General features: G+C 69.5%; 50 protein-coding genes and 11 pseudogenes (2 of these 61 cut by a window edge). 35 read left to right on the forward strand and 26 right to left on the reverse strand.

Going from position 1 to position 56,627, the window contains the following annotated elements:
• On the forward strand, positions 1-159 hold the final stretch of the coding sequence (locus ACIBAG_RS31620) for a hypothetical protein (RefSeq protein WP_399109736.1). It extends 603 nt beyond the left edge of the window; 159 of the gene's 762 nt are visible here — the last part of the coding sequence; its start codon lies beyond the left edge, outside the window; the stop codon is at positions 157-159.
• Positions 156-497: a hypothetical protein gene (locus ACIBAG_RS31625; RefSeq protein ID WP_399109738.1), complete on the forward strand. Its 342-nt coding sequence runs from the start codon at positions 156-158 to the stop codon at positions 495-497. The genes ACIBAG_RS31620 and ACIBAG_RS31625 overlap by 4 nt, the downstream gene beginning before the upstream one ends.
• A 186-nt stretch (positions 498-683) precedes the next feature.
• Here ACIBAG_RS31625 and ACIBAG_RS31630 read toward each other — a convergent pair whose 3' ends face one another.
• The 4 genes from ACIBAG_RS31630 to ACIBAG_RS31645 all read right to left on the reverse strand — a co-directional run bounded on the left by ACIBAG_RS31630 (position 684) and on the right by ACIBAG_RS31645 (position 5,129).
• On the reverse strand, positions 684-2,945 hold the full coding sequence (locus ACIBAG_RS31630) for a hypothetical protein (RefSeq protein ID WP_399109740.1): 2,262 nt from the start codon (positions 2,943-2,945) through the stop codon (positions 684-686).
• 156 nt (positions 2,946-3,101) lie between these two features.
• Positions 3,102-3,944, reverse strand: a complete 843-nt coding sequence (locus ACIBAG_RS31635; protein WP_399109741.1) for a hypothetical protein — start codon at positions 3,942-3,944, stop codon at positions 3,102-3,104.
• Positions 3,937-4,797, reverse strand: a complete 861-nt coding sequence (locus ACIBAG_RS31640; protein WP_399109742.1) for a serine protease — start codon at positions 4,795-4,797, stop codon at positions 3,937-3,939. The genes ACIBAG_RS31635 and ACIBAG_RS31640 overlap by 8 nt, the downstream gene beginning before the upstream one ends.
• Positions 4,794-5,129 carry a CU044_2847 family protein gene (locus tag ACIBAG_RS31645; RefSeq protein WP_399109743.1) on the reverse strand — a complete coding sequence of 112 codons (336 nt, stop codon included), beginning with the start codon at positions 5,127-5,129 and terminating at the stop codon, positions 4,794-4,796. Before ACIBAG_RS31645 ends, ACIBAG_RS31640 begins: the two co-directional genes overlap by 4 nt.
• 732 nt (positions 5,130-5,861) lie before the next feature.
• On the opposite strand from ACIBAG_RS31645, the pseudogene istA reads away from it, so the two are divergent.
• Together istA and istB are read left to right on the forward strand one after the other, a co-directional pair.
• Positions 5,862-7,501: pseudogene (gene istA, locus ACIBAG_RS31650) on the forward strand (IS21 family transposase).
• Positions 7,498-8,294: pseudogene (gene istB, locus ACIBAG_RS31655) on the forward strand (IS21-like element helper ATPase IstB). Before istA ends, istB begins: the two co-directional pseudogenes overlap by 4 nt.
• Before the next feature lie 35 nt (positions 8,295-8,329).
• On the opposite strand, the gene ACIBAG_RS31660 reads toward istB, so the two are convergent.
• Positions 8,330-8,851, reverse strand: coding sequence for a hypothetical protein (locus ACIBAG_RS31660; protein ID WP_399109745.1), 522 nt, complete (start codon positions 8,849-8,851; stop codon positions 8,330-8,332).
• Positions 8,852-9,265: 414 nt separating this feature from the next.
• Between ACIBAG_RS31660 and ACIBAG_RS31665 the strand changes: the two genes are divergently transcribed.
• The 4 genes and pseudogenes from ACIBAG_RS31665 (at position 9,266) to ACIBAG_RS31680 (ending at position 11,507) form a co-directional block, all read left to right on the forward strand.
• Complete coding sequence (locus ACIBAG_RS31665) at positions 9,266-10,036, forward strand: methyltransferase domain-containing protein (protein ID WP_399109747.1); 771 nt, start codon at positions 9,266-9,268, stop codon at positions 10,034-10,036.
• Between the two features lie 130 nt (positions 10,037-10,166).
• Positions 10,167-10,571 (forward strand): annotated as a pseudogene (locus tag ACIBAG_RS31670) (helix-turn-helix domain-containing protein); the annotation flags it as partial.
• 125 nt (positions 10,572-10,696) lie between these two features.
• A pseudogene (locus tag ACIBAG_RS31675) lies at positions 10,697-10,899 on the forward strand (leucine zipper domain-containing protein); the annotation flags it as partial.
• Between the two features lie 362 nt (positions 10,900-11,261).
• The gene (locus ACIBAG_RS31680) at positions 11,262-11,507 is read left to right on the forward strand and encodes an integrase core domain-containing protein (RefSeq protein WP_399109855.1); all 246 of its coding nucleotides are present in this window, start codon (positions 11,262-11,264) and stop codon (positions 11,505-11,507) included.
• Between the two features lie 245 nt (positions 11,508-11,752).
• Here ACIBAG_RS31680 and ACIBAG_RS31685 read toward each other — a convergent pair whose 3' ends face one another.
• Both ACIBAG_RS31685 and ACIBAG_RS31690 read right to left on the reverse strand, forming a co-directional pair.
• Positions 11,753-12,415 carry a response regulator transcription factor gene (locus ACIBAG_RS31685; RefSeq protein ID WP_147977719.1) on the reverse strand — a complete coding sequence of 221 codons (663 nt, stop codon included), beginning with the start codon at positions 12,413-12,415 and terminating at the stop codon, positions 11,753-11,755.
• A complete protein-coding gene (locus tag ACIBAG_RS31690; protein WP_399109748.1) occupies positions 12,390-13,562 on the reverse strand; it encodes a sensor histidine kinase in 1,173 nt (390 codons plus the stop codon). The genes ACIBAG_RS31685 and ACIBAG_RS31690 overlap by 26 nt, the downstream gene beginning before the upstream one ends.
• 174 nt (positions 13,563-13,736) lie before the next feature.
• On the opposite strand from ACIBAG_RS31690, the gene ACIBAG_RS31695 reads away from it, so the two are divergent.
• Positions 13,737-16,007: an MMPL family transporter gene (locus tag ACIBAG_RS31695; RefSeq protein ID WP_399109749.1), complete on the forward strand. Its 2,271-nt coding sequence runs from the start codon at positions 13,737-13,739 to the stop codon at positions 16,005-16,007.
• 67 nt (positions 16,008-16,074) lie between these two features.
• On the opposite strand, the pseudogene ACIBAG_RS31700 reads toward ACIBAG_RS31695, so the two are convergent.
• Positions 16,075-16,905 (reverse strand): annotated as a pseudogene (locus ACIBAG_RS31700) (IS5 family transposase).
• 74 nt (positions 16,906-16,979) lie between these two features.
• A pseudogene (locus ACIBAG_RS31705) lies at positions 16,980-17,507 on the reverse strand (integrase core domain-containing protein); the annotation flags it as partial.
• Positions 17,508-17,712: 205 nt separating this feature from the next.
• Between ACIBAG_RS31705 and ACIBAG_RS31710 the strand changes: the two are divergent.
• Together ACIBAG_RS31710 and ACIBAG_RS31715 are read left to right on the forward strand one after the other, a co-directional pair.
• Positions 17,713-18,159, forward strand: coding sequence for a hypothetical protein (locus ACIBAG_RS31710; RefSeq protein WP_399109751.1), 447 nt, complete (start codon positions 17,713-17,715; stop codon positions 18,157-18,159).
• Between the two features lie 49 nt (positions 18,160-18,208).
• Positions 18,209-19,047: pseudogene (locus tag ACIBAG_RS31715) on the forward strand (transposase family protein).
• A 90-nt stretch (positions 19,048-19,137) separates the two neighbouring features.
• On the opposite strand, the gene ACIBAG_RS31720 reads toward ACIBAG_RS31715, so the two are convergent.
• Entirely contained in the window at positions 19,138-20,337 is a 1,200-nt protein-coding gene (locus ACIBAG_RS31720; protein ID WP_399109752.1) for an epoxide hydrolase family protein, read from the reverse strand.
• A 49-nt stretch (positions 20,338-20,386) separates the two neighbouring features.
• Positions 20,387-20,681: pseudogene (locus ACIBAG_RS31725) on the reverse strand (alpha/beta hydrolase fold domain-containing protein); the annotation flags it as partial.
• Between the two features lie 683 nt (positions 20,682-21,364).
• Between ACIBAG_RS31725 and ACIBAG_RS31730 the strand changes: the two are divergent.
• The 5 genes from ACIBAG_RS31730 (at position 21,365) to ACIBAG_RS31750 (ending at position 23,859) form a co-directional block, all read left to right on the forward strand.
• Positions 21,365-21,898 carry a hypothetical protein gene (locus ACIBAG_RS31730; protein ID WP_399109754.1) on the forward strand — a complete coding sequence of 178 codons (534 nt, stop codon included), beginning with the start codon at positions 21,365-21,367 and terminating at the stop codon, positions 21,896-21,898.
• Positions 21,899-21,920: 22 nt separating this feature from the next.
• The gene (locus ACIBAG_RS31735; RefSeq protein WP_399109756.1) at positions 21,921-22,058 is read left to right on the forward strand and encodes a hypothetical protein; all 138 of its coding nucleotides are present in this window, start codon (positions 21,921-21,923) and stop codon (positions 22,056-22,058) included.
• A gap of 184 nt (positions 22,059-22,242) precedes the next feature.
• Positions 22,243-22,842, forward strand: a complete 600-nt coding sequence (locus ACIBAG_RS31740; protein WP_399109757.1) for a sulfite oxidase-like oxidoreductase — start codon at positions 22,243-22,245, stop codon at positions 22,840-22,842.
• Positions 22,812-23,576 (forward strand): ferredoxin reductase, encoded by a 765-nt coding sequence (locus tag ACIBAG_RS31745; protein ID WP_399109759.1) that lies wholly within the window; start codon positions 22,812-22,814, stop codon positions 23,574-23,576. Before ACIBAG_RS31740 ends, ACIBAG_RS31745 begins: the two co-directional genes overlap by 31 nt.
• Position 23,577: 1 nt before the next feature.
• The gene (locus tag ACIBAG_RS31750; protein WP_399109760.1) at positions 23,578-23,859 is read left to right on the forward strand and encodes a DUF6510 family protein; all 282 of its coding nucleotides are present in this window, start codon (positions 23,578-23,580) and stop codon (positions 23,857-23,859) included.
• On the opposite strand, the gene ACIBAG_RS31755 is transcribed toward ACIBAG_RS31750, so the two are convergent.
• Complete coding sequence (locus ACIBAG_RS31755) at positions 23,829-24,731, reverse strand: RraA family protein (RefSeq protein ID WP_399109762.1); 903 nt, start codon at positions 24,729-24,731, stop codon at positions 23,829-23,831. The two genes, ACIBAG_RS31750 and ACIBAG_RS31755, sit on opposite strands and share 31 nt — an antisense overlap.
• Positions 24,732-25,081: 350 nt before the next feature.
• Here ACIBAG_RS31755 and ACIBAG_RS31760 point away from each other — a divergent pair.
• Positions 25,082-25,686, forward strand: a pseudogene (locus tag ACIBAG_RS31760) (GPP34 family phosphoprotein).
• A gap of 529 nt (positions 25,687-26,215) precedes the next feature.
• Here the strand turns inward: ACIBAG_RS31760 and ACIBAG_RS31765 are convergent.
• Positions 26,216-26,650, reverse strand: a pseudogene (locus ACIBAG_RS31765) (IS110 family transposase); the annotation flags it as partial.
• A gap of 198 nt (positions 26,651-26,848) precedes the next feature.
• Here ACIBAG_RS31765 and ACIBAG_RS31770 point away from each other — a divergent pair.
• Positions 26,849-27,166 carry a transposase family protein gene (locus ACIBAG_RS31770; RefSeq protein WP_399109764.1) on the forward strand — a complete coding sequence of 106 codons (318 nt, stop codon included), beginning with the start codon at positions 26,849-26,851 and terminating at the stop codon, positions 27,164-27,166.
• Entirely contained in the window at positions 27,121-27,555 is a 435-nt protein-coding gene (locus ACIBAG_RS31775) for a transposase family protein (protein WP_399109765.1), read from the forward strand. Before ACIBAG_RS31770 ends, ACIBAG_RS31775 begins: the two co-directional genes overlap by 46 nt.
• A gap of 650 nt (positions 27,556-28,205) precedes the next feature.
• Here the strand turns inward: ACIBAG_RS31775 and ACIBAG_RS31780 are convergent.
• Positions 28,206-29,003 (reverse strand): helix-turn-helix domain-containing protein, encoded by a 798-nt coding sequence (locus ACIBAG_RS31780; protein WP_399109766.1) that lies wholly within the window; start codon positions 29,001-29,003, stop codon positions 28,206-28,208.
• Between the two features lie 87 nt (positions 29,004-29,090).
• Between ACIBAG_RS31780 and ACIBAG_RS31785 the strand changes: the two genes are divergently transcribed.
• Positions 29,091-29,948, forward strand: a complete 858-nt coding sequence (locus ACIBAG_RS31785) for an NAD(P)H-binding protein (protein WP_399109768.1) — start codon at positions 29,091-29,093, stop codon at positions 29,946-29,948.
• Positions 29,949-30,284: 336 nt separating this feature from the next.
• On the opposite strand, the gene ACIBAG_RS31790 is transcribed toward ACIBAG_RS31785, so the two are convergent.
• From ACIBAG_RS31790 to ACIBAG_RS31800, 3 genes are all read right to left on the reverse strand, one after another.
• Complete coding sequence (locus ACIBAG_RS31790) at positions 30,285-30,674, reverse strand: ATP-dependent DNA ligase (RefSeq protein WP_399109769.1); 390 nt, start codon at positions 30,672-30,674, stop codon at positions 30,285-30,287.
• 193 nt (positions 30,675-30,867) lie between these two features.
• A complete protein-coding gene (locus ACIBAG_RS31795) occupies positions 30,868-31,986 on the reverse strand; it encodes a fatty acid desaturase family protein (protein WP_399109771.1) in 1,119 nt (372 codons plus the stop codon).
• Between the two features lie 7 nt (positions 31,987-31,993).
• Positions 31,994-33,049, reverse strand: coding sequence for a ferredoxin reductase (locus ACIBAG_RS31800; RefSeq protein WP_399109773.1), 1,056 nt, complete (start codon positions 33,047-33,049; stop codon positions 31,994-31,996).
• An 88-nt stretch (positions 33,050-33,137) separates the two neighbouring features.
• Between ACIBAG_RS31800 and ACIBAG_RS31805 the strand changes: the two genes are divergently transcribed.
• The 3 genes and pseudogenes from ACIBAG_RS31805 to ACIBAG_RS31815 all read left to right on the forward strand — a co-directional run.
• The gene (locus ACIBAG_RS31805) at positions 33,138-34,277 is read left to right on the forward strand and encodes a PucR family transcriptional regulator (RefSeq protein WP_399109775.1); all 1,140 of its coding nucleotides are present in this window, start codon (positions 33,138-33,140) and stop codon (positions 34,275-34,277) included.
• A gap of 716 nt (positions 34,278-34,993) precedes the next feature.
• Positions 34,994-36,079 (forward strand): carotenoid oxygenase family protein, encoded by a 1,086-nt coding sequence (locus tag ACIBAG_RS31810; protein ID WP_399109777.1) that lies wholly within the window; start codon positions 34,994-34,996, stop codon positions 36,077-36,079.
• Positions 35,982-36,389 (forward strand): annotated as a pseudogene (locus ACIBAG_RS31815) (carotenoid oxygenase family protein); the annotation flags it as partial. The gene ACIBAG_RS31810 and the pseudogene ACIBAG_RS31815, both read left to right, overlap by 98 nt.
• Positions 36,390-36,440: 51 nt before the next feature.
• Here ACIBAG_RS31815 and ACIBAG_RS31820 read toward each other — a convergent pair.
• Entirely contained in the window at positions 36,441-37,430 is a 990-nt protein-coding gene (locus ACIBAG_RS31820) for a thiamine pyrophosphate-dependent enzyme (protein WP_399109778.1), read from the reverse strand.
• On the opposite strand from ACIBAG_RS31820, the gene ACIBAG_RS31825 reads away from it, so the two are divergent.
• Positions 37,357-37,572, forward strand: coding sequence for a winged helix DNA-binding protein (locus ACIBAG_RS31825; RefSeq protein ID WP_399109779.1), 216 nt, complete (start codon positions 37,357-37,359; stop codon positions 37,570-37,572). The two genes, ACIBAG_RS31820 and ACIBAG_RS31825, sit on opposite strands and share 74 nt — an antisense overlap.
• A gap of 442 nt (positions 37,573-38,014) precedes the next feature.
• On the opposite strand, the gene ACIBAG_RS31830 is transcribed toward ACIBAG_RS31825, so the two are convergent.
• From ACIBAG_RS31830 to ACIBAG_RS31840, 3 genes are read right to left on the reverse strand one after another with little or no spacing between them, the layout of a single operon-like run.
• Positions 38,015-39,544 carry a long-chain fatty acid--CoA ligase gene (locus ACIBAG_RS31830; protein ID WP_399109781.1) on the reverse strand — a complete coding sequence of 510 codons (1,530 nt, stop codon included), beginning with the start codon at positions 39,542-39,544 and terminating at the stop codon, positions 38,015-38,017.
• Positions 39,545-39,570: 26 nt separating this feature from the next.
• Complete coding sequence (locus tag ACIBAG_RS31835) at positions 39,571-40,143, reverse strand: flavin reductase family protein (RefSeq protein WP_399109783.1); 573 nt, start codon at positions 40,141-40,143, stop codon at positions 39,571-39,573.
• A complete protein-coding gene (locus tag ACIBAG_RS31840) occupies positions 40,140-41,390 on the reverse strand; it encodes an acyl-CoA dehydrogenase family protein (protein WP_399109784.1) in 1,251 nt (416 codons plus the stop codon). The genes ACIBAG_RS31835 and ACIBAG_RS31840 overlap by 4 nt, the downstream gene beginning before the upstream one ends.
• A 229-nt stretch (positions 41,391-41,619) precedes the next feature.
• Between ACIBAG_RS31840 and ACIBAG_RS31845 the strand changes: the two genes are divergently transcribed.
• Complete coding sequence (locus tag ACIBAG_RS31845) at positions 41,620-42,516, forward strand: LysR substrate-binding domain-containing protein (protein WP_399109785.1); 897 nt, start codon at positions 41,620-41,622, stop codon at positions 42,514-42,516.
• Positions 42,517-42,799: 283 nt separating this feature from the next.
• Here ACIBAG_RS31845 and ACIBAG_RS31850 read toward each other — a convergent pair whose 3' ends face one another.
• From ACIBAG_RS31850 to ACIBAG_RS31870, 5 genes are all read right to left on the reverse strand, one after another.
• Positions 42,800-43,837, reverse strand: a complete 1,038-nt coding sequence (locus tag ACIBAG_RS31850; RefSeq protein WP_399109856.1) for a maleylacetate reductase — start codon at positions 43,835-43,837, stop codon at positions 42,800-42,802.
• Between the two features lie 38 nt (positions 43,838-43,875).
• Positions 43,876-44,772, reverse strand: coding sequence for an intradiol ring-cleavage dioxygenase (locus tag ACIBAG_RS31855; RefSeq protein WP_399109787.1), 897 nt, complete (start codon positions 44,770-44,772; stop codon positions 43,876-43,878).
• A gap of 6 nt (positions 44,773-44,778) precedes the next feature.
• Positions 44,779-46,554 carry an FAD-dependent oxidoreductase gene (locus ACIBAG_RS31860; protein WP_399109788.1) on the reverse strand — a complete coding sequence of 592 codons (1,776 nt, stop codon included), beginning with the start codon at positions 46,552-46,554 and terminating at the stop codon, positions 44,779-44,781.
• The gene (locus ACIBAG_RS31865) at positions 46,551-47,648 is read right to left on the reverse strand and encodes an alpha/beta hydrolase (RefSeq protein ID WP_399109790.1); all 1,098 of its coding nucleotides are present in this window, start codon (positions 47,646-47,648) and stop codon (positions 46,551-46,553) included. Before ACIBAG_RS31865 ends, ACIBAG_RS31860 begins: the two co-directional genes overlap by 4 nt.
• 123 nt (positions 47,649-47,771) lie before the next feature.
• Positions 47,772-47,894: a hypothetical protein gene (locus ACIBAG_RS31870; protein WP_399109792.1), complete on the reverse strand. Its 123-nt coding sequence runs from the start codon at positions 47,892-47,894 to the stop codon at positions 47,772-47,774.
• Positions 47,895-48,293: 399 nt separating this feature from the next.
• Between ACIBAG_RS31870 and ACIBAG_RS31875 the strand changes: the two genes are divergently transcribed.
• The 10 genes from ACIBAG_RS31875 to ACIBAG_RS31920 all read left to right on the forward strand — a co-directional run.
• Positions 48,294-49,268 carry an ABC transporter substrate-binding protein gene (locus ACIBAG_RS31875; RefSeq protein WP_399109793.1) on the forward strand — a complete coding sequence of 325 codons (975 nt, stop codon included), beginning with the start codon at positions 48,294-48,296 and terminating at the stop codon, positions 49,266-49,268.
• A gap of 98 nt (positions 49,269-49,366) precedes the next feature.
• On the forward strand, positions 49,367-50,137 hold the full coding sequence (locus tag ACIBAG_RS31880; protein WP_399109858.1) for an ABC transporter permease: 771 nt from the start codon (positions 49,367-49,369) through the stop codon (positions 50,135-50,137).
• 4 nt (positions 50,138-50,141) lie between these two features.
• A complete protein-coding gene (locus tag ACIBAG_RS31885; protein WP_399109794.1) occupies positions 50,142-50,933 on the forward strand; it encodes an ABC transporter permease in 792 nt (263 codons plus the stop codon).
• A 13-nt stretch (positions 50,934-50,946) separates the two neighbouring features.
• Positions 50,947-51,780 carry an ABC transporter ATP-binding protein gene (locus ACIBAG_RS31890; RefSeq protein WP_399109796.1) on the forward strand — a complete coding sequence of 278 codons (834 nt, stop codon included), beginning with the start codon at positions 50,947-50,949 and terminating at the stop codon, positions 51,778-51,780.
• Positions 51,781-51,809: 29 nt separating this feature from the next.
• A complete protein-coding gene (locus ACIBAG_RS31895; protein ID WP_399109798.1) occupies positions 51,810-52,586 on the forward strand; it encodes an IclR family transcriptional regulator C-terminal domain-containing protein in 777 nt (258 codons plus the stop codon).
• A 167-nt stretch (positions 52,587-52,753) separates the two neighbouring features.
• A complete protein-coding gene (locus ACIBAG_RS31900) occupies positions 52,754-54,439 on the forward strand; it encodes an IclR family transcriptional regulator C-terminal domain-containing protein (protein ID WP_399109799.1) in 1,686 nt (561 codons plus the stop codon).
• 406 nt (positions 54,440-54,845) lie between these two features.
• Complete coding sequence (locus tag ACIBAG_RS31905) at positions 54,846-55,217, forward strand: toxin Doc (protein WP_399109800.1); 372 nt, start codon at positions 54,846-54,848, stop codon at positions 55,215-55,217.
• 77 nt (positions 55,218-55,294) lie between these two features.
• A complete protein-coding gene (locus ACIBAG_RS31910; RefSeq protein ID WP_399109801.1) occupies positions 55,295-55,747 on the forward strand; it encodes a hypothetical protein in 453 nt (150 codons plus the stop codon).
• 381 nt (positions 55,748-56,128) lie between these two features.
• A complete protein-coding gene (locus tag ACIBAG_RS31915) occupies positions 56,129-56,359 on the forward strand; it encodes a hypothetical protein (protein ID WP_399109803.1) in 231 nt (76 codons plus the stop codon).
• A gap of 4 nt (positions 56,360-56,363) precedes the next feature.
• Positions 56,364-56,627, forward strand: partial view of an RNA polymerase sigma factor gene (locus ACIBAG_RS31920; RefSeq protein WP_399109804.1) — the 5' end (the start) only. The gene runs 297 nt beyond the window's last position; the window shows 264 of its 561 coding nt (coding positions 1-264); the start codon lies at positions 56,364-56,366; its stop codon lies off the right edge, out of view.

Consider the following 56,627-nt stretch of genomic DNA (forward strand, 5'->3'; position numbering starts at 1 on the left):
GGGCCGCCACCGATCTGTCCAGCCTGCGGGAGGAGTACACCAACGGCGACGGGATTCTGTACTACCCCGGCAGCACCGCCGAGGTGCCCGAAGACCCCAACGACCGGGACGTGCAGTAGGGGTGGCTCGGCGCCGGCGCCGGCCTGGTCGACACCATGAAGGACTTCGTCGACACCGCCCGGGCCGCCAACCCCAACGTGGAGATCGTGCTGGCCAACGTCCCGCACCGCACCACCCTCGGCGACGCCAACCCCCATCTGCCCCAGCGCACCACCGACTACAACAAGGCCCTGGCCGAGGCGATCCCCACCTGGGACACCGACGACTCGCCGGTCGTGCTCGCCGACCTCGACGACGCGTTGACGAGTTCGCTGACCACCAGTTCGGTGATGAACGATGTCTCGTCCAGTTCCCAAGAGGCGAGTCGGTCGGTGGCGAGTTGGCGCGCGCGGGCCACCACGGCCGGGTCCGAGGGCAGGTCCCAGGTGGCGACGTGAGAGGCGTCGAGTGTCTGGGGGCGGGCGAGGAGCAGGGCGACGTCATCGGCGGGGGTATCGGGGAGCAGCGCGCGCAGCCCTTTGTCGCAGGTGTCGCCCAGGGATGGTGGGGCGTTGCTCAGGGTGCGGCACAGCCGCGTGAGTGCGTTCAAACGGTCTGATGAAGTGCCCTCCTTGCCTTGGCGCTCAAGCGGGTCGCGTGGGTGGCCGCGGATGCTCAGCGCTCACCCCACTGCTCTGGGATGGCGCCAGAGGCGAGGAGGCGGGCGTGGGTGTCACTGCGGGCCGTAAACGTGCCAAGAGCCGTTGCTCCTCCTCCGAGAATGCTGGATCCGCCTGGTAGTTGGCGTTGCCGAGGATCGGGGTAGGCAGCGGATGATCCGCTGTACGTCCGTGCCTGAGGGGATCCATGAGGGGCTCACGGTCCACTAGGGGCCCCTGGTCGGAGGGAAGGCCGATGGGACCGCCGATGGGATCGGTCAGGCGGTACAGGTTGCGCCAGCCCTCGATGCTGTGATGCAGCAAGGTGAGAGCAGGTGTGCCGAAGTAGGCGGGGAACCATCGCCCGTAGATCCGCTCGAGGGGCGAGCCGTAAGTCTGCAGCGCGACCCGGGCCTGCAGGAGCGGGCTGAGCTGCCAGATGGCGGCCGCCGCCAGGACGCTGCCCTGGGCATGCGCGGACAGGACCAGACGGCCATCCGTGGAACGGGCCCAGGTCGTCATGCGCCAGGCCAGGTCGGGCACAGCGCGTTCGGCATAGCACGGCGGCGCGAGCGGATGTGCGGCGCGGGGCCAGAACGCACCGATGTCCCCCAGGATGCCCATGGCGCGGTGCGAGGCGGGTGTCTCGTAGGCGAGGAAGCCCAAGGCGACAAACAGGAGGAGACCGAGAACCGTCATCCACGAGCCGACCGCCAGCGAGGCCTCAACAGCGTTCCGCGCGAGGCCGGACAACCCTTGCGCGGCCCCGCCCGGCGTCTTGCCCGTCGCCACCGCGCCGACCAGGGCTGCGGCGCACAGGGCCAGTGATCCGACGGCGGTGACGCCCATGGCCAGCGGCGCGACGTCGATGAGCCTGGCGCGTACCCGCTTGCTGGCGATGCGGCGGGTACGGACTGGGTCCCTGGACTCGCCCGGATAGTCGCCCGCCACCTTACGCATCTCCAGGCGCCTGAGCAGCCGGATGCGCCAGGCCAGCCGGGCCGACAGGGCCAGGAGGAGGACCAGCAGCGGAAGAACCGCCGACGACTGCCAGGCCAACAGGACGGGCGGGCCGGCGATCGATCCACCATCGCTGTCCAACCAGCCGCCGACACACTGGGCGAAGCCGGCGCAGAGCACGGCGCCGAGCGCACAGGAGAGGAGAGCCAGAGCAGAGCCGGCCATGCCGCGCATCGCGGTCCGCGGGTCAGGCTGGGCGCGGTGCAGCTGACGCCCGATCGCGCCGAGAGCGAGAACGAGCGTGCACTGGACGAGGGCGATCCCGCCGAAGACCGCGCCGCCGGGCATCCGCCCGGCGGAATGCCAGTCAGGGCGTGACCAGGCCGCATACAGCACCGTCAGGAAAAGCAGACCCAGAGCGCCTGCGGGCAGGCAGCGCACCAGGAGCCTGTCGACCCGCTGGTCCGGCTGGCTCTCGCTGCGGCCGCGGCGGCAGACCACCCAGATCACGACTACCGCTCCCGACCCCAGAGCAGCAAGGAAGACCCAGCCCAGTGCCCCAAGCGCAGCGGGACCGCCCGGCACACGGTCGTAGCGCTCCGCGGGGGCACCGACGGCCCCCGCGACCGTCAGGAAGCCGGCAGCGACATGCGCAGCACGCAGCCGGGCAACCAGACGGCGCCCGTACCAGAAACCGGGCCGGCACAGCGCCGAGTCCTCGAACTCCGTATCGGTTTCGCCTCGTACCGGGCGCTGGCTCTCGTACGCGCTCCATGTGCGATAGGACAGCCACCACAGCAGTGCGATGAGCGCGGCGGGCGCCAGAGCGGCCAGAGCGAGGCGGCGGCCCGGCTGCCCCCACCAACTGGTGCCGGACCTCCCTGGCGAGAGGGACTCCAGCCAAGAGTGTTCCTGCACGCACACACGGCTGGCCGCACACTGCCAGGCCGCCAAGTCGAGCGTGACCTCACAGCAGGCAGCTACCAGGAGCACCGTCAAGGAGAGGGCTGCCAGCCGTACGAGCAGACCGTACAGACGGACCGTGCGCTCGTGGCCCCTGGACGCAGGGCGCATCCAGTGCGCGAGATTGATCAGAGTGAAAGGGAGCAACAGCAGCCACAGAGCGCGGGCCAGGCGTTCATACCTGCGCGTGCACCACACGTACGCCTCCAGAACCGGCCAGCGAGCGTGATCGGGATACGCCTCCGCGCCGACGTCGTCGGCCCGCCGGTAGATGGCGGCCCGGTCATCACCGGTAACCAGCACCGGGCGGGGATCGTCCAGCATCTCCTCGGGTGAAGCGCCCCCGAATCCGCGGACCATGAGTTCGAGGACGGCCCCTCTCACGTCCGATCCCGCCGCGGATTCAGCATCCGGCCGACGGCGCGTCGACGGCCGCGTAGGCGGCGTGAACTCGGCTGGGGCGGCCTGTGTCGCACGCGCCTACTCGGTGGCCGCATGGACGCGCTGCAGCAGTTCTCGCACTGACTTGGCCTGAGGGTGCCGAGCCCCGAGTTCGGTCGAGGTCCGCTGGGCCGCGACGGCCAGGACGTCGGTGAGGCGGTCCATGCTCGTCAGATCGCCGTCGATTCTGGCAATCTCGTGACGGGCAGAAGCCATGGTCACCAGGGCCTCGAGTGCCCGGGGATGCTGGGGTCCCCAACGGTTGATCTGCCGCTGGCACAGGAACTTGAGGGACTGGGCATGCTCGCGTGCGGCGAGATGGTCGGCGTCCTCGCAGGCTGCCAGGAACAGTACGGAGGCGATGCGCATCCGTACTTCGAGCCAGGCATCGGCTCTGTCGGTGCCGTGAGTGCGGTGCTGGGCCTGCCGGGCAAACGCAACGGCCCGCGGCCAGTCACCGTGGTGGGCCTCAAGGACCCCGTAGTGCGCGAAGGTGTATGCCTCGTCCAATGGGCTCTGAGCGCTTTGCAGTGCGGCGTCCATCGCCATGCGGGCGGCGGCCCTGTCTCCGTTCTCACCGAAGACGGTAGCGAGCCTGTTGTGCACGAGGCACCGGTGCTGCCCCGGCACCCGCCGGGCCTCGACCCACTGCCGGGCGACATCCAATGTGTTCTCGTACGCCGAACTCATGTCCAAGTCACGCAGCAGTGCCAGGAAGTGAGCGAAATGACCGGCCGAGGCAGGGGTGCTGAGGACGCCTTCCTGCTGGGGGAGTTCATCCAGTACCTGCTGAAGTGCTGCGAGAGCTTCCGGCTTGCCGCGAACGGCATCCTGGGCGATAGCGATCCGTTCCTGCCATGGGGCTGCGGATCCTTCAGTCATCAGCAGCCCCTCCCGCAAGGCGCCGACGTAGATCCCGCAGAGCCCAGCGGCGTTCCTCCGCGGCTTCCGCCTGCGAGAGAACGCCCTCTTCCTCCCACTTCTGCAGTTGCCGAAGATGCAGGTCGGTGCTGGTCAGATTCTGCGCAGTGCGATCCTCGTCCGCCTGCTCCGGCACTCGGTCATCCCGACGCTGCTCGGGAACGCATACCTGATGCTCCAGGTAGCCGACGCTGAACTGTCTGAAGCGGTGCACGGCATGGAGCACCGACGCGGCGATGAGTACGTTGCTCACCTTGGAAGAGTCCGCCCGGTCGAGCCTTTCCTCCATCAAGATGCCCACCACAGGCCGCTCGGCCTGTCCCTCGTGCGACGGTTGCCCGGCCTGCTCGCCAGGCTTGGTGTCCACGGGGCTGCCGGAGTAGCCGTCGTAGGTGCCCAGTTGCTGATCCACGGTCAACTGAACCGCCTTGAACACTCCACCGGCCGCGCTGTCGTAGTCGACGGGCTCGTGCGTCACGCGGCCGCTCAGCCGAGTGCCCTCACCCGGCGGGCAGTAGGTACCACGCCAACCCACCTCCGGACGTGGCCAGTCCGTCGGAGACGCGGCCGGGAGGCCGTGAGTCTCGGCATCCTCGACGGCGATCAGCGCGAGGTCCGCGTCCTTGATCTCCTCACGCAGACGCCCCAAAACGCTTCGCCCATCGGGTAATTGGAGGTCGAAGCGCAAATTGCCCGGTGAGCGCCAGCGCAGACAGTGCAGGGCCGTGACCACATACGCCCGCGTGATCAGAAAGCCTGCACCCAGACACCGGTCACCCTCACGGATCCGCACCCAGTACTCCTGCTCACTCATGGCGCACTGGTGCTCCGCTCGACGGTGAGCGTCACCTCGAAGGAGGCCTCGGCAGAAGCCTTTGAGAGGATCACCCCGGCCTCTGCCGCCAGTGTCACGCCGAAGACCACCTGCATGCTGGTGACGGACCAGCCATGCCGATCGGGCGCCTGGGACAACGAGTCCTGGGCGATGGCCGCCGCCTGGAGAATCGCCTCCTGCACCTCGCCCGAGCGCTCACTGAGCGGTGCTGCCAGACGAGCCCTGCTCCCGATCTGCCGCGATCCCCGGGCGTCCACCTCGACCGTCTCGACGCGCACCACTGGAATGCCGTCAGCCGGCTGATCCCCCATGACGGTGTCCTCTCCAACACGACCGTGCTGATCGCTCCCAGCCTAGACCGCAGGGCAGTTGCCCAGGGGCGGATCCAGGTGCTCTCCAAGCGGTTGGGGGCCGTCGGCGGCCTGACGGGAGGGGGACCGGTTGTGCAGCGTCAGCTATGCGGCTGGCCTTCTGATACGCCGTTCCCGGAACGTGACGCATCAGACGGGCGTACTCCGGCGCCCCCCCGCGGTCGCGCATGCGCCCCCCGGGCCGCTCCCGCACCCGGCCGTGATGCCGTGCGAGCCCGGGGCCTATGGCGCGTCGCTCGAACCGCTGACGGCGAAGACCGCGGTGTCTGGCGGGATGCTCCTGCCCGCTGCGACAACGAGTCCGGCACCACCGGCGGTTGGCCCGGTGCCCGCATGCGGCCGCACCAGGACGACGCGCGAGGGCCGTCGAGCGCACCTGGACGGTCCGCCCGGCAGGTTGGAGCTGCCCTCGGCCCCTCGACAGCATGGTGATCGTCTCCGCGTAGGTCAGTTGCGCCCGCTCTCTTGTCTCTCACCGCCAAGGCCGCCGCGCCCTCGGCGCGGAGCGTGCGACGGAGTGTCCCTGGCATGGTTTCGTCGACGGGATCCGACACCACTTGTCGCTCAGGGCCGAGAACGCCTCGTTTCGCCGGAGGGCGATGTCTGTGAGTTCCGGCAACGCCTGAGGGCTTGCGGTGGGAGCATGGACGTGCTCTGCGGGATGAGGCTGCGATGGCGCCACCGAAGTCCAAGGTCGACTTGTACGCGGCGATCCGCCGTGACGCCCGGGCAGGGATGTCGTACCGGGCCTTGATGCGTGAACACGGAGTCGGATTCCGCACCGTCAACGCCGCGCTGGAGTCGGTCTGGCCGGAGCCGCGCAAGAAGCCGCGGTCGCGCGGGACCCGCCTGGATGCCTACAAGCCGCTGATCGACGAGATGCTCCGGGCGGATCTGGACGCGCCGCGAAAGCAGCGTCACACCGTCAAGCGGATGTTCGACCGGCTCCTGGACGAGCACGGGGCGGAGGCGGTGACCTATCCGATGGTCCGGGCCTATGTCGCCGATCGGATTCCCCAGATCGCCGTCGAGGCCGGCCGCGGAGTGGTGCACGCGTTCATTCCGCAGTCCCACCGGCCGGGGGCCGAGGCGGAGGTGGACTTCGGCGACGTGAAGGTACGCCTGGCCGGAGAGCAGGTCACCCGCTTAGTGTTCGCGATGTGCCTGTCGTAAGCGGGCTAGGCCGTGCACCGCGTCTTCGCCTCCTGCGGCCAGGAGGCGTTCCTCGAAGGCCACGTTCACGCTCTCAGCGTGCTGGGCGGCGTCCCGACCGGCAAGGTCCGCTACGACAACCTCCGCTTCGCTGTCTCCCGGGTGCTGAGCTCGCGCTCCCGCGCGGAGAACGAACGGTGGACCGCGTTCCGGTCGCACTACGGCATCGATGCCGGGTATGGCCTGCCCGGCATCGAGGGAGACCACGAGAAGGGCGGGGTCGAGGGACAGATCGGCTGGTTCCGCCCCAACCACATGGTCACTGTCTCCGAGGTCGCCTCCCTCGCCGAGCTCAACGCGAAGATCGAGCAGTGGGATGAGGAGGACGAACGGCGCCGGATCGGCTCCCGACCGCGGCCGGTGAGCGAGTACTTCGCCGTCGAACGGCCGCGTCGAACGGCCGCTGCTGCAGCCGTTACCGGACGAGCCCTTCGAGACCGGGCGGCTGTTCAGCCCGCGGGTGGACCGCTTCAGCCAGATCAGTGTCCGCACCAACCGCTACTCGGTGCCGGTGCGGCTGATCGGCCGGACGGTCCGGGCGCCTCCGAGCTGGTGGTCTACGAGGCCAGCAGGAAGTCGCCCGTCATGAACGGCTGATCGCCAAGGGGAGGATCCGGCTGGATCTTGACCACTACCTGGAGGCCCTGGTCCGCAAGCCCGAAGCGTTCCCCGGGGCGACCGCCCTCGAACAGGCGTGTTCCGCAGGGAAGTTCACGCCGGTCCACGACGCCTGGTGGGAGGCGGCGAAGGCCGCCCACGGCGAGCGGGATGGCACCCGGGCCCTGATTGAGGTCCTGCTGATGGGCCGTCACGTCCCCCACGAACACCTGGTCGCCGGGCTCGTCTTCGCGCTCAGAGCGGGCGCGCTGACCGCGGACGCGGTAGCCCTGGAGGCACGCAAGGCGGCCGAAGCCGACGAAGTCGCGGCCCCTGTCGTCCCCGCGGAGCCAGAACGGACGATCGTGACCTCGCTGACCGAACGGCGGCTGACCCATCTGCCGCCCGACACCCGGCCGCTGCCCTCGGTCGCGGCCTACGACCAGTTGCTGAGAACCAGGCAGATGGCCGACCGCCCCGCCATTCAGGGAGAGATGCCGTGACGCTCAAACGCCACCGCGGGCTGACCGAACAGGCCGCGACCGCCGCCGTCGACCAGGCATGCTGCATGCTCCGGCTGCCCACCATCAGGGCCCAGTTCCCCGAACTGGCCGAAGCTGCCGCCCGGGATCAGATGTCCTAACGCGGGTTCCTCGCCGAACTGCTGATGGCCGAGTGCGACGACCGGGCCCGGCGACGCTCCGAAGAACGCTCCAAGCGGCGCAGTTCCCGCGGGAGAAGTCGCTGCGGGGCTTCGACTTCAAGTCCAACGGGAACGTCGACGCCGCGGTCATCCATACTCTGGCGACCTGTGAATGGGTCAAGAAGGGCCTGCCGCTCTGCCTGATTGGCGACTCGGGCACCGGCAAGTCCCACCTGCTGATAGCGCTCGGCACCGAGGCCGCCATGGCCGGCTTCCGGGTCCGCTATACACTCGCCACCAAGCTGGTCAACGAGCTGGTCGAGGCCGCGGACGAGAAGATCCTGACCAAGACCATCGCCCGCTATGGACGTGTCGATCTCCTCTGCATCGATGAACTCGGCTGCATGAGCTGGACCACAGGGGTGCTGAGCTGCTGTTCCAGGTGCTGACCGAACGCGAGGAGAAGAGCAGCGTCGCCATCGCCTCCATCGAGTCATTCGGCGGGTGGACCCGGACGTTCACCGATCCACGGCTCTGAGCGGCCATCATCGACCGCCTCACGTTCGGCGGGTACATCATCGAAACCGGCACCGAGTCCTTACCGGGTCGCTAGCACCCGGGCTTCCCGAGCACAGGACGCAGACGCAGGCTAACCCTCGCCCACATCATTCTCTGAGTGGACATCGGGCTAACCAGCACCGATGTCCAGACACCGCTGTGCTGATGCAACGAACCCCTTCTCTACGGATTCGAAAGCGCTGCAGGCTCTCCGATAGGCCGCGATCAGATCTGGATCGTCGAGGGCACTGCCCTCGCGCCAGGGATACGCCGCTTTGAACACTGAGAAGAGCGCCTTTGCCAGGTCGGTTGCCGGCGCCGCCATCTCAGTTGGGCCTTCGAGCTGGACCGCCGCGGCGGCACTCTCCACCGGTGCCAGGACTCGCCATGCCTCGGCCGTGCTCCGCTGCCCGTCTTCAAGGCTGACGTTCAATTCATCCAAGGAGGCTGCCAGCGCACCTCGCGCGGCACGCACGGAGTTGAGCAGTCCCAGGTAGGTCTCCCGGCGCACCTCTCGTTTCCAGCGGAGATGGTCCGCCTGCAACTGGGTTCTCATCTGGGCACGCGATGCTGCCCAGGTCAAGGCACCCGTCAGTGCCGAGCCGATGACACCCACAGCTGCACCGAATACCGCCGCCAACCCCGGATCCATAGAGGCAATCGTGCCCAGCAGCCGGTGGGTTACCACCCCGGGCGTGAGGCGAAGCGACAATCACGAGGGTTTGAGGAGCGGCCTGACGGCGGCCACCAGAAATTTCCCACGTCGGCCAGATGGGAATTTAACCCTCCGTCATCACTCGCTGGGCTGGGGCCCGCTTGACAGCTCGTACGCGGAGAGCAAGTTTACTTGTCGTCAGCTCTGTGGGGCCGGAATATGGCCGGGCGCGGGGGGCGCGGGGGGCGCGGGGGGCGCGGCGTCGGGTGGCGGACTTTGCCGGCCGAACCTCCGGCGCCGACCGCTGAGGATCGACAAGCGGTCTTACTGGGGCGGATTCGCTGTCTCCCTGCGCGTCTGCGATCCGTGATCCTATGCTGAGGCTGGAGACGACCTGGGGGGGTATGTCTGATGAGGGCAGTAGGCAGGGGAACGTCCCTGTTCAAGTCGGGTGTCAAGGGGCTCTTGGGACGTGCTGGGTTCGACATCGTGCGCAGCACCAACAACCTGGGTGGCGTCGATGACTTCCTGCCGTTCGAGGCGACGATGCGGGCTGCACGGGCGGCCGGTCTGTCGGTCGGTGACTACATCGACGAGGTCATGAACGGGACGCCTGGCGCAACCCAGTTCACCATCGATGAGCTGGGCGCTCTCGGGGTCTTCGCCGCCGAACCGGACAGGGTGCTGGAGATCGGGCCTGGGTCGGGCCGGTATCTGGAGAAGACGCTGAAGGAGTGTTCACCAGAGCGCTACGAGGTCTACGAGACGGCAGCGTCCTGGGCCGACTATCTGGTGGACACATTCGGCGTGGTCGCCCGGCCGACTGCAGGAAGCAGTCTCGCCCCGACAGCCGACGGCAGCATTGACCTCGTTCAGGCCCATAAGGTCTTCAACACCGTGACCTTCCTGTGCGCCTCCCGCTACTTTTTCGAGATGGCACGGGTCACGCGACCCGGTGGTCGGATCGTCTTCGACGTGATGACAGAGGCCTGCCTGGATCCGGCCGCGGTACGCGCCTGGGCGACGCAGGGCGGCGCGGGGCACGACTCCTACCCAGCCGCCATACCTCGCCGGACATGCGTGGACCTCTTCGCGACCCTCGGCTGCAACCTGGAGGCCAGCTTCCTCGCGCCCATGGGCGTCGCCTCCACGGAGGTGCTTGTCTTCGCAAAGGCGGCCTGATCTCAGAGGGCTTCCGCTTGCCGATCGGCGAGGGCCGGGGGCCGCACCGATCTCACATCGTGGCGCCGGGAGGTTGGTTTCCGACCTCGACGCCCACTTGATCGAGTCGTTGGGCGCATGGCCGCCCGGGTTGTTCGACGCGGTCGACGCGCTTCGCGTCCCGCTCGCCGCTTCCGGGGGAGCGCAAGCGTCTTCGGCAGGCACACGGCCTGACGCTGGACGAAGGGCCGGGGCGCTGACGGTGCGTCGGGCCACGCTGTCCGGCCTGGGAGTCGGTCAAGCAGCTAGCAGAGCTCTCACCCCGATCTGCCGTGTGGCGTTCGGCAGGCGCCGCCAGGAGGCCCTTGACGTCGCGCTGGTCGGCCACGCGGTGGGCGGCACCTGCCAACCTCCCGGTGGGCGGCGCTGATGCGCGGTTCGAGAACGTGCCGCTCGGGGTCGTCGACGTCGCCCACGGGTAGGTGCTTGCGTACTGCCCTGGCGGCCTGGTCCTGGAAGTGCCCGCCAGAGCATCCCGACCCTGGTGGACTGGACTGGCTAGGTGCGCTGTCCCGGGAGGTTGCTGACAGGCGGCACGCCTTGAGTGGTCCTTGAACGGGTCGAGGGCCTCTGGGTTCGGTGTGGATTGCGACATCTACAACCGGCTCCCAGGAAGCCTCGTTGTTCCACCGCAATGCCCCGTTGACACCTACCGGCAGGCTGCGCCTGGCCCGGTGTGTCGTCCACGACGGATGGCCGCTACGGCGGGCCGCGGAACGCAGACCAAGTCAGCCACACCACCGCAGCACACCGGGCCGATCGCTACCGCACGCACAGACCCGCCGGGATGCGCGACCGCTCCAGCCGCCCGCACCACCAGCCCCGCCGCCCGCACCACCAGCCCCGCCGCCCGCACCACCAGCCCCGCCGCCCGCACCACCAGCCCCGCCGCACGCCGGACGCCCTCGAAGCCCGGCGGGGCCAACCGAGACCGTCGCAACGGCACCGGATACACGTACCTGCACACCGCGCTGGACGACCACTCCCGCCTGCCTGCACCGAGGACCTGCCCGACGAGAAGGCCGCCACCTGCGCGGCCTTCCTGCGACGAGCAACGGCCTGGTTCGCCCAGCAGGGCGTCGCCGTCGAGCGTGTCCTGACCGACAACGCCTGGGCCTACACCAAGACCACCTGGTGTAAGGCCTACACCAAGACCACCTGGTGCAACGCCTGCCACGACCTGGGCATCAGCCCACGCTTCACCCGGCCCTGGCGGCCCCGGACCAACGGCGAGGGTCGAACGCTTCCACCGAACCCTGCTCGACGAGTGGGCCTACCACCGCCCTACACCTCACAAGCCGAACGACGGGCCGCGTTCTCCGACTGGCTGGACTGGTACAACTACCACCGACCCCACCCCGGCATCAGCGGCCACACCTCAGCCGGCCGCGTCACCAACCTGCCCGGTCAGCACAGCCAGTGCGTTCACTAGGGCGCGTATCGAGTCGTGATCATCGGGTGGTCCTGGTGAGGCCTTTGATCCAGATCATCGAGGCGTGCAGGTGGGGACTGGCGAGGCAGCTGTCGGGAGTCTTGTCGTATCGGGTGTCTCACCGTCCCGGTTCCGGCCTCCTGGTACGTCACGCTCTGGGGCGGGTGAGGCACGTGGAGCCGACGTGAGCCGACCGGTGCACGATGTCCTGGCGGGGACTCAGGGGACATGGCCCGGCACCCGGCTCAGGTTCCGGGGAGGATACGGCGCGTCTCGTAGGCCCACATCGCGATCTCGACCCGGTTGCGGGCGCCGAGTTTGGCCATCAGGCTGGCCAGATGCGTCTTCACCGTGCTGAGGCTGATGTGCAGCGCGTCGGCGATCTCGGTGTTGGTCAGCCCGCGAGCGACGGCGAGGAGCACCTGCTCCTCGCGGGCGGTGACGGGGGAGACCGGCTGGGCCGCGGGTCGGCCGGCGGGCAGGTCCGCGAATGCCTGGAGCAGACGGACGGTGACGCTGGGCGCGATGAGAGCCTCACCGTCGGACGCCGACCGTACGGCCTGCGCCAGAAGGTCCGGTCCCGTGTCCTTGAGGAGGAATCCGCGGGCGCCGGCACGCAGTGAGCCGTATACGTACTCGTCGAGGTCGAACGTGGTGATGACGACCACGGCCAGCGGGTCGGCGACGCCCGGGCCGGCGACCAGCCGGGTGGCCTCGAGCCCGTCGAGTACGGGCATGCGGATGTCGAACAGGCAGACGTCGGGGCGCAGTTCGCGGGCCAGACGTACCGCTTCCCGCCCGTCGGCGGCCTCGCCGACCACCTCGATGCCGGGCTGGGCGTTCAGCATGATCCGCAACCCGGTGCGGATGATCGTCTGGTCGTCAGCGACGAGGACGCGAATGGACACCGCTCTCGCTCCTCGCTCTCGGCAGTTCGGCTTCGACATGCCAGCCCCGGTCGGTACCCGGGCCGGCTCGTAGTGTGCCGCCGAGCAGCGTCGCGCGCTCGCGCAATCCGGTAAGTCCGTATCCGTCGCGACCCCGGCCGGTGCGCCGGCCGTTGTCGCGCACGCTCACCTGTACCGTGTGCCGTTCCGCGGCGACCCGAACGACGAGCTCGGTCGCGTCGACCGCATGGCGCAGCGCGTTGGTCACCGACTCCTGCACGATCCGGTAGACGGCCGCGTCCACGGCCGGGGGCAGCGCGTCCAGTTCGCCGTCGAGCCCCAGGTCGACCCTGAGGCGACCACCCGGGGTGCGCACCAGGCGCTCCAGATCCGCGACTCCGGCAGGGGGCGCCAGCTCGGCGCCGGCCCCGCGGTCGCGCAGCGCGGCGACCATGGCGCGCATTTCCTCCAGCGTGCGCGCCCCTTCCTCCTCGACCTCCTCCAGCGCCTTGACGGCGGCGGAGGGGTCGGTGCCCGCGAGCACTCCGCCCGCCTGGGCGATGATCACCATGGCCGACACGTGGTGGGCCACCGTGTCGTGCAGTTCCCGGGCGAGCTGCTCGCGCTCGCGGGAGCGCACCTGCTCCACCTGCTGCTCGCGAGCGGTCACCCAGAACCGCATGGCAGCCCCGATCACGCCGGGCAGCAGCAGGAAAGCGAAGCCCACGACATTTTCGACGAACGGGGTCTCGTCCGTGACGGAACACAGCGCGCCGGCCGTGAGGATCACCGCGCCGCCCAGCACGATCTCGCGTCCCGATCCCCACCGGGGCAGCGCGTACACCAACACGAGCACGACCGCGCCGGTGTACAAGCCGACGGGCTCGCGCGGTGCGGCGACGAGCGAGGCCACCTGAAGCAGGATCACCGAGCCGAACGCCAGCGTCACCATCGTCAGCGGGCGGGTCCGGCGCCACAGGGGCAGCAGGCACAGCCATACGGCGAACACCACCGCCACCGGCCGCCACACGACGTTCTCGCGCAGGGTGGCCTCCAGCACCATGCCGGCAACGCCCGCGGCAAGCAGCGCCCAGTCCCGCCACACCCGGGCGGGCGCGTGGGGCGGCCGGGGTTCGGTCCACAGGGTTCGCAGGTCGTCTCGCAGCACGGTTCCCAGCCTAGGGACCGCGGCGTGCCGCGCATCGGCCGAAAGGACGGGGCCTCACTCCGACTTGGGGCCGACGGATCCGCGGCCCGCGGGCCGATGCCGCGGAGCGCCGTGGCGACGAGCCTCGGCATCGGCGGCCGTACAGGACGGCCGACGAGGTGGTTGGAGGACCCGATGCTCTCGAAAGCCCTGTTGCGCTTGGGCGGGGGCGCCGCCCGCCATCCCTGGCGGGTGATCGCGGCATGGCTGGTCGCCGCCACGCTCGCCGTCCTCGCCGCCGTCGCCTTCGGCGGGCGGAATGCGGATTCGATGACCGCGCCGGGACTGGACTCCCAGCGGGCCGCGGAACTGATCGAGCGGGCCGGCACCGGCCAGGAGGGGATGACCGCCCAAGTGGTCGTCACCCCCCTCGACGGCGCTGCGACGTTCTTCGACGACGACGGCGCGCGCACCGCTCTCACACGGCTGCAGACCGAGGTGAAGCGGCTGCCGCACGTGCTCGGCACGAGCGACCCGGCGGGGGCGCTCGACGCGGGCGGGGACACCGCCGTGCGCGGCGGCCTCGTCTCGGCCGACGGGCGGATCGCGGTCGTCCGGGTGCAGTACCCCGACCAGAGCCGGCTGTCGACTGAAGACCTCGACGCCCTCGTCGATCTCGGCGACCGGCTGCGCGCCGAACTGCCCCTGCGCATCGAGATGGGCGGGAACCTCTTCTACGCCTTCTCCGACCCCGACGGCGGCGTGAGCGAGTTGATCGGCCTCCTCGCCGCGGCCGCGATCCTGTTCCTGGCGTTCGGTTCGCTCGTCGCCGCCGCGCTGCCGATCGGCATTGCGGTCTTCGGCCTGACCGTCGGGGTCGCCACGATGACGGTACTGGCGGGGGTGACGGACGTCCCCACCTTCGCGCCGGTCCTGGGCAGCATGGTCGGGCTCGGAGTGGGCATCGACTACGCGCTGTTCGTGCTCGCCCGGCAACGGGAGTACCTCGCGCGCGGGCTCGATCCCCGCGAGGCGGCGGGGCGAGCGGTGGCCACGGCGGGGCGCCCCGTGGTCTTCGCCGGCGGCACCGTCGTCATATCGATCCTCGGGCTGGCGGTCGCGAACGTGCCGTTCATGACGGTGGGCGGGTTCGCAGTCTCGATCGTCGTCCTGATCATGGTGGTCGCGTCGGTGACGCTGCTGCCGGCCTTCCTCGGAGCCGCCGGCCCACGCCTGGCCCGGGTCGGCCGGATCGGCCGGGCTCTGCGGACCAGGAAGCCGGGCCGACTCGCACGGCGGCGGGACCCGGCGGCAGGCGCCGCCCCCGCCGCCGGGTGGCGGCGCTGGCTCGGGCACGTCGGCCGGCACCCGCTGCCGTACGCGGTCGGCGCGGCGGGGCTGCTGCTGACCGCGACGCTGCCCGTGCTCGGCCTGCGCGTCGGCCTGCCCGACGACGGCTCACTGCCTCAGAGCCGGACCGAGCGCCGCGCGTACGACCTCGTCGCCGAGGGATTCGGCCCGGGCACCAATGGTCCCCTCGTCATCGCCGCGGACCCGGCCGGTGATCCGGGAGTGCTGGACCGACTCGTCGGGGCGGTCTCGGCGGATCCGGGCATCGCATCCGTCGCGCCGACGCACATCGACCGGGCCACCGGCATCGCGACCCTCGTGGTGTTCCCGACCACCAGCCCTCAGGACAAGGCCACGGCCGACACCATCGCCCGGCTGCGCACCGACGTCCTGCCCACGGCGATCGGGCACGGCCTGGCCAGGGCCCACGTCGGCGGCGCCGCCGCGAGCCTGTCCGATGTGGGCCAACGCACCAGCCAACGCCTGCCGGTGTTCGTCGCCGTCGTGCTGGCGATGTCGTTCCTGCTGCTGATGCTGGTCTTCCGCTCGATACTCGTACCGCTCAAGGCGGTACTGCTGAACCTGCTGAGCATCGGCGCGGCCTACGGCATCATGGTCGCGGTCTTCCAGTGGGGCTGGGGAGGCGCACTCATCGGGCTGGAAGCGACGGTTCCGATCGTGTCGTTCATCCCGATGTTCCTCTTCGCCATCCTGTTCGGCCTGTCGATGGACTACGAGGTGTTCCTCCTCTCCCGCGTACGCGAGGAGTACCTGCGCACCGGCGACAACGGCACGGCGATCGTCGAGGGCATCTCGGGCACCGCCCGGATCATCACCTCGGCCGCCCTCATCATGGTGGCGGTCTTCCTGTCCTTCGCCGTCGCCGAGGACCCCTCCACCAAAATGTTCGGGATCGGCCTGGCCACCGCGATCTTCATCGACGCCACGGTCGTACGCATGGTGCTGGTACCGGCGACCATGACACTCCTCGGCCGGACCAACTGGTGGCTGCCGAAGTGGCTGGACCGGATGCTTCCCCGCGGCCCGGTCGGCACCGACGACACCGACGCGGAATCCACGGGTGAGGCCCCGCGTCCACGGCTGGTTGACCGTTGACTCAACTCCTGCCCGCCCTTGGCGTCCGGCACCTCAGCGCGTCAGCCAGGGGCATATCGAGTCGTGATCATCGGGTGGTCCTGGTGAGGTCCTTGATCCAGATCATCGAGGCGCGCAGGTGGAGACCGGCGAGGTAGCTGTCGGCAGTCTTGTCGTATCGGGTGGCGATGCCTCGCCGCGCTTTGAGCTTGTTGATCAGGCGTTCGACGGTGTTCCGCTCCTTGTAGAGATCGGCATCGTGGCTGACGGGTCGGCCACCTCTGGAGCCCTTCTTCCGGTTGGCGGCCTGGTCCTTCTTCTCCGGGATGACCGCCTTGATCCGGCGTTTGCACAGGTGGGCGGGGTTTCCGCGGGACGAGTACGCCTTGTCCCCGGCGACCGCGTCCGGCCGGATGCGGGGTCGGCCGGCGAGCCCGCGTGCCCGTACCTTCTTCAGGACGGGGATGAACTGCGGGCTGTCCGCTGCCTGGCCTGTGGTCAGGATGAACACCAGCGGGCGGCACTTGCGGTCGGCGGCGAGGCGGACCTTGCTGGTCTGCCCGCCTCTGGAACGTCCGAGGAGGGCGGCCTTCGGCCGGAGATTCCGCCGACGCCGGACGCGTCGTCGTTCTTCCAGCGCGGGATCACTTCCGGCATCTTGCCCGTTTCGCTCTTCGAGGCGGCCCCCTTTGACCTGGCCTTCTCCTCCTCGGCCGCGGCTTGCTCCAGGGCGGTGACGACGTCCTCGTCGAGGTGCATCCCGGCCGCGTCGTGGTGGGCTCGGGCGGTGGTGGAGTCGATGCTGACCAGGGACCTCGAACTGCTGCCGCAGTCGCTCGGGGTACGGGCCGTACTCGCCGATCGGCAGGTACGGCTCGATGAACTCCCAATCCAAATCGGTCAGTTGCACTCGCGTCACGTAAGGCCGTCTATCGGACCGAACCGTGCCACGAAGGCACATCCCGCAAAGCCATTCACGACTCGATACGCGCCCTAGTTGTATTGGCCCGCAGGGTTGTTCACGCGGGTGATGGGTGGGTGGCCGCCGAGTGCGGTGTGGCAGCGGTGGTGGTTGTAGGTGTGGAGGAAGTCTGCCAGGGCGTCGGTGCGTTCGGTGTTGCTGGTGTAGGGCCGCAGGTAGGCCCATTCGTCGAGCAGGGTGCGGTTGAAGCGTTCGACCTTGCCGTTGGTCTGCGGCCGGTAGGCGCGGGTGAGTTTGCGGCTCGCGCCGAGGTCGGTCAGGACTCGCTCGATGCGGTCGATTCCATGCGTGGTGAAGAAGGCTGCGGCCCGGCGCAGGAAGGCTGCGCAGGTGGCGGCCTTCTCGTCGCCGTGGATTTCGCTGTAGGCGAGGCGGCTGTGGTCGTCGACGGCGGAGTGGATGTAGTCGAAGCCCATGCTGTTGCGGGTGGCGCGGCCGGCTTGGCGGCCCAGCATCTTGTGGCCGCCGCCGTCGGGGATCCGGCCGAGTTCTTTGACGTCGACGTGGATGAGTTCGCCAGGCCCGGTGGGCCGGTCCAAGCGAGTGGTGTGCATCGTGAAATCGCAGGTCACGGGTTGGGTGACGATTCGGGGACTCGTGCCGGTCGGCGGCTGATGTCTATGCCGTAGATCATCGGGCAGGTCCGGTTCCGACGGTCTGCCGGGTTCGCCTGCGCCCGTGATCGACCCGCGCCTACGATCCGTCGGCAGGTCGGCACGCCACGAGATCGCGGGAGGGCCCGGGATGCAGGAGCGGCGGTGGATCACCGCTCGTCGGAGCGAACTGGACGCCCTCGCCGAGGAGTTGACCAAGCAGCTTCAGGAGGTCGAGGTCGAGCGGGACGAACTGACGATCGCGGAACGGGTGTTGAACCGCCTGGCCGAGCAGGCCCAGGCCGACGCCGAGGCTGCCGCTCCGGTATCGGCGAAGGTGGCCGGGCGGGCAGTCCCGCTCATCCCGCACCGCAGCGACGCGACCGATGAGGGCGCGCTGCCCGGCGACTACCGCAGGATCCTGGCGATCGTGCGGGAGGCCGACGGCCCTGTGCAGGTCAGGGCGGTCGGCGAGCGGCTGGGCCTGGACGCCTCGGTGCGCGGCAAGCTGGAGCCGCTGCGGGCGAAGATGGCCAAGCTCGCCGATCGCGGCTGGCTGCACAAGCGCCCTGACGGGCGGTTCACCGCACGTCCATAGCCGGACTGGGGGCGTAACTGGCGGGCACACGGTGCCAGTTGAGTTTGGTGTGAAGAAAAACAACGGTCTCACCGAGGGCCCTGACGGACTTGTCTACACCGCCCGCCTGCCGCTGTCGAGCGTCACCCTGAGCTATCTCGCCGACTTGATACGCGGCCACCTGAAGAAGATCGGCTCGCGGTGGCGGGCCCTGCCCGCGGGAAAGATCGCGGGGATCGTGCTGGCGGTTCTGCGCTGTGACCAGCGGCCCGGCGATCTGGTCGGCGGGAACGGGGTGCACCGCACCACCGTCACCCGCTGGGTGCGGGAAGTCGTCGGTCTGCTGGCTGCCCGCGCCCCGCTTCTGGACCGCGCGCTGAGGAAGATCGCCCGAAAGGGTGGCGGGGTGGTGCTGCTGGACGGCTCTTTGATACGCACCCGCAGACGCACCGGGACCGAGAACCGGAAGAACTATTCGGGCAAGCACAAATGCCACGGCCTGCTTGTGATCGCTCTCACCGACGACCGCGGCCGACTGGTATGGGTCTCCGCGGTGCGGCCCGGACGCGCCTCGGAGATCACCGCCTGCCGGCACGACAAACTCACCGCTCACCTGCGGGCGGCCGGTCTCGGCGCGATCGCCGACCTGGGGTTCGTCGGACTCGACGATGCCGGTCCGGACGCCGACCCGGCGGTGATCACCGGCTACAAGGCCGCCCGCAACCGGCCCCTGACCCGTGGTCAGAAGCTGTCCAACAAGCACTGGCCGCGGTGCGGGCCCCAGTCGAGCACGGCTTCGCCCATCTCAAGAACTGGCGTGTCCTCGGCGAGGTCCGCACGGATCCCAGGTGGGCGACTGCGCTCGTGCGGGCCCTGCTGGTGCTGACGAACCGGGAAGTCGCCCGCTGAGCGCAAGCTGGTTGCCTCGTGCTTCCCACGCCGTTGGCAAGGCGCGTGCCTGTGCCAGTGCGGGCTCTGGATCCGAACACGATGGCGTAGTCAGCGCAGTGAGCTGAATGCAGCCCGCACCTCTGAAGAGAAGAGCTCCGGTTCCTCCCAGGCGGCGAAGTGGCCGCCCCTGTCTACCTCGTTGAAGTACGCGAGCTTGGGGTAGACCGTCTCGACCCAGCTGCGCGGGGCAGACCAGATCTCGCCGTGGAACGTCGTGAAGCCGACCGGAACCGAGACCGCCGGAGGAGCCTGGCCGGCCGTACGGGCTGCCGCCAGGGCCCGTCCGAACTCCCAGTACCACTGGGCGGCCGAGGTGCCGGTGCCCGTCAGCCAGTACAGCGTGATGTTGTCGAGGATGTGGTCCCGGGTGAGATTGCCCACGGGCTCGCCGTCGACGAACGCGCGGGAGATCTTGTAGTAGCTGTCCGTGTCGTGGTCGAGTATCCAGGCCGCCAGCCCGACGGGTGAATCCAGCAGGGAGTAGCCGATCGTCTGCGGCCGGGTGGACTGCTCCAGGAAGTAGCCGAAGCCGTCCGTCGTGAACGTGTCGACCGCCTCGTGCGCCGTTCGTTCCTGCTCGGACTCCGCAGGCAGCTGGTCCTTGATACCGAGCGCCCCGGCGAGCAAGTTGATGTGGATGCCGAGCAGCCCTTCGGGTGCCTGACGGCCTATCGCGTCCGTGACGGCGGCGCCTACGTCGCCCCCCTGAGCGACGTAGTGCGTGTAGCCGAGGCGGTCCATCAGCTCCGCCCACGCGCGTGCGATGCGGCCGGAATCCCAGCCGAGCTCGGTCGGCTCGCCCGAGAAGCCGTAGCCGGGCAGGGACGGCAGCACCAGGTGGAACGCGTCCTCGGGGGTGCCGCCGTGAGCGGTCGGGTCTGTCAGCGGGCCGACGGTCTCCAGCAGTTCGATGACCGAGCCGGGCCAGCCATGAGTCATGATCAGCGGCAATGCGTTCTCATGCCGCGACCTGACGTGGACGAAGTGGATCTCGACCCCGTCGATCTCAGTCGTGAACTGCGGCAGCGTGTTCAGCCTCGCCTCGCACTTGCGCCAGTCGTACTCGGTCGTCCAGTAGCGGGCGAGCGCCTGCAGCGTCGCCAGCTGCACGCCCTGCGACCGGTCGGCGACGAGCTCCTTGGAAGGCCAGCGTGTCGCCTCGATTCGGCTGCGCAGCTCGGCGAGTTGCTCCTCCGGAACCTCGATCCGGAACGGACGGATGGCTGTTGCTTCGGCCGTGACGGGCATGGCGGCGCTCCTCGGTTTGCGGACGGGCGGAAAGCCTCTTAGCCGGTGGCGTGGCGAACTGTTCGGATGGCGCGGTGTTAATGACCGCGTCGGTGACCGGGTAGTACATCGACTGCTGCAGGAAGGTGACGTCGCGGCGTTCCTTGGCCATCAGCGCCGGCGCGGCCGTCATACTGCCGCCCACCGATTCGCCGACCACCGCCATGCGGCCGGCGTCCAGGTCCTTGGACGCCCCGTCTCGGGTGATCCACTGGGCGGTGGCGTAGCCCTGCTCGGCGGCGGTCGGGTAGCGGGCTTCCGGCGAGTTCGATCCAGCCTCCACCGTGCATGTACACAATGACCGGCGGCAAGGCGGTGTCGGGAACCCCTCAGCAACATCGTGTGCCGCAGGCTCAAGGACGACCGGGCCGGCAGCAGTCATGACAGCAACCAGTCCTCACGCGAAGACTCAGACATGGACTTGGCCAAGAGCGCGCGTCACGTTGTCGGTGCCAACTCGTCGCGCACCGGATCTTCCCGTTGACCAGGCAATCGGGGCCTGGTGGCTGCTCACCGTTGTGGCACGTCTCCATGCTCCTGATGCTTTCCATCTAACACCCGCAAAAGGGGCAGTTCCAGTCCGGGTCGACCGCCGTCAGTTTCGCGGGCCGCGTCCCCTCGCGCTCGGGGTCCTCGCCGAGCCCGCCCTCGCGGAGGAGGTGGGCCCGGTGCCACCGGTACGACCGCCTCGCCAGCCTCCCGGACGCGTGCTCCAGAGGACGGTTGCGGGCATTCCCCCGTAAGTCCCGCAGCCGCCTTCATGGGACGCTTTCGACGCCAAACCCATCCGGGCCAAACCCTCCCGGCGCGCGGCGGTGGCGCGGGCTCCTCTGCGCCTTCCCGGGGCTCCCGCCCCCACAAGGGTTTCGCGGTTGCGGTGCTGCCACCCGCCCGGATACGCGCCACAGGCAGCGAGCTACTGCCCGGTTTGACATGGTTCGGGCTGATGGCATGGTGGTAAGCGGAGGTGACGACGGTGAGACTTGACGTGGCATTCGATTCGTTATGCCGTTCCGCGGCGCGGCAACTGCCACTCAGGCTTACCGTCGGTGCGTACTTCCTCAACTCCGGACTGTCGAAACGCGACGCGGACCAGGCCACGGCTGAGGGACTCCAGCAGTTCGCCACCTCCACCTACCCCTTCCTGGGCAAGCTCGACGCCCAGAAGTTCACCCGGCTGCTCTCCACCGGGGAGATCGCCGTTGGCGCCGCGCTGCTCCTGCCGGTCATGCCCGCCGCCGTCGCCGGCGCTGCACTCACCGCATTCTCGTGCGGCACTCTCGGGCTCTACCTGCGTACGCCAGGCATGCGCCAGGAAGGCAGTCTGCGCCCCACCGAGCAGGGAACCGCGCTGGCCAAGGACGTCTGGTTGCTGGGCGTCGGCATTTCCCTCACCGCCGACGGCCTGTCCAAAGACGGGGGACTCGCGACCACCGCTTTCGGCCCTTGGAAGGACGGCCGAGACCGGGGCCCCAGGAGGCGCCGTCGGCTTCACGGCCGCCATCCGCGTCAATCGCCGTGACTTCGGGGGGAGTTGAAACGACGTGGTCGACCAGGACGGAGTCGTCGTCAGCGCCATGGCCGATGTCGTGGTCGACATCGAGGTCGTCCTTGAGATCGGCGAAAGGGCCGCTGAGCACGGCTTACCGGCGGTCCTTGAGGCGGAAGGCCACCGACCATGAGCCCGGAGGCCGCACAGGCCCAGCACACCGCACTGCCTCGCAAGGTGGGACAGCCCTTGGTAGAGGTCACGGGCGTTGCCCTCGGGGCGCGGCGCCACGACGTGTGCTTTGCGGTCACGTCTCCCAGAATGGAGATGTCGTCCCCGGGCGGCGTGGTGTCCCCCTGACGGAATGGGGCAGATCCATGGGAATTGTTTCGCGGGGCTTTCACGGCCGGGCGCGCCCAGCGGATGTGAAGCTGCCTCCCGGGCAATATCTGACCGAGGACTTTCCGGTGCTGTCGGCCGGCCCCACGCCGAGCATCGAACGGGAGCAGTGGGAGTTCACCATCACGACCGAGAGCGGGACGCGCCGTAGCTGGTCGTGGCAGGAACTGCTGGCGCTGCCGAGCGAGCGGCCGACAGTGGACCTGCACTGCGTCACCAAGTGGTCGAAGCTGGGCACCGGCTGGCAAGGGGTGTCGCTGGACACGCTGTTTGCCGATGTGGAGACGACGGCCGAGTTCGTGCTGGTCCACTCCTACGGTGACTACACGACGAACATCCCGCTGGAGGACCTGCTGGACGGCAAGGCATGGATCGCCTACCAGTACGAGGGGGAGGACCTCGCTCCCGTGCACGGCGGCCCGGCCCGGCTGCTGGTGCCGCATCTCTACCTGTGGAAGTCGGCCAAGTGGGTGCGCGGCATGCAGCTCCTGACCGAGGACGAGCCGGGATTCTGGGAGAGCGCCGGCTACCACGACTACGGTGACCCATGGCGCGAGCAGCGGTACCAGGGCGACTGAAGACGCCCCTGACCTGGCAGTCCGCCCGGCTGGCCGGTCTGCGCGACGAGACGCGCACGGCCCGCACGCTGGTCTTCGACGTGCCCGGCTGGTCCGGGCACCTGGCCGGCCAGCACGTGGATGTGCGCCTGACGGCCGAGGACGGCTACAGCACCCAGCGCAGCTATTCGCTGGCCTCGGCACCCGACGGCGAGCGGATCGAGCTCACGGTGCAGCGCGTGCCCGACGGGGAGGTCTCGCCGTACCTGGTCGATGTGATGGAGGCCGGCGACCTGGTGGAGCTCCGGGGCCCGGTAGGCGGCTGGTTCGTCTGGCGCCCGGCCGACACCCGGCCGGTGCTGCTGGTGGGCGGCGGATCGGGGATCGTCCCGCTGATGGCCATGATCCGCACGCGCCGCAGCCTCGGCAGCCGTACCCCCTTCCGGCTGATCTACTCGGTCCGCACCCCGGAGGACCGGTACTACGCCTCCGAACTGCGCATCGCGCAGCCCGGTGACGGCGGCCTGGACGTGACCCACCTCTACACCCGGCACACGCCTGAGGGCTGGCCGAGACCGGCTCAGCGCCTGCAACTCGCGGACCTGCAGACCCACGGCTGGCCACCGGAGTTCGAGCCGATCTGCTTCGTCTGCGGACCGACCGGATTCGTCGAGACCGCCGCAGCCCAGCTGGTGGCGCTGGGCCACGACCCGCGCCAGATCAGAACCGAGCGCTTCGGCCCCACGGGAGGCTGAGATGGACCGACCCGACACCACGGACTACGAGGACGGCAACGCGCTCGCCGGCCCCTTGGGCGAACTGTTCACCGCGGACGTCACTACGGCCGCCGGGCGCTGCGCCGGCTGCGGGCGCACCGCTCTCGTCGCCGAGCTGCGCGTGTACGCGCACGCCCCGGGCATGGTGGCCCGCTGCCCGAGCTGTGACGCGGTACTCCTGCGATTCGTACGGACCCCCGACGCCGCATGGCTGGACCTGCGCGGCACGGTCTACATGCGCGTCCCGATGTCACCCACATGAAGCCACCGCCCGCGGCGGCGCCGGTTGCTCCTACAGGCTGCCCCGGGTCGGGCGATAGCGGGACATCCCCCGCGGCCTCGCCGGGCAGGAACAGGCCATCTCTTGGCCGAGCGGCGACGACCACGTCGGCCACGAGCTTGACCGCGTGGCCGTGCGCGTCGTCGGTACGCCGGGCCATGCCCACAGATCCGGCATGCGGGGTTTCGCCGATGATCCGGCGGACACCAGTCGCCCCGCCGTACTTGCGCGGGGTCCTCGCGCCGAATCTGCTCGGCAGACCGGGCGTCATCACTTTCGATGCGGGCGGCCTGCACTACAACCCGGCGCACGCTGTCGGCAGGGATGACAACGGCGCCGCTGGAATCGGCATAGGCGTAGTCACCCGGCACAATGCACACTCCGCCGACCTCAACGGCGATGTTGGCAGCGAACGGCATGACGGTGTCGCCACCCCAGCGAGTGGCCTCGCCCCGGCACCAGGTGGCGAACCCGTAACCGGCGAGCTGAGCGAAAGCGCGGAGTCGCCCGTCGGCCAGTACCCCGGCAAGGTTATGGTTGCGCAGCCGGGACAACTTGGTGCCACCGCCGTGGGAGGCATCCGGACAACCGCCGCTGGACAACACTATGACCTTGCCCTTCGGAGTGTCGGCGACCGCCCGATAGAAGAAGGCGGCAAAACCGAGGCCGGTCTGCGGCAAGTCGTCACGGTAGGGAAGGAACGCGACGGTGGCCACCGGCCCGAACAAGACCCGGTTCGGGGCATGGCTGACCAGGTCGAGGATGTGCGCGCGGTGCGGGTGGACCCGCCCCATGGCGTCGACCAGCGAAGCGCAGCTGACGCTGTCCACCGACCGGCGGAGATCGTCATTCACAGGGACCACCTCACCGTTCACGTCGTGAGCCCGCGGTGCCCGCTCTCGCGCTGTGTGCCGTTGAGTCGGTCGCTCTCCTCGCGGCGCTTGGCCGCGCCCTGCGAGCAGTGCTCGCAGCACAGAGTCGCCCTCTGACGGGTGGGCGTACCTCACACCGAGCCTCCCAGCCGACCCTCTGGAACCGACGAAATGTGAGGCGAGGGAGTGACGAAATGCCCGGGCTCTGCTCACCTGGGAGGCGGCTGCCGTCCTCGCTCCGTAGGCTCGTAAACAGGAGTGACGCCTGCCGAGGTCCACCCGGCGCACGATGTCACTCGCCTTCAGCTCCTCGAGGTGAGGTGGAGTCATTCATGACCACACCGCGGGACCTGCTGATCATCGCGATGGACTTGACGGCCAGTCGTCCTCTGGAACAAGGCGATCTGTCCCTTGCGCTCGCGGGAGCCGAGCTGATCGACCTCCTGGGCGCTCAGGCCATCACGCTGGACGGTGATCGCATCGTGCCGAGCGACCGGCGAGCCATAGCTGATCGGGGGTTGGATGAGGCCGCGTCGTCACTTGCGCGACAATTGCCGTACGAGTCAGTCGGCGACTGGCTGTGGGCAGAGGCCGCGGCCTGTCCGCGGCCTATCTGGCAGCCCTCGAAGCGGAAGGGCAGCTCACTCGTCAACGCCGCAGCTGGATGATCTTCCAGTCCGCTCGCCTGGTGCTGGTGAATTCGCCCGCACGCCGTCAGGCGGCGAACCGCTGGGCATCGGAGGAGCCCATTCTCACCGCCCTCGCGGCGGCCGTCGGGATCGGCGACAAGCCGACCGGAGACTCACCAAGCGTGGCCGACCATGCCGTGGCGACAGTGCTCGCCGCCGTCCATGACGCGGTAAGGAGTCTGGAGGCTGAACGGCAGCGGCGAGCCCTCGAAGAGGCTGCCTTCGACAACATTTGGCGGGGTGAGTGAAGACCACCCGCACGGTGGCGTGGTCGCCGTATGCACACGCCTCCCTTACCGATCACCGCACTGGGCAGCATCACCGCCGGTCAACCCGCTGGGCACACTCGACACAGCCGGGCGTCTTCGCTACGACGGTGTTCCCAGCGGGAAAACGCTCTCGGCCACCCGGCTCGACGACATCGGGCAGGGCCCTCCGGGAAATCCGACGGCATCAGCACGGGATCGCCCCATGACTGGAGCACAAAGCCGCAGGTAGACCCATTCCGCCGGTTGCCCACCCTGGCCCGCGGGGCAAGTCCCCGCGGACTGGGAGTGGCACCTGCGCTGACGTGGCTGTTGAGGTTGGGTGGATGCGGATCCAGGAGCGGGGCAACGAGCCGCGTTGCGGTGCCGGGACGGGGTGAACCGGTGCCGTGCTCACGCAGCCGTTTCACCGGCCTCGAGGACAACCGGCCGCTCTTGTCGTCTGCCGCACTCCATCTTGCTCATTGCTCATGCTGTGCTCTTCTCGGCGACGCCGAAAGCGGCGACCTTATGTTCGGTCGGGGACCAGGTCCAGGCGGCGGCCAGTGAGGAGCTTGAGGTCGGTGATCGTGTCGTCGCTGGTGCGTACGGGATGCAGGTTGCGTCGAACGCGGACCTGGTCGGCGATGACGGCGGCGTCCTTGGCGTCGGTCTTGCCTTCACCACGATAGCTCTCGGAGGAACGGTGGATAGCCCGGCCGGAGATGTAGTGCACCGGCTGGTCGTGATTGAGGAGTAGCGCGATGGTCAGGGCGGCTCCACCGTCGGCCTGGTCGATGCCCCAGGCCACCTCATCGCCCAGAGCCAGGACGTCGGCGAGGAGTTCGAGCAGTTCGGGCTCGTCGTTGGCGACGCGATGTGACAGCAGCCGATGGCCGCTCTCATCGATCGCAACGCAGTGGTGGTGGGTCTTCCCTGCGTCGATGCCGACCCAGATGGCGATCATGTGGTGCCTCCGTGCGGTGCAGTACTGATCCCTCCCACGGACGACCTCGCTGTGCCGGGCGGCCAATCAGTGGGAGCCACGTCATCGGCTATCAGGTGAGACGAGCTGTCTGACGTCTCAACCACGCTGCTCGGGGGCCTCGTTGGTCATCTACCTTGCCGCACTCGACCTGCCCATGCGCTCGTGGAGTGTGTGACCATGCTGGCCGTCACCCGTGAGGGCGACCGGCGCTGCAAGCTGTGCCCGTCGCAGCGTGCGATGGTGGCACTGGTGTACCTGCGCGAGCACACCACCCTGGCGAGGATCGCTGCCGGGTTCGGGATCAGCGAGTCCACCGCCCACGCCTACACCAGCGCGGTCATCAGCCTGCTCGCCGAACGTGCGCCGGGTCTGCTGAAGGTCTTGCGTGAGCCGAGGTGGACTTCGTCCTGCTGGACGGCACACGCTGGCCGAGTGCGACGGGGTGGGCGATGGACGTGCCGACTACTCGCACAAGCACCGCCGGGCACGGGGTGAATGTGCAGGTGGTCACTGATCCGGGCGGCCGGCTGCTGTGGGTCTCACCCGCGCTGCCCGGCCGCGCTCACGACATGACCGCTGCCCGCCCCCACCGGATCATCCGCATCTTCGAGCGCCAGGGCATGCCCATCGTCGCCGATCTCGCCTACCAGGGCGGCGGCCCCTGGGTGACCCCGGGCATCAAACGCGGGCCCCTGCAGGAACTCACCCTCACCGAGAAGACCGTCAACCGGGCCCTGGCCGCGGCGCGAGCTCCCGTCGAGCGCGGCGTTGCCTGCCTGAAGTCCTGGCGGATCTTCCGCGGATCCCGATGGCGTCCAAACCGTATGACGTCAATCGCCAAACCGTCCTCACCCTGGAGCGGCAACGCTGGAGAAGCTCACTGATGTCCTCATTGCCGATGGTGCCGAACCGCGAGGTGTAGCACAGGAGTTCGCTGTCGAGGGAGCGTGGGATACGGGGATGCGCCTGGTCCAGTCTGGCCAGGAGGTCGGCGGCCTGGTCGTGCGGCAGCCGCTCGGCCGAGCGGGCGGTGAAGGTTCTCCCGACCTCGTGGGGCTCGCCGCTCACAGAGAGGTCCTGTTCACGGTCCACCCACACCTGCTGGGGGGTGGTAAGGGTGTCCAGGAGAGGGATTCCGTCGTCAGGGTCGATCCACCCGGCGTCCGAGGACCAGCGTAGGGCCACAGATGGCGCGGATCGTGCCAGGTCTGCCGGGGCGGGGATGCGGGCGGGCATCAGGTGGAGGTCCTGGGGCGCGCCACTGGCTCGACCGGCGCGGACAGCTCAGATGCGGGCTGTGCCGGAACATCCAGCGGGCCGGCTCGGCCGCCGTAATGGCCCGGGTGAGTCAGGCACGGTCCAGCAGATGCCGCTCGTCCGCTTCGGCGACCAGGTCCTCCGACTGGTTGGAGGCCCCCGTCGGCGGCCTGCACAGCCCACAGACGCACGGTTACGCCGTGTTCTTTGGCCGCCGTCACCCAGGCAGGAGGTCACCGTCGCCAGTGATCAGAACGATGTCACTGGCGGCCTTCTGTCAGCGGCGGGCGACGGCTCGGCAGGGCTGCGGGTCCGGGAGGCGGCCGGTGAAGAACGACCGGGGCGGTACGCCCATCAGCGTGCGGAAATCGGACGTCATGTGGGACTGGTCGTAGTAGCCGGTGGCAACGGCGAGTTCGGCCCAGGGGTGTGTGACGGCGTGGGACAGCACCGTGCGCACCCGATCGATGCGGGCGTAGTGCTTGGGGGACAGGCCGACCCCCTCGGCGAACAGGTTGCGTAACTGCCGCTCGCTGACGGCGAGTTCGCGGGCCACGTCGCCCACTGGCCGGGGGAGCCGGCCGGTTCTGACCGACATCGCGTCGACACCGGCGCGCACGAGTTCCGTGCGCGAACGGTCGGCGGCGGACGCGAGCCGCTCGGGAAGCACGTCCGCGAGGTGCGCCACCGCCTCCTCCGGGTCCAACCGGCCCAGCTCGGCCGCCAGCCGGCCCGCGGTGCCGCCGGGCAGCTCGCTCAGGGGAACCGCACGGCCCGCCAGGTCGACCGCCGGCACGCCGAGCAGGGGCCGGGTGCCACCGGGCGCCAGCCGCAACTCGAGGCAGGAGACGAACCGTTTGCCCCGGTGGTACGAGGCACGGGTGCGCGGACCGACGACCAGGGTGCTGCGGCGGCCGTCCTCCCCGAGGCGGAAGACCAGCTTCGTGGTGGCGTCCGGCAGGTGGACGTACGGCTCCGCCGGTTCCGCGCCCACGGACACGGGACCGATACCCGTGACCCACGGGCGCAGTGCCTCGGGTGTGCGCAGGACCTGCCGGGACATGGTGTTCGTCACCGCTCCACCGTAAGCCGGGCGCACACCCGTCCGGGCCCGTGAACCGTGCCGGAATTTCCAAGAGTCCGGCGCCGTCCGGCGCCCACCGTGGTGGACATGATTCTTGTGACGGGTGCCACCGGCACCATCGGCAGTGAAGTCGTACGGCAGCTCGCGGCGCGCGGCGAGAAGGTGCGCGCCCTGACCCGGGATCCGGCGAAGGCCCGCGTGCCCTCGGGCGTGGAGGTGGTGCGCGGGGACTACCTCGACCCCGGTTCCCTGGAGGGGGCGATGTCCGGGGTGACGGCCGCGTTCCTGCTGGGCGCACCCGGCCCGGGCTCGCGGCACGACCAGGCACTGGTGGCGGCGGCCCGCGCGGCGGGCGTTCACCGGCTGGTCAAGCTCTCCGCGATCGCGACGGGCGATCCGGACGTCGGCCCGTCCGGCGAGTGGCATGTGCCCGGTGAGCGGGCGGTGCGGGACAGCGGGGCCGAGTGGACGATCCTGAGGCCCTCGTCGTTCGCCTCGAACACGCTGAGCTGGGCGCAGGCGATCCGGCAGGGCGAGCCGGTGCCGAACATGACCGCTGACGGACCGTCGGGGGTGATCGATCCGCGTGACGTGGCGGAGGTCGCGGCAAGGGTCCTCGTCGACGGCGGCCACGCGGGGCGGACGTACACGCTGACCGGGCCGGAGACGAGCAGCGTTCCGGGACAGGCCGCCGACCTTGCCTCGGTCCTCGGCCGGCCGGTCGCCACTCGGGAGCTCTCCCCGGAGGAGACACGCGACCATCTGCTCACCGTGTGGGGCTTCGACGACGCACAGGCGGAGGGCATCCTCTCCGGTACCGCCTTCGTGCGCGGGGGCGGCAACGCGGTCGTCACCGAGCACGTCCCGGAGGTGCTGGGGAAGCCGGCACGGACCTACCGGGAGTGGGCGGCGGACCACCGCCAGGCGTTCATCTGACAGCGGGAAACCGCACAGGGGCGGCGGGTATCGGCCCCGCCGCCCCGTCCCGGCGTCCGGTTCAGGACCGCCGCTCGCGCCGGACGGCCGCCACCAGGGCTGGTTGTCGTTCAAGGTCTCCTTCGATCTCCACCCTGCCGTGAACGTCCAGCCCGTCCACGGGTGCTCGCTGGTGGCCGGGGAGAGCAGGCCGGCGAGGTGGCTCCAGCCGCCCCGGACAGGGTGGTGCTGCGGCCGACGTACTGCAGACGTCCCTCGGCATCGAGACGCCCCAGCAGCAGACTGCGGGGCACGGCGAGGGAGCCGGTGACGGCATCGACGATCGCGTCCTGGCCCTCACGCACCTTGTACTTCCGCCACCCGCACGGACGGCTGATACGGGCTGTCGTGCCGTTTGAAGAGCAGCCCTTTCAGACCGACCGCGGTCCAGGTCAGCCACTCGGTGACCGTGTCAGGGTCGGTGGTCGACGGGCGCAGCGTCCACGGCGCCGCCAGCCGGCGCTCGGTGAACAGCGTCTCCCATGCCGCCCGGCGCCCCTGGTACGGCCACGCGGTGGTGTCCTGGCCCGCCGGCCGCAGCGCGTCAAAGGCCACGAAGTGGGCGGGCCACTGCCCGGCGAGCCGGGCCGCTGTGGCAGCACGCCGCTGCAGCCGCTCCTGCAGGCGCTCGAACGCCAGCCGCCCGGCCTCCCACACCACCAGCTCCCCGACTACCGGCCCGACCACGGCAGGTCAGCGCATTACAACTACTCGCCGGGGGCTGTGTGCTGAGCTTCTGGCGCACGTCAGGCAGTGCAGCCGGGCTGCCCGGAACCCGTGTCGTACGGTCTGATGTCGCGCCCGTCCACCCTACGCAACGGATCTCACCGAACCCGGCGGTGCCGCCGGTACGGCCGAAAGATCTGAACCAGTACCAGGTTCAGGCCGCGACGAGCTCCTTCTCGCGGTCCGGTGTCTTGACCGTGGGCTTCTTGTTCGGCAGCGAGAGCCGGAAGACCTTGCGCCACGCGGAGAACACCTGCTTGGGCAGCGGGCCGGTGACGTACTCCAGCTCGTACTTTTCGAACAGCGCGCGCACCTTCACCGCGACCTCGGCGTACCGGTTGCTCGGCAGGTCGGGGAACAGGTGGTGCTCGATCTGGTGCGAGAGGTTGCCGGTCATGAAGTGCATGGCCTTGCTGCCGCTGATGTTCGCCGAGCCCATCATCTGGCGCAGGTACCACTGGCCGCGCGTCTCGCCCTTGATCGACCGGCGCTCGAAGACCTGTACGCCCTCGGGGAAGTGCCCGCACATGATCACCGAGTGGGACCAGAGGTTGCGGACCAGGTTCGCGGTGAACGTCGCGGCGAGGGTGGGGAGGAACGACGGGCCCGACAGCAATGGGTGGATGACGTAGTCCTTGAGCACCTGCTTGCGGATCTTGCGGCCCACGGCCCTGGCCCGCGCGCGGAACTCCGGGTCCTTGCGGCGGCGCTTGTGCAGGTTCTTGCCGAGCTCCAGGTCGTACGCTGCGATGCCGTACTCGAAGAAGCAGGCGTTGATGAAGTTCCACAGCGGCTGGCCGAGGTGGAACGGGTGCCATTTCTGGTCCTCGTCGACGCGCATGATGCCGTAGCCGAGGTCGTTGTCCTTGCCGATCACGTTGGTGTACGTGTGGTGCAGCTCGTTGTGCGAGTGCTTCCACTGGTCGGCCGGCGAGACGTGATCCCATTCCCAGGTGGTGGAGTGGATCTTCGGGTCCCGCATCCAGTCCCACTGGCCGTGCAGGATGTTGTGGCCGATCTCCATGTTGTCCATGATCTTCGCCACGGACAGACCTGCGGTGCCGAGCAGCCACGCGGGCGGGAAGATCGAGAACAGCAGCACACCCCTGCTGACCAGCTCGAGCTTGCGCTGCGCCGAGATGACCTTGCGGATGTAGGCGGCGTCCTTCTCGCCGCGGCCGGCGATCACCTCGTCGCGGATCGCGTCCAGCTCGCGGCCGAGCTCCTCGATCTGCTCCGCGGTCAGGTGGGCGGTGGGGTCGATGGCGGTCAAGGTGCTCCTACCGTTCGATGTCGCAGGGGCCCGCGGCGGCGGACACGCAGGTCTGGATGAGGACGCCCGGCTCGGCCTCGGTGATCTCGCCGGTGCGCAGGTCGCGGACGGCGCCCGCCTTGAGCGGCGTGACGCAGCCGAAGCAGATGCCCATGCGGCACCCGGAGGGCATGAGCACTCCGGCCTCCTCGCCGATGTCCAGCAACGGCGTGGCGCCGTCCGCGTCGACGGTCTTGCCGGTGGCGCTGAACGTGACCTCGCCGCCGTCGCCGGCGACGACGATGCTGGGGCGGAAGCGTTCGGTGTGCAGGCGCTCCGGGACGCCGTGGTCGCTCCAGTGCTTTTCGGCGGCGTCGAGCAGGCCCGCGGGCCCGCAGGCCCAGGTCTCGCGCTGGGCCCAGTCGGGCACGAGTTCGTCGAGACGGGCGATGTCGAGCATGCCGTCTGTGTCGGTGTGCACCTCGGTGAGCCGCATCTTCTTGTCCGCGACCAGGTCGTGCAGTTCGTTGCGGAAGATCACGTCCTGCGGCTGTGGCGCGCAGTGGACCATGACGACGTCGTCGAACTCGGTGTCGCGCAGCATGCCCATCACGGGCGTGATGCCGCTGCCGGCCGTCAGGTAGAGCACTTTGGCGGGCTTGGCGTGCGGCAGCACGAAGTCACCGGTTGCCTGGTCGAGCTGGATCAGCGTGCCCGGTTTCGCCCGGCGGACCAGGTGGTTGCTGACCTTGCCGTCCGGGATCGCCTTCACGGTGATCGTGACGCGGCCGTCCTGGCGGTTCGTCGGCGAGGTGATGGAGTAGGCACGCCACAGGCGCACCCCGTCGACGTCGACCCCGATCCGCACGTACTGACCGGCTCTGTGGCCGCGCCAGCCTCGTCCCGGCTTTATCACGATGGTCGCGGCGTCGCCCGTCTCGGGGTGCACGGCCTCGATGCGCCCACGCAGGTCAGCGCCCGCACGCAGCGGGCTGACCAGGTCGAGGTAGTCCGACGGCAGCAGCGGCGTCGTGACCATCTCCAGCAGTTTCCACGCCCTGCTGCGGAGGGCTGTACTCGTCATGGCTTCAGCTTGCTGTGTCTCAGGGCGTAAAGTCCTGACCGCAGGACGTGAATCTGGTCGGCTGAATTGTTCGCAGGGAATAAAAGACGTGAGCCATGCAATGCGGAGGGTCAGCGAGCTGGCTCTGGATGAGACGACGGTCACCGCACTTCGGGCCACGCTGAAGACCACCGCCGACGAGGTCGTCCAGGCGATCATCGACGAGGTCCCTCCCTACGCCAACGCGCTGTCGGGCCACATGGGCGCCACCATCCGCCGAGCCGTCCGCACCGCCCTGGGGCACTACCTGGACCTCGCGAGCGGGAACGCCACGGGCGGCGACGCCGGTGACGCAGCCTACGAGCTGGGCCGCGGCGAGGTCCGGGACGGCCGTTCGATGGACGCCCTGCTCAGCGCCTACCGCGTCGGTGCCCGCGTGGCCTGGCGATGCCTGGCAGCGGGAGCCGTACCCGCAGGTCTGCCCGCCGCCGACGTCGCCAAGTTCGCCGAGCTGACCTTCGCCTACATCGACGAGCTCTCCGCCGCGAGCGCCGCGGGCCACGCCGACGAACTGGCCGCCCGGGGCCGGGCCCACGAGCGCCACCTGGAACACCTGGCCCGCGAGCTCCTCGCCGGCGCGAGCCCGGACGTGCTGCTGGCCTCTGCCCAACGGGCCGGATGGCAGCCTCCGGTTTCGCTGACCGCGGTCCTGCTGCCCGCCGCCCAGGCCCGGCCTGCCTACCGCGGGCTCGACCCGAGCACCCTCGTCCTCGACGATCTGCCGGACGCCACCGGTGTGCTGCTCGTCCCCGATGCCGACCGAGCACATCTCTTGCGGCAGATGACCGACCGCACTGCCGTGGTCGGCCCGGCCCGGCCATGGACTCGTGCGTCCGCCTCGTACGCACGAGCTGTACGCGCGCGCTCCCTCTCCTCTGATATTCGCGACACCGAGGACCACCTGCCCGAGCTGGTGCTGAGCGCCGACGTGGACGCGTTCGCAGACCTGCGTGCCCGAGCCCTCGCACCGTTGCGGGCCTTGCCTGTCGCGACCGCGCGGCGGCTGGAGGAGACGTTGCGGGCATGGCTGCTGCACCAGGGCAGGCGGGAAGAGGTGGCGGCGGCGTTGTTCGTCCATCCCCAGACAGTCCGGTACCGGATGGCGCAGCTGCGGGAGCTGTTTCCGGATCTCGCATCGCCAGACCGGGTCCTTGAACTGACGCTGGCGGTCGGCCTTCGGGCCGGCTGACGCGTACTTCGACCGTCCACGACCGCGTCCGCGAGCGGTCCAGGAAGCGTGCCTCGTTCTCGGTGCCATCAGCCGGCTCATGCGGCCCGGGGGAAAGCGGTACTAGCCAGCTGAGCCGGGGGGTTGATGTGACGACCAGACAAGACCTCGGGAAGCCCGCCGGGGGCGCTGTCTCCCTCCTGAACCGTCCTCGCGAGACCGTGCGGATCCGACCTACCGGGAGTTCCTCTACCGCTTCGGCGCGGAGGACACCTTCCCGTGCGTCACCACCGACGCACCGCACGCGCACCCCTGGTTCACCACCTTCCTGCCCCCGGGAGCCGTCACCGAGTACCTCGAACGACTCACGGCGGAAGTCCCGCCGAGCGACATGGGCGCCATGGGCACGATCGAGGTGTACCCCATCTCCACCGAGCGGTTGACCACTCCCCTGTTCCGGATGCCCGAGGGGGAACCGGTGGAGTTCATGGCCGCGTTCTTCCCCTGCGGCCCCAAAGAGCGGTCGGCGCCGTCGCCCACACCGCCGAGGACTGGTCCGCCCATTACGGCCCGCAGTGGCCGCGGCTGACCGCTGCCATGCGCCGGTACGACCCGGACGGAGTGCTCAGGCGTCTGCCCGCGTCCTGACCCGGCGTCCAGAACCGACCGATCACACCCGAGGGGTAACAGTGTTACCGCCCTCGGTGCCCACGGGAACACGCCAAGGAGGCACCTTCGTGAACGACCCCGCAGCCGGCCCCAACCGTTATCTGCGCGGCGATTTCACCGCCGTACGCGAAGAGGTCACGGCATTCGACCTGCCGGTCACCGGCACCATCCCGACCGAACTGAACGGCCGCTATCTGCGCAACGGCCCCAACCCGATCGCCGTCGACGACGCCCGGTACCACATGTTCCTCGGTGACGGCATGGTGCACGGCGTGCGCCTGCGCGACGGCCGGGCGGAGTGGTACCGCAACCGCTGGGTGCGCCAGAGCGCGGTCAACCGCATGCTCGGCGAACCACCGCGCAAGGTCACGGTCTACGGGGGCGTGGAGGTGGCCGCCAACACCCACGTCATCGGCCACACGGGCCGGACGCTGGCCCTGGTCGAGGGCGGCACCCTGCCCTACGAACTCGGCCATGACCTCACCACTCTGTCGACCTGTGACTTCGACGGCACCCTCCCCGGGGGATTCACCGCCCACCCCAAGGCGGAACGCACCACCGGCGAACTCCACGCCGTGGCCTACGTGGCGGGCCTGTCCTACGTCACCTACCACGTGGTCGGCCCCGAGGGCCGGGTCACCCGCAGCGAGAACATCTCCGTGCCGTCAGGCGCGATGATGCACGACTTCGCCCTGACCCGGAACCACGTCCTCGTCTACGACCTGCCGGTCACCTTCAGCCGCGAGGCGGCCCTGCGCGGCGCACCGGTTACCTACGAGTGGAACGACGCGCACCAGGCCCGCATAGGGGTGATGCCGCGGGCGGGAACCGCGGCCGACGTGCGGTGGGTCGATGTGGATCCCGTATGGATCTTCCACACGCTGAACGCCTACGACGACGGGGAGCGCGTGGTTCTGGACGTGGTCACTCACCCGAGGATGATGTCCAACGCCACCGGCTCCATCGAAGGCCACGGTACGCCCGCCCTGGACCGACACCCTCGACCCGGCCGCGGGGAAGGCCACCGCGCAGCGCCTCGACGACCGGCCGCAGGAGTTCCCCCGGATCAACGACCGGCTGATCTCGCTGCCGGACCGCTACGGCTACACAGCGGCCACCACCGATCTGATGGAGTCCTTCGCCGGCACCCTTGAACTCGAGCAGCTCCCTGACGACGCGTTCTCCAACCGGTTGATCAAGCACGATCTCCACCGCGGGACCCAGGAGATCCGCACGTTCGGCAGGGCCGCGACGCTCGCCGAGCCGGTCTTCGTGCCCGCGGCGGCCGGTGGCGCCGAGGACGACGGCTATCTGTTGGTGTTCGTCCATGACCCCGAGCGCTCCGCCACCGACCTGGTGATCCTGGCGGCCCAGGACGTCACCGCGGCCCCCGTGGCCACCGTCCATCTGCCGGCCCGAGTGCCCCTCGGTTTCCACGGCAGCTGGATCCCAGACGCGGGCTGACAAGGAGCCCTGGGTCGGCGCCCGCTTCGGAGGGCTCGAAGCGGGCGCCGATCAGTCGTCCTGCGGGTAGGTCGTGAAGTAGTGCTCCCTGGTCTGCGCGAGCCGGGTGCGCGCCACGGCAAAGTCCAGGACGGCGGGGCGGCCGGCCGCGTTCTCCGCGAGGGCGCGCTTCAGGGCGTCAGGTACGGCGGCCGGGTCGTCGACGCGTTCGCCGTACGCGCCGCAGGCCTCCGCCAGGCGGGCGAAGTCGGGCTGGAAGGGGAACTCGGTGTCCTGGATGCGGTTGCCGTAGGTGTGTTCCTGGAGGTCCCGGATGGAGCCGAGGGCGTCGTCGTTGAGCACGCACCAGGTGACTGCGAGTCCGTACTGGGCGGCCATCGGCACGATGTTCATGACCATTTGGAAGGAGCCGTCGCCGACGAAGCACAGGGCGGGCCGCCGCGGGTGGACCAGGCGGGCGGCGGGCAGGGCGGCGGCCGCGAACCCCATGCCGTAGAAGCTGGACGGAGTGATGACGGAGCGCGGTCGGTAGACGCGGAAGAAGGGGAACGCGCCGCCGATGTGCTGGGCGAGGGCGCCGAGGTCGACGCCGAGGACGGTGTCGCGGGGGAAGACGGAGCGGGCGGTGCGGATGACGCGGGCGGGATGGATCGGGGCCCCGTCGTCGAGTGCCATGCGGTCGACGGCGGCGTCGAGGGCGGTGATGTCCTGGAGGAGGCGCTCCGTGCGGCCGGGGGAGGCGTGTGTGTCCTCGGGCAGGGCGGTGAGCAGTTGCTCCAGGACTCTCTTGATGTCGCCGTTGACGGGGACGTGGGCCGGGATGGCGCGGCCCAGTTCGGCCGGGTCGATGTCGACCGGGATGTAGGTGGCGTCGGGGGACGGGAGGGCGGTGGGCTGTCGGTCGGCGAGCTGACCCCCCCTGCAGCTCGCCCGGCTGACCAGCGTTTCCCAGACCAGCGTTTCGGCGGTGCTCAACACCCTGGAACGCAAGGGGCTCATCCAGCGCAGCAGGTCGGACAAGGACGGCCGGTCGGTCACCATCCAGCTCACCGACTACGGACACGACGTGGTCGGTGAGCTCTTCCGCACGCAACAACGCCCGCGAGGCCGAGTGGGCTCGAGCCCTGACCGCCCGCGAGCGCGGCACCCTGATCCGGCTGCTGCAGAAGATCCGTCGGCATGAGGTCAGCATGATCACGGACGCCACCCGAGTGGTGAACGGTGACGTCGGCACGCCGTGAGCCTTCGCGACGAACTGGTCTGGGTTGTGGTGTTGCTCGAGGTGCTGCCGCACACCGGTGTGGTCTCCGCGGCTTACCTTCCGCCCGCCTCCGAGATGGGCCGGGCGCTGAAACTCTCACCGGTTGGGGCCTGGGAGGAGTCCTTGTGTGCCGCGCGGCGCTGTTCGGCGGCCCGGAGGGGATCCCGGAAGCGTTCGACTTCGCGCAGCCGGGCGGCGCATGAGGCCTTGCCGTCGAGGCTGCTGGTCTTATGCCGGCCTTTCGACTTTTGTCCTTCGGCCCGCCGTGGTCTCCGCTGGTGAGCTGCACGACGCTGGGAGGCATCGAGAAGATCCCGTGCGGTGGGCCGGGGCTGGGCCCGTGTCCTACGCACGGAGCCTGGCGTCATGCCTCCTCGGCACCGCGGGCCGGCACGGAGCCGTACTGGCTGCGCAGGCGGGCCTTGAGGATCTTGCCGGTGGCGTTGCGGGGCAGGGCGTCGACGAGGACGACCGACTTGGGGAGCTTGTACTTGGCGAGTCGGCCGGACAGGGAGTCGATGATGTCGTCGGGCGACACGTCGGCGCCCGCGCGGGGCACGACCAGCGCTCTGCCCACTTCGCCCCATCGTTCGTCGGGTACGCCGATCACCGCGCATTCGGCGACCGCGGGATGCTGGTAGAGGAGTTGCTCGACCTCGGCCGGATAGACGTTCTCCCCGCCGGAGATGTACATGTCCTTGATCCGGTCGACGATCGTGACGTACCCCTCCTCGTCGACGGTGGCCGCGTCTCCGGAGCGGAACCAACTTCCTTCGACGAAGGCGTCCTTGGTCGCTTCGGGCCACTGCCAGTAGCCCTTCATCACGTTGAGGCCCTCGATGATCACCTCGCCGACCTCGCCCGGTGCGACATCGGTGAGGTCGGGCCGCACCACGCGTACGTCGGTGAAGAAGCAGGGTGTGCCGGCCGAGCCGGCCTTGCGGATGCTGTCCCGTGCGCGCAGGCCCAGCGCGGCGGGAGCGGTCTCGGTCAGGCCGTACGCCTGGAGGAAGGTCAGGCCACGGTCCTGGTATGTGTGGATGAGGGCCTTGGGTACGGGTGCCGCCGCGCACTGCAGGATCCGGATCGACGACAGGTCGGCCGTCGCCCACCGCGACGACCGGGCCATGGCCTGGTACATCGCGGGCACGCCGAACATCCTCGTCACCCGGTGCTCTGCGATGACGTCGAGCACCCGTTCCGGGTCGAAACCGCGCATCAGCACGGACGTCCCTCCTTTGAGAAAGCCCGGCAGGAAGACGGTGTTGAGGGCGGCGGTGTGGAACATCGGTGCCACCACCAGAGCGACGTCGTCGGAGGCGATGTCCACGTCCAGCAGGATGTTGAAGCAGTTCCAGGCGATGTTGGCGTGGGTGAGCATGACGCCCTTGGGACGGCCGCTGGTGCCAGAGGTGTACTGGATCATGCACACCTCATCGAGGCCGACCGTCTCGTCCAGGGGGTTGTCCGGCGCGCTCGCGAGCAGCTCCTCGTACGCCTTCCCCACCTCGACGTAGTGCTTCACCTCGACGTCGTCCCTGAACGCGTCGACGAGGTTGGTGAGTTCGGCACCGAACACCAGCACCGACGCTCCCGAGTCGCCCAGGATGAAGGCCAACTCGGGCGCCGCGAGGCGGGTGTTGAGCGGGACGAAGACGGCGCCCAGCGCGTTCGCGGCGAACAGGGTCTCCGCCAGGGCGGGATGGTTCGCGCCGAGGTAGGCCACCCGGTCACCGTGGCCGACACCCAGGGCACGCAGGGCGTGAGCGAGCCGCGTCACGCGCGCGGCCAGCTCTCCGTAGGACAGGTATCCACCGTCGTGCACGACGGTGGTGGCCTCCGGTGCCATGCGGGCACGCCGCGCGGGCCACGAGCCGAGCCCTTGATTGCGCATGGTGCGTCTCCTTTCTCTCAGAACTCTCAGAACCAGTCGGGCCATGTGTAGTCGGCCGATTCGTCGTGGTCCCGGCGGGGCGGCAACGGGGCGAGCCGCCCCCGGGAGAAGACCAGCGGCGAGACGCCGGTCTTCTCCACCCCGAGTTCCCGCACGTGGCCGAGGACGAAGTAGTGGTCGCCGAGGGTCCACACGTCGGCGATGTCGCAGTCGATCCAGGCGACGACGCCCGCCAGGACGGGGCTGCCCGAGGCCGCGCCGCGCCACGGGTGGCGGTCGAAGAGGTCGGGTGCCTTGGCGCTGACGTCCCGGCAGAGGCCCTCCTGGCCGGCGGCCAGCACATTCACGCAGAAGGCGCCGCCGGCCATGATCCTGGGCCAGGTCGTGGAGGAGCGGCCGGGGAAGAACGCGACGAGCGGAGGGTCCAGGGACACCGAGGTGAACGAGCCGATCACCATGCCGACCGGGGTGCCGTCGGGTTCCTTCGCGGTGACCACCGTGACACCCGTCGGGTAGTGGCCGAGCACATGCCGGAACAAGCCGGGGTCGTCCGCCGGGCCACCGCCGGGCGCCGTCGCGGCGGGCGTCTGCCGGTTCACGCCGGGTTCTCCAGCCCGAGCAGAGAACGGGCGTACGCCGTGGCCCACGCGCCGTGCTGCGCGTTGATGTGCGACTTGTACGTGGCGACGTCGCGCAGGTACCGCTGCATGCGCTGGCCGTTCGCCAGCGCGCTGGAGCCACTGGCCGAGGCCAGCATCTCGACGGCCTGGCAGGCGAGTTGGCCGGCCTGCCGGGCCGTGATGGAGAGAGCCTGGTCGTCCAGTTCGGAGAAGGGCTCGCCCCCTGCCAGGCCCCGGGCGGCGTACGCGATGTAGTCGTCGGCGACCGACAGGATGATCCGCTGCGCGCTGTCGGCCAGGGCCGTGGCCAGGCCGAGGTTGCGCTGGTGTTCCGGATCGTGGCTGCGCGGCGTGAAGGGCGGCAGCACGCTGTTCTTGGTGGTGATGATCCGTTGGTACTCGTCGACCGCGGCCCATGCGGCGCCCGCCACGATCGAACACAGCTGGATGTTGAAGAACGACATCAGCCGGCCCGCGTACATCGGGTTGCCGTGCAGTTCCACTCCCGGCCCGTCGGTGGCGTCGCTCGCCGCGAGGTGGGTCCTGGACACGTACTCATGCGGTACGAGAACGTCCTTGGCCACGACGCTGTTGGAGCCGCTGCCGCGGAAGCCCAGGATCTCGCCCCAGTTGTCGAGCATCCGCCAGCCGGAGGGCACGAGCACCATGCCCGGCACGGGCATGCCGCCCTCTTCGTCGATGATGAGCACGCCACCCAGGAAGTGCGTGGAGACGTTGACTCCGGAGGCGTAGTCCCAGCGGCCGTTGACCAGGTACCCGTCGGGGGTCCTCGTCGCGGTGGCGCTCGGGGCCATCGGCAGCGGAGCCCGGAAGTCACCGTCCGGCCCGAACACCTCGCGCTGGGTGCTCTCGGGGAAGCGGCCGGCCACCACCAGGCTGTGGGAGGCGGCCAGACACAGGTTCCAGCCGCTGGACGGGCAGCCGCGGGCCAGCTCGGTGACCATCCGGGAGTAGGTCCGCAGGTCGAACTCGTAACCGCCGAAGCGGCGTGGCTGGAGGGACCGGTAGAAACCCGCCTCCAGGAACGCCTTGTGCGTGTCCTCGGGGATACCGGTCCGCTGTTCGGTCTCGTCCTGGTGATCACGAAGCCAGGTCCTCATGCCGGCGGCCCGGCGCACCAGTTCCTCCGGTGTCAGGTCCGGCTCCGGCTGCGGAATCTCGATGATTTTCTCGGCTGGCTCGGTTGTCTCGGTTGTCTCGGACAATTCGCACCCCATCCGCTGCTGTTGTGGGTCGGCCTGATGGGAGTGTTGGCAGCGCGGCGTAGGACCGTCCAATGCCGGTAGCTGCGGGCTTGATGAGTGACGTGCATCACAGCAGGTCGGAGGGGGGGGACGGGAATGCCGCACATTTCTGCCTGGTGACGTGCGGGGAAGCGCGCTGTAACCTGGCGCGGACCACAACGCCGTGGACATCGCCTTTCTGGAGGGCTGAGTGGAACTCCGGAACCTGCGCCATTTCTCGGCGCTCGCCGAGATCTTGAATTACCGGGTCGCCGCCGAGCGTCTGCACCTCACCCAGCCCGCGCTGACGCGATCGATCGCCGCCCTCGAGCGTGAGCTGGGCGTCCAGCTGTTCGACCGCGACAAACGGCATGTGGCGCTCACCGCCGACGGCGCGGAACTGCTCGAACGGGCGGGCGAGGTGCTGGCCGACGTCGACCGGCTCGCGGCCGCCGCAGACGCCATCAGGGCCAGGCAACGGGACGAGGTACGGGTCGCGCTCTACGGGGTGGCTCTCGCGGAGCTGACGCATCCGGTCATCGAGGCGTTCTGCGAGCGGTATCCCAGAGCCACGATCCGGGTGCACGAAGCGGACTTCCACCAGGGGCTCGACCCGCTGCTGGCCGGCGAGTGCGACGTGGCGCTGTTGCCCCTGAACGTCGACATGCCGGGCCTGACACGCGTACCGATCTTCACCGAGCCCGCTTCCCTCGCGTTGTGGAAGGGGCATCCGCTGGCCTTGGCAGCCGCGGTGGACGTGACCGAGGTCTTCGATCAGCCCTGGGTCACCCCCGAGCCGGGCCTCGACTTCTGGGTGGGCGGACGAAACGGGGACGACGCCCCGACGGTCGGCTTCCACGCCCGCTCGGCCCAGGACGTGTCCTTGAAGATCGCCTACCAGCACATGGTGGGACTGATGCCGCTGTCGGCCACCCGGATGTTCCCGCACCCGGGAGTGGAGAACGTCGCTCCGAAGGAGCCCCTCGGCTTGGTGGCCGCCGTCGCCTTTCCGGAGGCCGGCCACTCGCCCGCCGCCCCGGCGTTCGCCGAGGTCGCACGCCGGGTGGCCCGACGTGCGAGCGGCGTTCCGTACGCCGAGATCTCCTAGGGCCTGTCCGGCGCATCAGGCGGCTACAAGAAACGGCACATTCCGGGCAAGCCGAGCGGGGTGTGGTGCGTGCAGCTGCAAGGCGGAGGAGGCTGTGACATCAGCCGCTACCGCGGCGGGCGACGCGATGGGGGTGCCCCCGCGCGAGGTTGTTCGAGCGTGGGGGAGTCGGCAACCGACGACAACGCGGCTGGGGGTACCCCCTGCTCGAAGAGCTTGGGGGAGCGCGTGCCACGCCCCGCGACGCCGGCATGATCCGCCGGACAGGCCCTAGTAGGAGGGGTCAGCCGCCGTACGGCGGCTCGCCCGCCCAGGCCGCGTGCAGGACGGCGCGCAGATCGTCGGCGGAGGCCGGGCGGGGATTCGCGTACGGCGCCCCGAGAGCGACATCGACCGCACGGTCCAAGTCGGTCGCGGTCAGGCCCAGGTCGGCGAGCGAGCGCGGGATGCCCAGCCGCTCGCCCAGCTCGTGCAACTCCCGTACCGGATCCGGGACATCGAGCGCCCGGCGCAGCGCCGCCAGTGCCTCGGGAACCGCCGGCGCGTTGAAGGCCAGCACATGGGGCAGGACGACGGCGTGTGTCTCGGCGTGCGGCAGGTCGAAGGTGCCGCCGAGCACATGGCAGAGCTTGTGGTGCAGCCCCATGGTGGTAGCGCCGAGACAGGCACCGCACAGCCACGCCCCGTACAGCGCGCGGCTGCGCGCGTCATGCCCCGAGGGGTCGGCGACGATCTCGGGAAGGGCCGCGGCCAGCGCCCGCACACCCTCCTGCGCCATGAGGGAGACGATCGGAGTGGAGTCCGGGGCGTACAGAGCCTCGACGGCGTGCGCGATCGCGTTCATGCCGCTCGTCGCGGACCCCACGGGCGGCATGGTGAGCGTGAGCAGCGGGTCGTACACGACGCTGCGCGGCAACACCTTCGGGTCGCGCCCGGTGCGTTTGACCGCGCCCTCGGTCAGGCCCCAGACGGGTGTCATCTCCGATCCGGCGTACGTCGTCGGGACGGCGACGATCGGCAGGCCGGTCCTGAGCGCGACGGCCTTGGCCAGACCGGTCACGGAACCACCGCCGACCGCCACGCAGCCGTCGGCCCGGGCTTCGCGAGCCGCTTCGACGGCCAGGTCGGCGACCTCCACCGGGACGTGCGTCACCGCCCCCGCGTGCAGCCCGGCGCAGGCGCCGCCGAGAGACGCGGCGACGGCACGGGCCGTGTCCAGGCCATGGTCGTCGCACAGCACGAGGACGCGGCGCAGGCCGAGAAGCGCGACCTCGTCGGGCACCGCGTCCGGGACGGCACCCGACCGGAAGAGGACGCGCATCGGCTGGGCCTGATAGGTGAAGTCCAGGGCGCGTTCCCTCACGCGATCACCGGCTGCAGCACGATGTCGAAGCGCGCCCGGCGGAAGGGGTTGGCCAGGCCCAACTCCGCGGCCTCCTCGGGGGAGTCCACCTCGACGAACTCCTCGACCAGGCTCTCCCTCACGGCGAAGACCGCGTCCGACTCCAGATAGTCGCTGCCCGCCACGAAGATGTGCGTCGTCACCGGGCTGTACCCCTCGGCGCCCACGATGAAGTGGACATGGGCCGGACGGTAGGGGTGACGGCCGGTCGCCTCCAGCAGCGAGCCGACGGGCCCGTCCGTCGGAATGGGATACGGGCTCGGAACGCACGAGCGGAACCAGAACCGCCCTTCCGCGTCCGCCGTGAACAGCCCGCGCCCATTGCCCGGCGGCTGCTTCTTAGGCTGCTGGACGTCGTAGAAGCCCTGGTCGTCGGCCTGCCACACGTCCAGCGTCGCGCCGGGCAGCGGGGTGCCGTCGACGGAGACGACCCGTCCGCTGATCACACACGGCTCGCCGCCGCCGACCAGATCGATGTTCGCCCCGAGTTCCCGGACCGGGGACTCGGTCATGTGGAAGGGGCCGAGCACCGTCGAGTCGGTCGCGGCGGCGGTTTTGTGGTCGTTGATCGTCTCGACGAGCATCGACACACCCAGGACGTCCGACAGCAGGATGAACTCCTGCCGGGTGTCGTCGCACATGTGCCCGGTCGCGGTGAGGAAGTCGATCGCCCGCTCCCACTCGGCCTGGGTCGGCTCGATGTCCCGTACGAAATCGTGCAGGTGACGCGTCAGGGAGACCAGCACCTCGCGCAGTCGGGGATCGGAGGTGTGGGCGAAGCTTTCCAGCACCGCCGTCGTCGTCGCGCTCTTCTCGGTCGTCGCGCTCTTCTCGGTCTTCGCGGTGAGGTCCATGGCCGCTCAGCCCCGTCCGAGGATCTGCCGCAGTGCGTCCCTCAGTGCGGCCGTGACGTCACCGGTGGCGTCACGGCGGCGGAAGGCCACGTGGTTGTCCGGCCGCACCAGCAGCGCGCCCGAGTCGCCGATCTCCCGCAGCCGGGCCCAGTCCCCGTACGGGTCCTCGTACTCCTGGCCGGGGCCGATGACCGCCGTGGCGATCTCCAGGCCGAACTCCTTGCCGAGGATACGGGCGGCCTCCGTCCAGGGCTCGCCGCCGATGCCGGTGATCAGGGTGAACCGGCCGTTTCCGCCCAGGTCCAGGGTGGACAGATTGCGGGTGCCCGCGCAGAGCCAGGCGTGCGGGAGCTTGGCGCCGGGGCGGGTGCTCGGCTGGAAGTGCAGCTCGGGGTCGCGTGCGAAGCCGGGGTCCTCGGTGCCGTCCGGGACGATCGCGGCGGAGGTGTAGCGCTGGTTGAGGTCCACGCCGTGGGCGTTGAACTCGTACGCCTTGAAGGCGATCGCCTCCCGCAGCCGCGCCCGCTGCTCCTCGGCCTCCGTGGTGGCGTCCTTGCGGGCGGCGATGTTCCGCCACAGCTGCTCGGGGGTCTGCGGCGCCAGGCCGCCGAGCGCCTCGAAGACGGGTGCCGTCTCACCGATGGACTGGTTGGCCCGGGTGACGACCTGCCTGCCGACCGGTGCCCGCTCGTCACTGTAGGTGTCCAGCAGGGACGGGGACGCGGTGCCGTCCAGGACGAGCTTCAGCTTCCACGCCAGGTTGTAGGAGTCCTGGATGGAGGTGTTGGAGCCGAGCCCGTTGGACGGTGGGTGCCGGTGGCAGGCGTCGCCCGCGCAGAACACCCGGCCGCTGGAGTACGTCTCGGCGTACATCTCGTTGACCGTCCACGCGGAGGACGACTTGATGGTCACCGGGATCTCGTCGTCGCCGATCAGCTTGCGGACGACGGACAGGGCGTACTCCTCGGTGAGGTCCGGCGGCCCGGCGTCGACGTCGTAGCCCCACACGATCAGCCACTCGTTCCACGTCCGTACGCAGCGCACCAGGCCGGCGCCGATGCCGCCCACGGTCGCGCCGGGCGCCAGCACCCAGTAGAGGGTGGCGGGTCGGTGCGCCACGTACTTGGTTAGGTCCGCGTCGAAGACGATGTTGATGCTGCCGGCCACGCCCATCTGGCCGCCCATCGGCAGCCCGGCGTCCTCGGCCACCTTGCTGCGGCCGCCGTCCGCGCCGATCAGGTACTTGGCGCGGATGGTGTACGTGTCGCCGCGCAGCCGGTCGCGGACCAGGGCGGTCACGCCGTCGGCGTCCTGCTCGTGCGACAGGTACTCGGTGCCGAACCGCAGTTGGCTTCCGCGTGCGACGGCCGCGTTCACGAGCACCGGCTCCATGAGGTGTTGCGGCATGTCGCACATGCGGGTGGGGCTCGCCAGCTCGTGCGCGGCCTGCACGAGCGGTTCGTTGCCCCAGGACCTCAGCCGGCCGAGCTCCTCGCCCGCGATGGCGGTGCAGAAGACGGTGTTGCCCATCAGATGCTGCGGGGTGGCCTGGGCGATCACATCCTCTTCGACACCCAGGTCACGCAGCACTTCCATGGTGCGCTGGTTGGTGATGTGCGCCCGGGGCGTGTCCGCGAGGCGTGAGTAGCGGGTGACCATGACGTTCGGCACGCCATAGGTGCTCAGCGCCAGTGCGGCGCTCGCCCCCGCGGGCCCGCTGCCCACGATGAGTACATCGGTCTCGACGGTCGGCATGGCTGTCACGGCTGGCACGGTTGTCATCGGGGCGTTTCCTCCCCGTCCGCCAGTCGCTTGTCCAGCCAGGTCATCAGTGCCTCGGCCACGTCGTCGGAGTTCTTCTCGCCCATGGGAAGGTGACCGTTGCCCGTGAGCCCCAGGTCCGCCAGGCGCAGCAACTCGGCGTCGGCACCGGCCTGGGCGAGGTAGTCGGCGACACCGTGCTGGTACGCCGCGAACGGCGAGTGGTCGGCCGCGACCACGGCGATCGGGAAGCCCTGGAGCCCTGGCAGGGACCGCACGGCGCCTGCCTCTTCGTCCTGGACGAGACAGTCCTGCAGGCCGTCGCCCCCCGCCTCGCGCAGCCGAAGGCGCAGTTCCTCCGGGGTCCGTACCGGCGGCTCGTAAGTGATCGGGGCCGCGGTGAGCCCCCACTCCAGCTTTCCGAGGCCGGGCAGTTCGGTGAACGGCGGCCCCATCGGCTCGATGGAGACAACGGCCTTCACCAGCCCGGGCCGGGCATCGGCGACCAGCCAGCCGAACGGCCCCCCCATGGAGTGGGTGATCAGCACGGCCGGTCCGATACGGTCCAGCAACTCGGCCCCGCAGCGCCGCATCTGCTCCTCGTTCTCGGCGAAGGTGGGCAGCGTCGGGCCCTGGCTCGCCATCAACTGGTCCAGTGCGGAGTCGTCGCCGATCTCGCCGCTGCCGGGCCACTGGCCACCAGGTCGTCCCGCCCCGTCGCAGAACAGCCAGCGGATGAACTCGTACGTCGGCGCCGCGCCCTCGATGGGCCCGAGGACATCGGGGTGGTACGGGGAGCGCCCGTGACCTGGACGGTCGACCACGTACACGGCGTGACCGGCCTGGAGGAACCGGGTGGCCCAGCCGGGGCGCCCGTCCGGCGTCGACAGGTAGTCCGTGCCCTGGCCGCCGCCCCCGTGGACCATCACCACGGGCAGCGGATGCCGGAGATCGGCCGGGATCTGGTACTGGACGTACATCGCGGCCTCGGCGGCGGTCCCGGCCTCGGTCGGCTTGCGCCCGGCGCCGACCCAGAACGCGCCTTGCTCGCTGATCGTCAACGGCGAGGCGGCACGGGCCGGCTCGGTGGTTCCGGGTGGGGGGGAGATGGTCATCGGTGAACCTCCGTCACGGCGTCTGCGCCCATCCCCAGCACTATTGGTGATCGGCTCCGGGGCGGTCCAATGCCGGTTGGGGACGCCGTGATGCATGGCGCTCATCAGCGTCCCCGAGGGCGGCTACCTCGGCGGGAGGGTGCGCGTGGGGGCGAGGGCGACCAGGACGTCGGTGCAGAGAGCGGCCTCCAGCTGCTCGACCACCGGCAATTTGTGCAGCGGGTCGTGGTCGGACGGGCCGGTCACGTGGAAGCTGCCGGTGCCGACCCAATCGCTTGGCGCGGCAGCTCGATGCCCCGGCGTTCGGGCTCGGCCGTGGGGCAAGGTGCGGCACCCGTTCCGTCGGCGCGCGAAGGGGGTCGCCACCTGTGGTGGTCCCCGTTCGGGTTAGCCGGGTCGTCGATCGAATGCCGTACGGATATGGCCCTCAGCCCGAATGCCCGGTCGACCGTCTGCTCGACGCGGTGGCCCGTAGAGGGCGTCGAGCGGTACGCGTTCCTGCGGGGCTCCGGAAACGGCTTCTGTGTGACCTGTTGACGCGATTCGGGTGGAGGAATAGCCTCCGCTTGCTCTGTTCGGCACACGGACAGTTGTTCGCATCGCGCACAAAATGTGCGTAGACGATTCCTCTCGTCAGGAGGCCCCATGCAAAGGCGCGTTCTCGGGCTTGCCATAGCGGTGGTGACGGTCGCAGCCGCGGCCGGATGTGGATCTTCTTCCGGGGCCGGGGGTTCGTCCTCCTCCGGCGGGGACAAGGCCACGCAGGTCAAGGTGGGGATCATCCCGATCGTCGACGTGGCTCCGCTGTACCTGGGGCAGCAGAAGGGGTTCTTCAGCAGCCGGGGCATTGACCTGAAGATGGAAGCCGCCCAGGGTGGCGCCGCGATCATCCCCGGCGTGGTGAGCGGTCAGTTCCAGTTCGGGTTCAGCAATGTCACCTCGTTGATGATCGCCCAGACCAAGGGCGTGCCGGTCAAATCGGTGGTCAACGGGACCGCTTCGACCGGTGACGTCGGCAAGGACATCAGCGCGGTGGCCGTCAAGAAGGACAGTGCGATCAAGTCGGCCAAGGATCTCGTCGGCAAGACGGTGGCGGTGAACACGCTGCAGAACATCGGGGACACCACGGTCCGCGAGACGGTACGCAAGGACGGCGGTGACCCCTCGAAGGTCAAGTTCGTCGAGATGCCGTTCGACCAGATGCCGGCCGCGCTGGACGGCGGCCAGGTGGATGCCGCCTGGGTGGGCGAGCCCGCGCTGACCATCGCCAAGGGGCAGGGCGCACGCGTTGTGGCGTCGCCGTTCGCCGAGACCGACCCGAAGCTCACCATCGCGACGTACTTCGCCTCCACCAAGCTGGCCCAGGAGAACCCCGACCTGGTGAAGAAGTTCACGGAGGCCGTGACCGAGTCGCTTGAGTACGCCTCGGCGCACCCGGACGAGGCGCGTCGGATAATCACGACCTACACCAAGATCGACGGCGAGGTGCTCAAGAACCTGACGCTGCCCACCTGGCCGGCGCAGTACGACATGGCCTCCCTGGAGAAGCTGGCGTCCCTCGGGGAGAAGGACGGCATCTTCGGTGGCAAGAAGCCCGACCTGGACGCCTTGTTCTCATGACCAGCTCTGGAAGCACTCCTGTGTTGACCAAGACCGTGGTTGCCGCCGGGGCCGACACGGGCTCTGGCGGTCCGGGCCGCGGCCGTGCCCGGCGCGCTCTGGAGGGAGCGGTCACCCCACTGCGCGGACTGGCAGGTCTGGCGGGGCTGGTGATACTGCTTCAGGTTCTCCCGCACAGCGGGCTGGTCTCCGCCGACTACCTTCCGCCCGCGTCGGAGATGGGCCGGGCCCTGCGGGCCCTGCTCGCCGAGGACGCGTTCTGGACCGCGTTGGGTGACACACTGACCGGCTGGGGCCTGGGGCTCGCCATCGCCTTGGCGGCCGGCGTGGTGGCCGGGATCGTGATCGGCTCCGTGCCCGTGCTGCGGGCCGTGACCGCCTCCACCATCGAATTCCTCAGGCCCATACCGTCCGTGGCGCTGATCCCGGTGGCGGTACTCCTCTACGGCACCGACCTGAGGTCGAAGCTGCTGCTCGTGGTGTACGCCGCCTTCTGGCAGGTGCTCGTCCAGGTGCTGGCCGGCATGCAGGACGTCGACCCGGTGGCGGACGACACCGCCCGCAGTTACCGGATGGGCAGGTGGGAGCGGGTGCGGTACGTGATGTGGCCCACCGCACTGCCGTATGTGATGACGGGTGCGCGGCTGGCCGCGACCGTGGCGCTCGTCCTCGCCATCACCGCGGAACTCGTCATCGGCTCGCCCGGGCTGGGCAACCAGATCGCCGTGGCGCAGACGTCCGGCGCCGTGCCACGGGTCTACGCCTTGGTCCTGGTCACCGGGGTGCTGGGAGTCGCGGTCAACCTGGTGGCCCGGGCCGTCGAGCGACGGGCGCTGCACTGGCATCAATCCATCCGAAGGGAGGGCTAGCCGGATGAGCCGGACGATCGTCCTCACCATGGCCCGGCGGGTCTCGCTGATCCTGGGCCTGCCGGCGGTCCTGTTCGCCGTGTGGTGGTTCGCCACCGCCGACAGTACGGACTTCTACGTCCCGCCGCTGTCCACCATCCTGGGGAAGTTCGGGGAGGTCTGGACGGGGGAGCGGCTGCTGTCGGACGTCGTACCCAGCCTGCTCCGCCTGACCGCGGGCTACCTCCTGGCCGTCGTCATCGGAATCGGGGTCGGTCTGGTGGTCGGCCTGAGCCGGGTCGCGCGAGACGTCCTGGAGCCGGTCCTGGAACTCTTCCGGGCCATTCCGCCCCCGGTACTGGTACCGGTGATCATGCTCTTCGCGGGCATCGGCGACACGATGAAGGTGCTCGTCATCGTCAGCGGCTGCATGTGGCCGGTTCTGCTGAACACCGTTGAGGGAGTTCGCGCGGTCGACGAGGTGCTCAGTGACACCTGCCGTTCGTACGGCATCACCGGCGCCTCCCGCCTCTGGCACCTGGTGCTGCGCTCGGCCAGCCCGCAGATCGTCACGGGCATGCGCCAGGCCCTGTCGATCGGGATCATCCTCATGGTCATCAGCGAGATGTTCGCCGCCAGCAACGGGCTCGGCTTCACCATCGTGCAGTTCCAGCGCTCCTTCGCCATTCCCGAGATGTGGAGCGGCGTCCTGCTGCTCGGCCTGCTCGGGTTCCTGCTGTCGCTGCTCTTCCGGTTCGCCGAGAACCGGGTCATGGCCTGGTACCAGGGCCTGCGCCGGGCTCAACGCAACACCTGACAAGGAGACGTCGATGCTCGACGTACGCAATCTGCAGAAGATCTACGCCGGACGTAACCGAAGCGTCGAAGCACTGCGGAATCTAACATTCCATATCGGTGCCGGTGAACTCGTGTGCCTGGTCGGCCCGTCGGGGTGTGGGAAGACCACTCTGCTGAAATGCATGGCCGGGCTGCTGACGCCGACCAGCGGCGAAGTCCGCCTGGACGGCCGCCCGGTGGACGGACCACCGCCCGGCATGGCGGTGGTCTTCCAGGAGTACGGTCGTTCCCTGTTCGCCTGGATGAACGTACGTGACAACGTGGCTCTGCCCCTGCGCCGCAAGAAGCTCGGCAAGGCGCGGACACGGGAACTGGTGGACCACGCCCTGGAGGTGGTCGGCCTCGCCGACGCCCACCAGGCCTACCCCTGGCAGCTCTCCGGAGGAATGCAACAGCGCGTCGCCATCGCCCGCGCGGTCGCCTTCGAGCCGAAGGTGCTGCTCATGGACGAGCCCTTCGCGGCCGTCGACGCCCAGACGCGCGCCGAGTTGGAGGACCTCATCCGGCGCCTGTGGCACGAGCTGGGCGTCACCGTCCTGTTCGTCACCCACGACATCGACGAGGCCGTCTACCTCGGCCAGCGCACCATCATCCTGTCCACGTCACCGACGGTGGTGCTGGAAGACCTGACGATCGATCTCCCTGACGAGCGCGACCAGTTGCACACCCGCTCCAGCACCCGCTTCGCCGAACTGCGCGCGCACGTCTACGAACAGATCCAGCGCGCCAAGCACCACAACGGCGACACGGACACACCGATGGCCGACCGCGGTGACGAGCTCGCGCTGCAGAAGTCCGAGTCCTGACCCACCCTTCGACACAGAGGCCACAGCGCATGGACGACAACGAACCTGGGCGGTATTTCGTGCAGTCCCTCGAACGAGGGATGGCGGTCATCCGTGCCTTCACCGCCGACACACCCGCGATGACCCTCTCGGAAGTCGCCAGGAACACCGGGATGAGCCGTGCCACGGCACGGCGCTTCCTGCTGACCTTCGCCGACCTGGGGTACATGGCCACCGACGGCCGTCTCTTCCGCCTCACACCCCGTGTCCTGGAACTGGGCTACGCCTACCTGTCCAGCATGTCCCTGGCAGAGATAGCCCAGCCCCACCTGGAACAACTGGTCGCCGACGTCCGCGAGTCCTCGTCAGTGGCGGTGCTCGACGAGGAGGACGTGGTGTACGTCAGCCGGGTACCCACCCGGCGGATCATGACAGTCTCCATCAGCATCGGGACCCGCTTCCCCGCCCATGCCACCGCCCTCGGCCGGGTCCTGCTCGCCCACCTCGACGAGACCCGGCTCCGGCACTACCTGGACACCGCCTCCTTGAAGCCGCTCACCCCGCACACCATCACCTCCAGGGAGGCACTCGCCGCCGAACTGGAACAGGTGAGGGCACAAGGGTGGTCCTTGGTGGACCAGGAACTCGAGCAGGGCCTGATCTCGATCGGCGTACCCATCCGGAACGAGACACGACGGGTGGTGGCAGGCATCAACCTCTCCACCCACGCCAGCCGGCGAACGCCGGACTCGATACGCCACGATCTGCTGCCGCCGCTCCTGGCCACCGCTGCGAACATCGAGGCCGAGCTGAAGGTCCCCGGCTAGCCGGTCGGGAGGCCGTGCTCCCAGCAGCGGCCTCGGCGTGTGGCCGGAGCACACTGCCCTTCGTGACGAACGTGCGTGGGCTCATCGCGGACACCCGGACCTGTCGGCTCTCTGCCCTCACCAGGCATCATTCACTACAGTGACGAGACAACCGCCGCGGAGAGCCCATGACATTGCCCGACGCCCTGCCGCCTGCCCACCCCACGGTTGCCGCGCCGCCAGAGGAGGCAGTGGCCCCTCTCATGCGGGGCATCGCCGTGCTGCGTGAGCTCACCGGCGTCGGAGGGGCGGCCGGGCTCAGCGACCTGGGACGGGCCACCGGCCTGGCCCGCGCCACCGTGGACCGGGTAACCGGCACACTCGCTCACATGGGGTACGTGCGTATGGAGGGCAGCAACGCCGCCCTGGCTCCCCGCCTGATGGAGTTGGGGAACGCGTACCTGGCCGCTCTTCGCCTTCCCGCCCGGTTGAGCGCGCACGCCGATGCCCTTGCCGACGAACTCGACGAGTCGGTGTCCCTCGCGGTGGCGGACGGTGACGGCATCCGTTTCATCCATCAGGCGATCCGCCGACGCGCCCTGTCATTGAGCTTCCGCATCGGCGATCTGCTGCCCGCCGAGCGCACCGCGCCGGGCCCGCTGCTGGCAACCGAGTGGAGTGCGCAGGACTGGGCACGGTGGCACAAGCGGCAGGTCGCCGACCCCGAGGACCTGGGCTTCCCGGCGATCCCCCCTCGATCGCACGGTGTCGCCGCCGCGGACTTCGAAGAACGGGTGGAACGGGCACGCGCCGATGGCTGGGCACTGGACGACCAGCTGATCGAGCCGGGCCTCGTCGCCGCGGCCGTTCCGGTTCGCACCCCGGACGGCCGGATCGCCTGTGTGGCGAGCGTCGTGAGCCATACGAGTCGGCACAGCGCGGACTCGTTGCGCGACTCCCTTCTCCCCCGGCTCCGTGCCGCGGTGACCGTCATGGAGCGGGAGTTGGCCGACGCGCCGCCTCCGGAGCCGCCGAGCGAGAGCACTCCCTCCGGGCTCGCCACCTGGACGAGCGTGTCCAAACAGGAACTGGGCGGGGAGTTCATCGAATCCCTGGCCCGCGGCCTGACCGTGCTCACCGCGTTCGGCGAGGGCCGTGCGGAGCTGACCCTCTCCGAGGTCGCCGAGGCCACCGGCCTGTCCCGCGCCACGGCACGCCGTGCCCTGATAACCCTGGAGTACCTCGGTTACATCACACTCCACGGGCGGATCTTCCAGCTCACTCCACAAGTCCTCGCCCTCGGTTTCCCACCCCTGTCCAAGACGACACTCACCCGGATCGCGCATCCTCACCTCGCCGCCCTCACCCACAAGGTGGAGGACTCGACGACCCTGGCGGTGCTCACCGGTGACGATGTCCAGTGCGCGGCCTCGGTCGCCGCGGGGCGCATCATGGACGTCGCCATCGCGGTGGGCGCGCGTGTGCCCGCCTATGTGACCTCCACGGGCCGGGTGCTGTTGGCGGGGCTGCCGGCCGAGGAGCGCTCTGTGCGGCTGGCGCGCGTGCGGATGGGGGCACTGACCGCTCACACCGTCACCCAGTCCACCGACCTCGAGGCGATCCTGGAGCGAGTGCGCGAGGACGGTTATGCACTGGTCGATGAGGAGCTGGAAGAAGGCCTTCGCTCGATCGCCGTACCCGTACGTGACCGCGACGGAAGCCCAGTCGCGGCGATCAACGTCACCATGCACAGCGGTCGCCGCTCGGCCGCTGAGTGCGTGACGAACATCTTGCCGGAACTGCGGGCCACGGCTGCTCGCATCGAAGTCGACCTGCACACAGCCGGGCGATTTGTGCGAGTTCCGGTTGTCTAAACGCAGGGGTGCAGCGACGTTCTGCCAGCCGGCGGCGACTATCCGCCGATCAAGCTGAAGGTCGACGTCTCATGCGACACTCCGCGCAGCGGCAAGAACACCGCCACTGTCACCGGAGGGGGCGGCACCACCACCCACACCGCAATTGACCCCACCACCATCAAGCGCGGTCATTACTGCGACCACGACGGCTACGGCAGGGACGTCTCCAACGGCTACGGCAAGGCCCCCGACAGTTACGGCAAGAACGTCTCCAGCGGAGCCCGCTCGTCGCGTCTGACGCTCATCGCCGCGTGACATGGCGGTACGGAGAGGCCAGCCTCCACCGCCAGCGTGTTCCCGCTCAGGAACACGCTGGCAGTGCCCACTGCAGTGCGGGGATTCCAAGACGAGCTGCCGCCTGACCATGGAGCTCCACATCGACATCCGCTGGCTGCTGGAACGCCAGGCGGAAGTGCTGCCCAAGCAGCCCTCAGTCCACGACTTCTCCAATCTCGTAGCCGCCGTTGCCCGCCACCGGGTAAACACTCCTCAGATCGGCGTCGCCGTCGATAACGCCTGGCGCGCGGCGGCCCTGTTGCACGCCATCATCCGGCTGCGCCCACTCCCGGCCCGCAACGCCCTGTACGGCGCCGCGATCGTCACCGCGTATATGGACGCCGCGGGCGAGGCCGTCGACCCGCCGTACGGCGCGCTGATCGACCTCGCCCGCGACATCGACACAGGCCGCGTTGACGGCTGCGACGCGGCTGACCGTATCCGCGCCTGGCGGATCTGAGTCACTGGTTGTGGGGTGCCCCGGACTTCCTTGGTCCGGGGCGTTGAGCACGGCGCGCGGCGCTCCCGGATCACCTGGTGGAGCCCGCGCTCACCCAGCTGGTGGTGCTCACCGCGTTCGAGACGCACCGCCTGGACCGCATGATCGTCGCGATCAGCGTCAACCCGGCGCTCGGCACCCTGCTGCGCGACTACGTCGCACAGCCTGCTTCTCCCGCCGCAGAGACGACCCCGGTCCATTCCCCGGCAGGCGCTGCGCGAGGATCCCACCCCACACCGCACCCCAGCGGTCTCCCCAACGAACTCGTGGCGTTGCAGCAGACAGCCGACGACGCTCATCGTCAGCTGCTGAGCCTCGATGACCACGGGGAGCGTGACCGGCAGCGCCGGGCGTGGCTCGAAGTCGCGTGGGCTGCACAGGGCGCGGTGACCCGGTACGCAACGTCGCAGGGGCTCAATCGGTACGACGTGGAAAGGCAACTGCGACAGGTCGTCCGCCATCCGGAGATGCAGCCGGGTGCGCCGTTGTAATGTTCCATGTGCCGCCCGGTCCTGCGCGACGACCTGGTGCTGGCGTGCGGAGCGGGCGGCGAGGGGGGGCTGGGGCGGCGACCGCGGTGCCAGCGCAGCTGCGGACGACGGCATGAGGCAGACGGCCGGGGACTTCGAGACGCTTGAGCAACTCCGAAGTGAGAACTTGGCCGAGGGCCGACTGCCCGACATCGTTGCAGCGCTGGAGGAGCGCAGGGACACCACCGGCCTTTTCTGGCCAACGGCCGCTTCGTTGCCGGAGGGTGGGCGCTCGACGAGTGCCGGCGTATTGCCCTGTCACACCTTGGAGGGCTTTCTGCTTAAGGGGGCAGACGCGGCGCGCCGGGCGCCGTCGGGACGGTGGAGCATGCAGTGGATCCGATGACGATCGCAGTCACGGTGGGAGTGGCAGGCGGGGGGTACCTGCTACGCCTGGGCTACCGGTGGATCAAGACCCGCGCGGAGGTACGTCGTGCGGAACTGGAGCAGAAGGGCCTGTCGGAGCGCATCCGTTCCCTGCCGCCCGGCAGCCGCTTGACGGAGAAGAGTGCCTCCCGCGAGGTCGACATCACGGTCGGCGGCGCCCCGGCCGTCGGGAACCAGGAGAGGTGAGCCCGTGACCGAACCCCCGGCGGTGGCCGGGACCGAAGCCCAGCACCGCCCCGCCGTGCTGGATCAGCCAGCCGTCCGGCGCGACAACTTTGAGGCCTTCTACATCAGCGAGATGCGCGCCGTGTCGGTCTTCCTGATGCACCAGGGCGCCACACCCTACGAAGCCGCTGACGCCGCCCACGAGGCCATCGCAAAGCTCCTGCCCGACCAATGGCGCACCTTAGAACACCCCAGAGCCTGGCTGCGCGTCACCGCTCAGCGTTGCTAC

This window comes from Streptomyces sp. NPDC051243, assembly GCF_044455405.1.
Classification (GTDB): Bacteria; Actinomycetota; Actinomycetes; order Streptomycetales; family Streptomycetaceae; genus Streptomyces.

Coding starts and splice junctions, on each gene's coding strand:
- ACIBAG_RS31625 (WP_399109738.1), top strand. CDS start 156: ATGAAGGACTTCGTCGACACCGCCCGGGCCGCCAACCCCAACGTGGAG.
- ACIBAG_RS31630 (WP_399109740.1), bottom strand. CDS start 2,945: ATGCTGGACGATCCCCGCCCGGTGCTGGTTACCGGTGATGACCGGGCC.
- ACIBAG_RS31635 (WP_399109741.1), bottom strand. CDS start 3,944: ATGACTGAAGGATCCGCAGCCCCATGGCAGGAACGGATCGCTATCGCC.
- ACIBAG_RS31640 (WP_399109742.1), bottom strand. CDS start 4,797: ATGAGTGAGCAGGAGTACTGGGTGCGGATCCGTGAGGGTGACCGGTGT.
- ACIBAG_RS31645 (WP_399109743.1), bottom strand. CDS start 5,129: ATGGGGGATCAGCCGGCTGACGGCATTCCAGTGGTGCGCGTCGAGACG.
- ACIBAG_RS31660 (WP_399109745.1), bottom strand. CDS start 8,851: ATGGATCCGGGGTTGGCGGCGGTATTCGGTGCAGCTGTGGGTGTCATC.
- ACIBAG_RS31665 (WP_399109747.1), top strand. CDS start 9,266: ATGAGGGCAGTAGGCAGGGGAACGTCCCTGTTCAAGTCGGGTGTCAAG.
- ACIBAG_RS31695 (WP_399109749.1), top strand. CDS start 13,737: ATGCTCTCGAAAGCCCTGTTGCGCTTGGGCGGGGGCGCCGCCCGCCAT.
- ACIBAG_RS31710 (WP_399109751.1), top strand. CDS start 17,713: ATGCAGGAGCGGCGGTGGATCACCGCTCGTCGGAGCGAACTGGACGCC.
- ACIBAG_RS31720 (WP_399109752.1), bottom strand. CDS start 20,337: ATGCCCGTCACGGCCGAAGCAACAGCCATCCGTCCGTTCCGGATCGAG.
- ACIBAG_RS31740 (WP_399109757.1), top strand. CDS start 22,243: ATGGGAATTGTTTCGCGGGGCTTTCACGGCCGGGCGCGCCCAGCGGAT.
- ACIBAG_RS31745 (WP_399109759.1), top strand. CDS start 22,812: ATGGCGCGAGCAGCGGTACCAGGGCGACTGAAGACGCCCCTGACCTGG.
- ACIBAG_RS31750 (WP_399109760.1), top strand. CDS start 23,578: ATGGACCGACCCGACACCACGGACTACGAGGACGGCAACGCGCTCGCC.
- ACIBAG_RS31770 (WP_399109764.1), top strand. CDS start 26,849: ATGCTGGCCGTCACCCGTGAGGGCGACCGGCGCTGCAAGCTGTGCCCG.
- ACIBAG_RS31775 (WP_399109765.1), top strand. CDS start 27,121: ATGGACGTGCCGACTACTCGCACAAGCACCGCCGGGCACGGGGTGAAT.
- ACIBAG_RS31800 (WP_399109773.1), bottom strand. CDS start 33,049: ATGACGAGTACAGCCCTCCGCAGCAGGGCGTGGAAACTGCTGGAGATG.
- ACIBAG_RS31820 (WP_399109778.1), bottom strand. CDS start 37,430: ATGGTGACCGACCGGCCGTCCTTGTCCGACCTGCTGCGCTGGATGAGC.
- ACIBAG_RS31830 (WP_399109781.1), bottom strand. CDS start 39,544: ATGCGCAATCAAGGGCTCGGCTCGTGGCCCGCGCGGCGTGCCCGCATG.
- ACIBAG_RS31850 (WP_399109856.1), bottom strand. CDS start 43,837: ATGCGCGTCCTCTTCCGGTCGGGTGCCGTCCCGGACGCGGTGCCCGAC.
- ACIBAG_RS31855 (WP_399109787.1), bottom strand. CDS start 44,772: ATGGACCTCACCGCGAAGACCGAGAAGAGCGCGACGACCGAGAAGAGC.
- ACIBAG_RS31860 (WP_399109788.1), bottom strand. CDS start 46,554: ATGACAACCGTGCCAGCCGTGACAGCCATGCCGACCGTCGAGACCGAT.
- ACIBAG_RS31865 (WP_399109790.1), bottom strand. CDS start 47,648: ATGACCATCTCCCCCCCACCCGGAACCACCGAGCCGGCCCGTGCCGCC.
- ACIBAG_RS31875 (WP_399109793.1), top strand. CDS start 48,294: ATGCAAAGGCGCGTTCTCGGGCTTGCCATAGCGGTGGTGACGGTCGCA.
- ACIBAG_RS31885 (WP_399109794.1), top strand. CDS start 50,142: ATGAGCCGGACGATCGTCCTCACCATGGCCCGGCGGGTCTCGCTGATC.
- ACIBAG_RS31890 (WP_399109796.1), top strand. CDS start 50,947: ATGCTCGACGTACGCAATCTGCAGAAGATCTACGCCGGACGTAACCGA.
- ACIBAG_RS31895 (WP_399109798.1), top strand. CDS start 51,810: ATGGACGACAACGAACCTGGGCGGTATTTCGTGCAGTCCCTCGAACGA.
- ACIBAG_RS31900 (WP_399109799.1), top strand. CDS start 52,754: ATGACATTGCCCGACGCCCTGCCGCCTGCCCACCCCACGGTTGCCGCG.
- ACIBAG_RS31905 (WP_399109800.1), top strand. CDS start 54,846: ATGGAGCTCCACATCGACATCCGCTGGCTGCTGGAACGCCAGGCGGAA.
- ACIBAG_RS31915 (WP_399109803.1), top strand. CDS start 56,129: ATGACGATCGCAGTCACGGTGGGAGTGGCAGGCGGGGGGTACCTGCTA.